Genomic DNA, 57,671 nt, shown 5'->3' on the forward strand with positions numbered 1-57,671 from the left:
TGATCCGGACCAACTCGTCGGCCGACTCCCGCTCCTCGACGACACCCACCAGCACCAGGTGATCGAGGCGTGGAACGACACCGCCCGACCGACGACCTGGCGCAGCATCCCCGACCGCTTCGCCGAGCAGGTGGCCGCCGCGCCGGAAACCACCGCCGTCCGGTACGGCGCCGAGTCGCTCAGCTACGCCGAACTTGGCGCCGCCAGCAACCGGCTCGCCCGCCGGCTGCTCGGGTACGGCGTCGGACCCGAGTCGGTCGTCGCCGTCGCCCTGCCCCGCTCCCTCGACCAGGTGGTGGCGGCCTGGGCGGTCATCGCCACCGGCGCCACCTACCTACCGGTCGACGTCGACCTGCCGGCGGCCCGGGTACGTCACCTGCTGGCCGCCGGGCAGCCGACGGTGACCGTCAGCACCGAACGGTTCGCCGCCGAGCACCAGCTCGCCGACCGGCCGGTGCTGACGGTGGACGCCGAGGCCGACCGCGAGCTGACCGCCGGGCAGTCGCCCGCGCCGCTCACCGACGCCGAACGCGGCACCGCACCCCGCCCCGAGCACGGGCTGTACCTGCTCTTCACCTCCGGCTCGACCGGCGAACCGAAGCCCGTACTCGTGCCGGCGGTCACCATCACCAACCTGATCGACTGGCAGCGGGACCTGATCCGCCCGGAGGTCGGCGCGGTCACCGCAGCCTTCGCGCCGATCGGCTTCGACGTGTCGGTGCAGGAGATGCACGCGGCACTGCTGTCCGGGCAGACCCTGGCGATCTGCCCGGAGCCGGACCGGCGCGACCCGGAGCGGCTGGTGAGCTGGCTGGCCGAGGCCGAGGTCGCGCACTGGTACGCGCCCAACCTGGTGATCGAGGCGGTCGCCGAGGCCGCGGTGACGGCCGGGGTACGGCTGCCCGCGTTGCGGCACATCGTGCAGGCCGGCGAGGCGCTGCGGCCCACCGCCGCCGTCCGGGACTTCGTCGCGGCGGTACCCGGCCGACGGCTGCACAACCAGTACGGTCCGACCGAGTCCCATGTGATCACCGGTACCGTGCTGCCCGCCGATCCGCAGGACTGGGCCGGTACCCCAGACATCGGCACCCCGGTCGCCAACATGCGGGTCTACGTGTTGGACCCGGCGCTGCGCCCGGTGCCGCCGGGCGTGGTCGGTGAGCTGTACCTCGCCGGCAGCGGGCTCGCCCGGGGCTACGCCGGCCGGCCGGGTGCCACCGCCGACCGCTTCGTGGCCTGCCCGTTCGGCACCGGCGACCGGATGTACCGCACCGGTGACCTGGGAAGCTGGCAGCCCGACGGCACCCTGGCGTACGCCGGGCGGGCCGACAGCCAGGTCAAGATCCGTGGGTACCGGGTGGAGCCGGGCGAGGTCGAGGCGGTGCTCGCCGCCCACGACGAGATCGCCCAGGCGGCCGTGGTCGCCGAACGGACCCCGGCCGGCGCCACCCGGCTCGTCGGATACGTGGTACCCGCGCACGGCCGCACCGTCGACCCGGCGGCGCTGACCCGACAACTCGCCACCCGGCTGCCCGACTACCTGGTGCCGGCCGCCCTCGTCCCGCTGCCCGCGCTGCCGCTGACCCGCAACGGCAAGCTGGACCGCCGGGCGCTGCCGGCGGTCGAGCCGCAGCCGTCCCGGGCCCCGCGCGACGCCCGGGACGAGGCACTCTGCGCGCTCGCCGCCGAGGTGCTCGGCGTCGAACGGGTCGGCATCGACGACGATCTGTTCGAGCTGGGCGCCAACTCGCTGACCGTCAGCCGGTTGGCCGGGCGGATCCGCAGCGCGCTGGAACTCGACGTGCAGCCCCGGCAGATCTTCGAGAAGCCGACCGTGGCCGGGCTCGCCGACAAGCTGGCCGACGCGGCGGCCCGGCAGTCCGCGCCGATGCCCCGCCCGCAGCGGATTCCGCTCTCCCTCGCCCAGCGTCGACTGTGGTTCCTCAACCGGCTGGAGGGCAGCAGCGCCACCTACAACATCCCGAGCGCGCTGCGCCTGACCGGCCGGCTCGACCAGACTGCCCTGTGGCAGGCGCTGGCCGACGTCGTACGCCGGCACGAGGCGCTGCGCACCGTCTTCGCCGAGGACGCCGACGGGCCGTACCAGACGGTTCGGGACGAGCTGCCGATGGCCGGCGAGGCGGTGGTGGTGACCGAGGCGGAGTTGCTGCCCCGGCTGACCGAGGCGGCCCGGTACCGGTTCGACCTGGCCGTCGAGCCGGCGCTCCGGGTCACCCTCTTCGAGGTGTCCCCGACCGAGCACGCCCTGCTGCTGGTCGCACACCACATCGTCACCGACGGCTGGTCGATGGAGGTGATCTCGCGGGACCTGGCCGAGGCGTACCAGGCCCGCCGGGGTGGCCAGGCACCCGACTGGCCCGATCTGCCGGTGCAGTACGTCGACCACGCGCTGGCCCAGGAGCAGCGGCTCGGCTCGACCGACGATCCCGACTCCACCCTGAGCCGCCAGCTCGACTACTGGACCGAGACCCTGGCCGGGCTGCCCGAGGAACTCGACCTGCCCACCGACCGGCCGCGCCCGGCCCGGGCGTCGTACCGGGGCGACCGGATCGGTTTCGAGGTCCCCGCCCCGCTGCACGCCGCGATGACCAAGCTGGCCCGGATCCACTCCGTCAGCGTCTTCATGGTGATGCAGGCGGCGCTGGCCACCCTGCTCAGCCGGCTGACCGGCGGCACCGACATCCCGATCGGCACCCCGGTCGCCGGCCGCGCCGACGAGGCGACCGAACGTCTGGTCGGACTCTTCATCAACACCCTCGTGCTGCGTACCGACACCGGGCGGGATCCGTCCTTCGCCGAACTGCTCGGCCGGGTCCGCCGGACCAACCTCGGGGCGTACGGGCACCAGGACGTCCCGTTCGAGCGGGTGGTGGAGGCGGTCAACCCGGTCCGGTCGCTGGCCCGGCACCCGCTGTTCCAGGTGCTGCTGGCCGCCTCCGCCGGCAGCTCCGGCGCGCCGCGCCCCGAACTCGACGGGCTGACCGTCAGCCCGTACCTGCTCGGCACCGGCACCTCCCGGTTCGACCTGTACTTCTCCATGGTGGAGCGGCGCGACCAGCACGGTGAGCCGACCGGCATCCGGGGCGGTCTGGAGTTCAGCACCGACCTGTTCGACAGGGCCACCGCCGAGTCGATGGTGGCCCGGCTCGTGCACGTCCTCGGCGCCGTCGTCGCCGAGCCGGACCGTCCGATCCGCGACGTCGACCTGCTCGTCGGCGACGAACGCGAACTGCTGCTGCACGCCTGGAACGACACCACCGTCCCGGTGCCGGCCGGTCCGCTCACCCGGATGATCGAGGAGAGCGCCGGGCGGCGGCCGGATGCGGTGGCCGTCCGGTACGCCGACCGCGACCTGACGTACCGCGAACTCGACGCCGACGCCAACCGGCTGGCCCGACACCTGCTCCGGCACGGCGCCGGCCCCGGCGAGCTGGTCGCGGTCGCGCTGCCCCGCTCCGAGCGGCTCGTCGTCGCCCTGCTGGCGGTACTCAAGACCGGCGCCGGTTACCTGCCGGTCGACCTGGACTATCCCGCCGAGCGGGTCGGCTACATGCTCGACGACGCCCGGCCGGCGATCCTGCTCGGCACCCCCGAACTGCCCGCCGACTGGGACACGGTCGGCGGCCGGCGGATCCTGCTCGGCGACCCGGCCACCGAGGCCGACCTGGCGGCGCTGCCCGGCGACCCGCTGCCGGACAGCGGCGAGTTCTCGCCCGACCAGCCCGGCTACGTCATCTACACCTCCGGCTCCACCGGCCGGCCCAAGGGCGTCGTGGTGACCCGGGGCGGCCTGGTGAACTTCCTGCACTCGATGACCTCGACGGTGCCGCTGACCGGGGACGAGCGGCTGCTCGCGGTCACCACGGTCGGCTTCGACATCGCCGGCCTGGAACTGTTCGGGCCGCTGCTGACCGGCGGCACCGTGGTACTCGCCGACCGCGACCTGGTCCGCGACCCGGACGCGCTGGGCGCGGCACTGGTACGCGAGCGGATCACCGTCATGCAGGCGACGCCGAGCCTCTGGCGTGCCGTGTCGGAGTCGACTGTCGACCACGACCTCGGCAGGGTACGGGTGCTGATCGGTGGCGAGGCGCTCCCCGCCGACCTGGCCCGGACGCTGCGTCGGCGTACCCGATCGGTGCTGAACCTCTACGGTCCGACCGAGACCACCGTCTGGTCCACCGGAGCCGAGGTGACCGACGATCCGGGCCCGGCCTCGGTGATCGGCCGGCCGATCGCCAACACCGCCGTCTACGTGCTGGACCGCGCGCTGCGGCCGGTGCCGCCGCTGGTGGCCGGCGAACTCTACATCGCCGGGGACGGCCTCGCGCTCGGCTACCTGCACCGGGCCGGCCTCTCCGCCGAGCGGTTCGTCGCCGCGCCGTTCGGCCCGCCCGGCGCCCGGATGTACCGCACCGGTGACCGGGCCCGGTGGACCCGGGACGGCCGGCTGGAGTTCCTGGGCCGGGTCGACCACCAGGTCAAGCTGCGTGGCTTCCGGATCGAACTCGGCGAGGTGGAGTCCGCGCTGACCGCCTGCCCCGGGGTGGCCCGGGCCACCGTGCTGGTCCGGGAGGACCGGCCCGGCGACCGCCGGCTGGTCGGCTACCTGGTACCGGTCGACGGGTCGGCGCCGGACCCGGCCGAACTGCGCGTCGCGCTCGGCCGCACCCTGCCGGACTACATGGTCCCGTCGGCGTTCGTCGTCCTCGACGCGCTGCCGCTGACCCCGAACGGCAAGCTGGACCGGGCCGCGCTGCCGGCCCCGGCCCAGGACCCGGCCGGGGTGGGCCGGCCGCCGAGGGACGCCCAGGAGGAGATCCTCGCGACGATCTTCGCCGAGGTGCTGAACCTGCCCGCGATCGGCGTCGACGACAACTTCTTCGACCGGGGTGGCCACTCGCTGCTGGTCACCCGGCTCGCCGGCCGGATCCGGGCGACCCTGGACGTCGAGGTGAGCATCCGGGACCTCTTCGAGGCGCCCACCGTCGCCGGGGTACGCCGGCTGCTCGACGCCGCCGCCCCGGCCCGGCCCGGCATCACCGCCGGGGACCGGCCGGAGCGGGTACCGCTGTCCTTCGCCCAGCAGCGGCTCTGGTTCCTGAACAGGTTCGAGGGGCCGAGCGCGACCTACAACATGCCGCTGTCGCTGCGGCTGACCGGCCCGCTCGACGTGGCCGCGATGCGGGCGGCCCTGGCCGACGTGGTCGCTCGGCACGAGTCGCTGCGTACCCTGTTCACCGAGCACGACGACGGGCCCTACCAGCAGATCCTGGACGCCGACACGGCCCGCCCCGAACTGGAGCTGGTGCACAGCACCGCCGGGACGGTCGACGACGACCTGGCCCGGGCCGCCCGGCACACCTTCGACCTGGCCGCCGAGCTGCCGGTGCGGGCCTGGCTGTTCCGGGTGACCGAGCAGAGCCACGCCCTGCTGGTCCTGGTGCACCACATCGCCGGCGACGGCTGGTCGATCCCGGTGCTGGCCCGGGACTTCGCCACCGCGTATCGGGCCCGGGTGGCCGGCACCGCACCGGACTGGCCCGCCCTGCCGGTGCAGTACGCCGACTACACCGTCTGGCAGCAGCGGCTCTTCGGCACCGAGGACGATCCCGGGTCGCTGATCGGCCGCCAGCTCGACTACTGGGCGGAGCGGCTGCGCGGGCTGCCGACCGAGATCGAGCTGCCGACCGACCGGCCCCGTCCGGCGGTCGCCTCCGAACGCGGCGACCGGGCCGAGTTCGCGCTTCCGGCCGAGCTGCACGAGCGGCTGTCGGCGTACTGCCGGGACCGGGGCGCCACGCCGTTCATGGTGTTGCAGGCGGCCTGGGCGGCGGTCTTCTCCCGGCTCGGCGCCGGCACCGACGTGGCGATCGGTACCCCGGTCGCCGGCCGGGTGGACCGGGACCTGGAGCAGTTGATCGGCTTCTTCGTCAACACCCTCGTGCTGCGCACCGACCTCTCCGGCAACCCGAGCTTCGACACGCTGGTCGAACGGGTCCGGGAGACCGCGCTCGGCGCGTACGCCCATCAGGACGTGCCGTTCGAGCGGCTGGTCGAGCGGCTGAACCCGGAACGGTCCAGTGCCCGGCATCCGCTCTGCCAGGTGGTGCTGGTGGTGAACAGTGCCGACCCGGAGCGGGCGGTGGCCAGCCTGCCGGGGCTGGCGGTGTCGCCGAACCGGGTCGACACCGGTACCGCCCGGTTCGACCTGCGGATCTCGCTGGACGAGCACCGGACCTCCGACGGCGGGCCGGCCGGACTGCGTGGCGTCATCGCGTTCCGGACCGACCTCTACGACCACGCCACGGTCGCGGCGATGGCGGACCGGTTCGTCCGGCTGCTCGACGCGGCGCTGGCCGTACCGGCCCGGCCGGTCCGGGAGCTGCCGCTGCTCGGGGACGCGGAACGGAACCTGGTGCTGCGGGACTGGCAGGGCGAGATCCGCCCCGCCCCGGAGGTCTTCTTCCTGGACCTGTTCGCCGACCGGGTACGGGCGGTGCCGGACGCGCCGGCCGTACAGCACGGTGCCGACGTCCTCTCGTACGCCGAGTTGGACGCCCGGTCGGCCCGGCTGGCCCGGACACTGCGGGCGTACGGCGTCGGGCCGGAGGCGCTGGTCGCGGTGGTGCTGCCCCGGTCGGTGGACGCGGTGGTGGCGCTGCTGGCGGTGCTGAGGGCCGGCGGCGCGTACGTGCCGGTCGACCCCACCCAGCCCCGGGACCGGCTCGCCTTCATGGTCGCCGACGCCGCCCCGACGGCAGTGCTGACCTCCGCCGACTGCGCCGAACTGCTGCCCGAGCTGACGGTGCCGGTGATCGAGGTCGGGTCGACGGAGTCCCCGCTCGACGGGCCGGAGCAGGACGGGCCGGAGCAGGACGGATCGGCCCGGCCCGTCCGGCTCCACCCGGACAACCCGGCGTACGTCATCTACACGTCGGGTTCCACCGGCCGCCCGAAGGGCGTGACGATCACCCACCGTACCCTCGGCGGTTACGTCGCCCGGTCGGCCCGGGTCTACGGGCCGGCCGCCGCGCAGGTGGCCTGGCTGCACACCCCGATCTCCTTCGACATGACGGTGACCTCGCTCTACACCGCGCTCGCCTGCGGCGGTCGGGTCGTGCTCGGCGAGCTGAACGAACTGGCCGAGTCCGGCGCACCCCGCCCGGCGCTGCTGAAGGTGACCCCGTCGCACCTGGAACTGCTGGACGGCCTGCCGGCCGAGGCGTCCCCGTCCGGGATGCTGGTGCTCGGCGGCGAACTGCTCACCGGCGCCGCGCTGGGCCGGTGGCGGGACCGGAACCCGGGCGCCACCGTCTTCGCCGCCTACGGGCAGACCGAGACCACCGTCAACTGCGCGGAACTGCGCCTGCCGCCCGGGGCGCCGACCCCGGCCGGCGCGGTGCCGGCCGGCCGCCCGTTCGAGAACACCCGGGTCTACGTCCTCGACGCGGCGCTGCGTCCGGTGCCGCCGGGCGTCACCGGCGAGCTGTACGTGGCCGGCGCCGGCATGGCCCGGGGGTACTGGAACAGGTTCGGCCTGACCGCCGAACGGTTCGTCGCCGACCCGTTCGCCGCCGACGGGTCCCGGATGTACCGCTCCGGCGACCTGGGGCGGTGGACCGCCGACGGCGAGTTGCAGATCGCCGGCCGGACCGACGACCAGGTCAAGGTGCGGGGCTTCCGGATCGAGCTGGGCGAGATCGAGAACGTCGTCGCCGCGCACCCGGCCGTGGCCCGCTGCGCCGTGGTGGTCCGCGAGGACCAGCCCGGTGATCGGCGACTGGTCGGTTACGTGGTGCCGGCCGGTACGGTCGGCGAGCCGGACCTGCGCGACCACGCCGCCCGTGCGCTGCCCGACTACATGGTGCCGGCCGCCTTCGTGCTCCTCGACGAGCTGCCGCTGACGGTCAACGGCAAGCTCGACCGGCGTGCCCTGCCGGCACCCGACTACGGCGCCGCCGCCGGTGGACGCGAGCCGCGTACCCCGCGCGAGGAGATCCTCTGCGGTCTGTTCGCCGAGGTGCTGGGCGTGGACCGGGTCGGCATCGACGGCGACTTCTTCGCCCTCGGCGGTCACTCGCTGCTGGCGACCCGGCTGGCCAGCCGGATCCGCAACACCTTCGACGTCGAGATGTCGGTGCGGCAGGTCTTCGAGACGCCGACGGTGGCGACCCTCGGTGCGGCGCTGGACGGCGCCGGCCGGCCGGTGCAGGGGGTCCAGCCGGTCCGGCCGAGGCCCGCCCGCGTCCCGCTCTCCTACGCGCAGCGCCGGCTCTGGTTCATGTACCGGCTGGAGGGCCCGAGCAGCACCTACAACATCACGATGGCGATGCAGCTCACCGGCCGGCTGGACGTGTCGGCGCTGCGGGCCGCGCTGGCCGACGTGGTGACCCGGCACGAGTCGCTGCGCACCGTGTACGCGGAGGACGAGGCGGGTCCGCACCAGGTGGTGGTGGCCGCCGAGGTGGCCCGGCCGGAACTGGTACCGGTGCCGTCGTCGGCGTCGACGGTGGACGCCGACGTGGCGGGTGCGGCGCGGTACGCCTTCGACCTGTCCGTGGAGCTGCCGGTGCGGGCCTGGCTGTTCGAGGTGGCGCCGGACGAGCACGTGCTGCTGCTCGTCCTGCACCACATCGCCGGGGACGGCTGGTCGAACCCGATCCTCGCCCAGGACCTGAGCCAGGCGTACGCGGCCCGGTCCCGAGGGGAAACACCCCGGCTGGCGCCGCTGCCGGTGCAGTACCCCGACTTCGCGCTCTGGCAGCCGGAGTGGCTCGGTGCCGAGGACGACCCGAGCAGCCTGCTCGGCAGGCAGCTCGCGTTCTGGAAGCAGACCCTGGCCGGCCTGCCGGAGGAACTGGTGCTGCCGACCGACCGGCCCCGCCCGCCGGTGCCGTCGCACGAGGGCGGCCGGGTGCCGGTGGAGATCCCGGAGGAGCTGTACCGGGAGCTGCTGGCCCTGGCCCGCTCGTCCGGCGCGACGCTGTTCATGGTGTTGCAGTCGGCGCTGGCGGTGCTGCTGTCCCGGCTCGGCGCGGGTACCGACATCCCGATCGGCACCTCGATCGCGGGTCGTACCGACGACGCGTTGTCGGGGCTGGTCGGGTTCTTCGTGAACACGTTGGTGTTGCGCACGGACGTGTCGGGGCGGCCGTCGTTCGTGGAGCTGCTGCGGCGGGTGCGGGAGGCGGACCTGGCCGCGTACGCGCACCAGGACGTGCCGTTCGAGCGGTTGGTGGAGGTGTTGAACCCGGAGCGGTCGCTGGCCCGGCATCCGCTGTTCCAGACGATGCTGTCGCTGGACAACACCGACCTGTCCAGCACCGTCGACGTGGTACGCCTGCCCGAACTCGAGGTCCGTGGCCGGCCGGTACGCCGGACCGTGGCCCGTGGCGACCTCGGTTTCACCCTGCGGGAATGGCACGACGCCGACGGTGTCGCCTCGCTGCGCGGCATCCTGGAGTTCAACGCCGACCTGTTCGACCAGGAGTCGGCCGAGCTGTTGGCCACCCGGTTCGTCCGGTTGCTGGCGGCGGTGGTCGCCGAGCCGGCAACAGGAATCGACCGGCTCCCGGTGCTGTCCGGCGCCGAGCGGACCTCGCTGGTGGCGGGCCTGAACCAGACGACTCGCACCGTTCCGGCCCTGACCCTCGGGGAGTTGTTCGAGGCGCAGGCGACGCGGTCCCCGGACGCGCCGGCCGTGGAGTGTGCCGGTGAGGTGGTGTCGTTCGCCGAGCTGGACGCCCGGGCGAACCGGCTGGCCCGGTACCTGCTGGCCTCCGGGGTGCGGCCGGGTGACGTGGTCGGGATGATGCTGCCGCGTTCCGTGTCGTGGGTGGTCGCGATGCTGGCGGTGGCGAAGACGGGTGCGGCGTACTGCCCGATCGACGCCGGCCTGCCGGCCCACCGGCTCGGTTTCGTGCTGGCCGACGCGGCACCGTCGGCGGTACTCGCGGTGTCGGCGTCGGCGTCGGTGGTGTCCGGGCTGGCGGACGGCCCGGTGCTGCTGCTGGACGACCCGGCCGTGCTGGCGGCGGTGGAGTCGCTGCCGGACGGCGACCTGTCGGTGCCGGAGCGCGGCGGTCGGCCGTCGCTGGACGGACTGGCGTACGTGATCTACACGTCGGGCTCGACCGGCCAGCCGAAGGGCGTCGCCGTCACCCATCGTGGCATCGCGTCGTTCGCCGCCCACCTGATCGAGATGCTCGACGTCACCCCGGACGACCGGGTGTTGCAGAACGTCTCGCTGAACTTCGACTCCTCCCTCTCCGACCTGCTCACGGCGTTCTGCTCCGGAGCCCGCCTGGTGCTCAACCCGGCGGACCAGGCGGTCACCGACGCGGACCTCACCGCGCTGGTCAACCGGCACGGCATCACCCAGCTCACCGCCAGCCCGACCATGCTGCGGACGCTGGCCAGCGCCGAGGTGCCGACGCTGCGCGGTGTCCACCTCGGCGGCGAGCCGCTCTCCGCCGAACTCGCCGACCTCTGGGCCCGCGCCGGGGTCCGGGTGGTGCAGGGGTACGGGCCGACGGAGTCGACGGTGGCGGTGACGACGTCCGCGCCGTTGGCGGTCGGCGAGCCGCCGCACATCGGCGGTCCGGTGGCCAACTCGCAGGTCTACGTACTCGACGGCGGCCTGTCCCCGGTGCCGGTCGGCGCGGTCGGCGAGCTGTACGTGGCCGGCGCCGGGCTGGCCCGGGGTTACGTGGGTCGACCGGGCCTGACGGCGGAACGCTTCGTGGCCTGCCCGTTCGGTGCGGCCGGTTCGCGGATGTACCGCACCGGCGACCGGGTGCGGTGGACCCGGCGCGGCGGGCTGGAGTTCGTGGGTCGGCTGGACGACCAGGTGAAGATCCGCGGGTTCCGGGTCGAACTCGGCGAGGTCGAGGCGACGGTGGCGGCGCACCCCTCGGTCGACGGGGCGGTGGTGATCGTCCGAGAGGACCAGCCGGGTGACCGGCGCCTGGTGGCGTACGTGGTGGGGCTGCCGGACGTGGTGGTGGACCCGGCCGAGGTGCGGACGTTCGTCTCCGGGGTGCTGCCGGGGTACATGGTGCCGTCGGCGGTGGTGGTGCTGGACGCGTTCCCGAGGTCGGCGAGTACGAAGGTGGACCGCCGGGCCCTGCCGGCACCGGACTACGGCGCCGCCGCCGGGGGCCGGGAGGCGCGTACCCCGCGCGAGGAGATCCTCTGCGGCCTGTTCGCCGAGGTGCTGGGCGTGGACCGGGTCGGCATCGACGACAACTTCTTCAACCTCGGTGGCCACTCGCTGCTGGCGACCCGGCTGGCCAGCCGGATCCGTACCGTGCTGAGCCAGGACATGCCGGTCCGGCAGCTCTTCGAGCACCCGACCGTGGCCGAACTCGCCCCGGCGCTCGACGGCGCACCGACCCGGCGTGCCCTGGCCCCGGTCCGCCCCCGGCCGGCCCGCGTCCCGCTCTCCTTCGGACAGCGCCGGCTCTGGTTCCTCAACCGGTTCGAGGGGGCCACTGCCACCTACAACATGCCGCTGGCGCTGCGGCTCTCCGGCCGGCTCGACACGGCGGCGCTGACCGCGGCGCTGGCCGACCTGGTGACCCGGCACGAGTCGCTGCGGACGGTGTTCGCCGAGGACGAGCAGGGCGTACACCAGGTGGTGGTGGCCGCCGAGGTGGCCCGACCGGAGCTGGTGCGGGTGCGGTCGACCCCGTCCGGTGTGGCGGCCGAGGTGGCCGAGGCGGCCCGGTACGCCTTCGACCTGTCGGTCGAGCTGCCGATGCGGGCCTGGCTGTTCGAGGTGGCCGAGGACGACCACGTCCTGCTGCTGGTGGTGCACCACGTCGCCGCCGACGGCTGGTCCGCGCCCCGGCTGATGGCCGATCTCGGCACCGCCTACCGGGAGCGCCGGGACGGCACGGCGCCGGTCTGGCCGCCGCATCCGGTGAGCTACCTCGACTACAGCCTGTGGCAGCACGAGCTGCTCGGCTCCGAGGACGACCCGGACAGCGGCATCAGCCGACAACTGGCGTACTGGACCGAGACCCTGGCCGGGCTGCCGGACGAGTTGCTGCTGCCGACCGACCGGCCGCGCCCGGTGGCGCCGTCGTACGCGGGCGGCCGGGTGCCGGTGGAGATCCCGGACGAGCTGTACCAGGGCCTGCTGGAGCTGGCCCGGTCGTCGGGCGCGACGGTGTTCATGGTGTTGCAGTCGGCGCTGGCGGTGCTGCTGTCCCGGTTGGGTGCCGGTGCCGACGTGCCGATCGGCACACCGATCGCGGGTCGTACCGACGACGCGTTGTCGGGGCTGGTCGGGTTCTTCGTGAACACGTTGGTGTTGCGCACGGACGTGTCGGGTCGGCCGTCGTTCGTGGAGTTGCTGCGGCGGGTGCGGGAGGCGGACCTGGCCGCGTACGCGCACCAGGACGTGCCGTTCGAGCGGCTGGTGGAGGTGCTGAACCCGGAGCGGTCGCTGGCCCGGCACCCGCTGTTCCAGGTGCTGCTCTCGCTCAACAACAACGACCAGGCGCCGGCCGGGAGCGCCATCGCGCTGCCGGAACTCTCCGTCTCGACCCAGCCGCTCGGTGGTGGCGTCAGCAAGTTCGACCTGCTGTTCGGCTTCAGCGAGTTGCAGCGCTCCGGTGCGACGGCGACCGCCCTGCACGGGGTGCTGGACTACAGCGCCGACCTGTTCGACGAGGAGTCGGCGGAGCTGTTGGCCGCCCGGTTCGTACGGTTGCTGACGGCGCTGGTGGCCGACCCGGAGTCCCGGGTGGACCAGGTGGAGGTGCTGGAGCCGGCCGAGCGCGAGTCGCTGGTGGTCGGCCTGAACCAGACGACCCGGACCGTTCCGGCCCTGACGTTGGGGGAGCTGTTCGAGGCGCAGGTACTGCGGTCGCCGGAGGCGCCGGCACTGGAGTACGTCGGAGAACAACTCTCGTTCGCGGAGCTGAACGCGCGGGCGAACCGGCTGGCGCGCTATCTGCTGCGGAACGGCGTGCGGCCGGGTGACGTCGTCGGGGTGGTGTTGCCGCGCTCGGCGTCCTGGGTGGTGGCGATGCTGGCGGTGGTCAAGGCCGGTGCGACGTACTGCCCGATCGACGCCAACCTGCCGGCGCACCGGCTGGACTTCCTGCTCTCCGACGCGGCACCGTCGCTGCTGCTGACGGTGGCGTCGACGGCCCCGGTGCTGGCCGGTACGGCGGCCGACCGCCTGCTGGTGCTGGACGATCCGGCGGTGGCGGTGGCGGTGTCGTCGTCCCCGGCGGACGATCTGACGACCGAGGAGCGGGGTCGCCGGCTGCTGCTGGACGACGTCGCCTACGTCATCTACACCTCGGGTTCGACCGGCCAGCCGAAGGGCGTCGCCGTCACCCACCGGGGTCTGGCCAGCATGATCCTCGAACACGTCGAGCGGATGCAGATCGGCCCCGGCGACCGGCTGCTCCAGATCGTCTCGCCGAGCTTCGACGTCAGCATGGCCGAGATCGGCCACACGCTGTGCGGCGGAGCCACCCTGGTGATCGCGCCGGCCGGCCACGAGACCGGCGGCGACGAACTCGCCGGAGTGCTTGCCGCGCACGCCATCACGCACACCATCCTGCCGGCCGCGCTGCTGGCGACGGTGCCGGACGGCGTCGCCACCACGCTGCGGACGATCTGCACCGGCGGCGAGGCGCTGTCGGTGGACCTCGCCTCCCGCTGGGCCGCCTCCGGGGTACGGCTGGTCAACGCGTACGGGCCGACGGAGTCGACGGTGGCGGTGACCATGTCGGCGCCGCTGGCCGAGGGCGAGGTGCCGCACATCGGTGTGCCGGTCGCCAACTCCCGGGTCTTCGTGCTGGACGGCTCGCTGCGTCCGGTGCCCGTCGGCGCGGTGGGCGAGCTGTACGTGACGGGTCCGGGCCTGGCCCGTGGCTACGTCCGCCGGGCCGGGTTGACGGCGGAACGCTTCGTGGCCTGCCCGTTCGGCCCGGACGGAGCCCGGATGTACCGCACCGGCGACCGGGTGCGGTGGTCCCGGCGCGGGGTGCTGGAGTTCGTCGGCCGCGCCGACGACCAGGTGAAGATCCGCGGCTTCCGGGTCGAACTGGGCGAGGTCGAGGCGGCGGTACGGTCGTACGCCTCGGTGGACCAGGCGGTGGTGATGGTCCGGGAGGACCGGCCGGGCGACCGGCGCCTGGTGGCGTACGTGGTGCCGGTGGCCGGCCAGGACGGCGACCCGGCAGGTGTACGTACCCACGTCGCGGGACTGCTGCCGGCTTACATGGTGCCGTCGGCGGTGGTGGTGCTGGACGCGTTCCCGAGGTCGGGGACCACAAAGGTGGACCGGCGGGCGTTGCCGGCGCCGGACTACTCGGCGGAGTCCCAGGGCCGGGAGCCGCGCAACCCGCGCGAGAAGGTCCTGTGCGACCTCTTCGCCGAGGTGCTCGGCCTCGACCAGGTGGGCATCGACGACAACTTCTTCACCCTCGGCGGCGACAGCATCATCTCGATCCAGTTGGCCAGCCGGTCCCGGCGGGCCGGGCTGGCGGTCTCCGCCCGACACGTCTTCGAGCACCAGACGGTCGCCGAACTCGCCGAGGTCGTCCAGGCAGTGGTGGACGAGCGCACCGAGGAGGCCGGGGCCGGCGTCGGCGAGGTGGCCGTCACCCCGATCGTCGGTTGGCTGGCCGAACTCGGCGGGCCGGTCGCCGGGTTCCACCAGTCCCGCTTCCTGCGGGTACCGGCCGGCGCGACCTACCAGCAGCTCACCGACGTACTCCAGGCGTTGCTGGACCACCACGACGCGCTGCGGCTGCGCGCCGACGGCGCCCCGGACGGCGGATGGAGCCTCACCGCCGCACCGCCCGGCGCGGTCCGGGCCGGCGACTGCCTGCGGCACGTCGACCTGAGCGGCGCGGACGAGGCCGGTTACGTCGACCGGGTCCGGGCCGAGGCGACCGCCGCCCGGGACCGGCTGCGCGTCGACGGCGCTCTGGTGCAGGCGGTGTGGTTCGACCGGGGCGTCGGGCGCTCCGGTCGACTCCTGCTCCTCGTGCACCACCTCGCGGTGGACGCCGTCTCCTGGCGGATCCTGCTGCCCGACCTGGTCGAGGCGTGGGACGCGGTGGCGGCCGGGCAGCCGGTCCGGCTGGCTCCGGTCGGCACCTCGCTGCGGACCTGGGCGCGTCGGCTCACCGAGTGGGGCCGGCAACCGCAGCGCCAGGCCGAGCTGGCGCACTGGACCGGGGAACTGGGCGAACCGGAGGCACCGCTGGGCGCCCGGCCGCTCGATCCGGCCGCCGACGTGGTGGCCTCGGCCACCGGCGTCACCATGCGGCTGCCCGCCGACGTCACCGAGGCGGTACTGACCGAGGTGCCGGCCACCTACCACGCCGACGTGACCGAGGTGCTGCTGGCGGGTCTGGCCGTCGCGTTCCGTACCGCCGGGCTGGCCGGCTCGCGGGGCGTCCTGGTCGACCTGGAGAGTCACGGCCGCGCCGAGGACGTGATCGACGGCGTGGACCTGTCCCGCACCGTCGGCTGGTTCACCGCCTCGTACCCGGTCCGGCTCGACCCGGGTCCGGCGGACCTCTCCGAGTTGCGTGCCGGCGGGCCGGCCGTCGGCGACGCCCTCAAGCGGGTCAAGGAGCACGTGCGTGCCGCGTCCGGCCGTGGTCTCGGGTACGGGGCGCTCCGGCACCTCGACCGGCGCAGCGCGGCCGTCCTCGCCCGGCTGGCCCGGCCGCAGGTGGGCCTCAACTACCTGGGCCGGGCGCCGGCCGCGCCGACCGGCCCGGGCGCCGACTGGTCGGTCGCCACGGACGTGCCGGGCGTGGTCGGCCAGGACCCGGCGATGCGGCTGCCGCACGCCCTGGAGATCGTCGCGATCGTCCGGGACGCCGGCTCCGGGCCGTGTCTCGAAACCACCTGGGTGTGGCCCGCCGAGCTGTTCACCGAAGACCGGGTCCGGGAGACCGTCCAGGCCTGGTTCGACGCGCTCACCGCGCTGGTCTGGCAGAGCCGCTCGGCGGGCGGCGGGCTGACCCCGTCGGACGTGTCGCTGGCCGGCCTGGACCAAGCCGAGATCGACCTTCTCGAAGCCGAATGGGAGACAGACGAATGACCCTTCTTCAACCCGGACAGCGCGGTGCGGACACCCCGACCTCTCCCTCCGGCCGGCACGGGTCGCGGGGGAGGGTGGAGAACGGTGCCACGGGCCGGGCCAAACTCGACGACATCCTGCCGCTCACCCCGTTGCAGGAGGGCATGCTCTTCCACAACCAGTTCGACGAGTCCACCCTCGACGTGTACGCGGCCCAGCTCGTCGTCGACCTGGCCGGTCCGCTCGACGAGGCGGCGCTGCGCGCGGCCGGGGAGGCGTTGCTGGCCCGGCACCCCAGCCTGCGCGCCGGTTTCCGGCACAAGGGACTCAGCAAGCCGGTGCAGGTCATCCCGCAGTCGGTCCGGCTCCCGTTCACCGTGCACGACCTGACCGGCACCCCCGGGCCGGAGCAGGACGAGGCCGTCCGACGGATCGCGGCGACCGACCGGACCACCCGGTTCCAGCTCGGCCGGCCGCCGCTGCTGCGGTTCGCCCTCGTCCGGCTGGCCCCGGAGGCGCACCGGCTGGTGCTGACCATGCACCACATCCTCGCCGACGGCTGGTCCACCGCCGTGGTCTGGCGTGACCTGCTCGCCCTCTACCACGGTCGGGGGCACGCGCCCGAGCTGCCGCCGGTGCCGCCGTACCGCCGCTATCTGGCCTGGCTCGCCGAGCAGGACTCGGAGGCGGCCCGGGGCGCCTGGCGGGAGTACCTCGCCGAACTCGACGGTGCCACCCTCGTCGCGCCCCGGGCCGGCGACGAGGCGGAGCTGCCGCAACAGCAGCGGCGTACCCTGTCGCCGTCGGTCACCGAGGCGCTGACCGGGTGGTGCCGGGCCCGGGGAGTGACGCTGAGCACGGCGGTACAGGCCGCCTGGGTGCTCGTCCTCGGCCATCTCACCGGCCGCACCGACGTGGTCACCGGGATCACGGTCTCCGGCCGTCCGCCGGAGCTGCCGGGCGTGGAGACGATGGTCGGCCTGTTCATCAACACCGTGCCGCTGCGGGTACGCCTGCGACACGGCGAGACCCTCGGCGGCCTGGTCGAGCGGATGCAGGCGGAGGGCCTGCGGATGCTGCCGTACCAGCACCTCGGGCTGGCGGAGATCCAGGGCGTGACCGGCCTGCCCAAGCTCTTCGACGCGCCGACCGTCTTCGAGAACTACCCGACCACCGGTCGGGCGGGCGGCAGCGACGGACCATCCACTTCGGACGAGCTTCGGGTCACCCGGGTGCACGGTCAGGACGGCACCCACTACCCGCTCACCCTGGCCGCCGCACCCGGCTCCGAACTGGTGCTGCGGGTCGACCACCGGCCCTCGGTGTTCGGTCCCGAGTTCGGCCGTCGGGTGCTGGACCGGGTCGCCCTGGTACTCGAACGGCTCGCGTCCGCGCCGGACAGCGTGCTGGACCGGCTCGACCTGCTATTGCCCGGCGAGCGCGAAGACCTGCTCACCTGGTCGACCGGCGCCGAACCGCCGGCCCCGGCCACCCTGCCGGCGCTGTTCGAGCAGCGGGTGCGGACGACCCCGGACGCCGTGGCGGTGGTCGACGACGACGAGTCGGTGACCTTCGCCGAGCTGAACCGGCGGGCCAACCGGTGGGCGCACCGGCTGCTCGCCCAGGGGATCGGCCCGGAGCAGGTGGTCGCCGTCGCGGCGCGACGCGGCGTGCACCTGCCGACCGCTCTGCTGGCGGTCGCCAAGGCCGGCGCCGCCTATCTGCCGCTGGACCCGGCCTATCCGGCCGACCGGCTCGCCGCGCTGCTGGCCGACGCCGCGCCGGCCTGCCTGCTCAGCACCACGGCGGTGGCCGCGGAGCTGGCCGTGCCCGCCGGGCTGCCGGTGCTGGCCATGGACGCCGTCGACGTCGAGCCGGCGCCGGAGCACGACCCGACCGACGCCGACCGGTCCGCGCCGCTGACCACGGCGCAGGCGGCCTACCGGATCTACACGTCCGGCTCGACCGGCCGCCCGAAGGGCGTCGTGGTCAGCCACCACGGACTGGCCGCGCTCGTCGCCGGCCAGGCCCGGGTCTTCCGGGTACGTCCCGGCGACCGGGTACTCCAGTTCGCCGCCCTCGGCTTCGACGCCACCGTCTCCGAGTTCTGGGTGACCCTGGTCTCCGGCGCCACCCTGGTGCTCACCGCGACCGACCGGATGCTGCCCGGACAGCCGCTCGCGGAGCTGATCGCCGACCGTGGGGTCACCTCCGTCACCCTGCCGCCGACCGCGCTCGCCGCGATGCCCCCGGACGCCCTGCCGCCCGGTGGCACGCTGGTGGTCGCCGGTGAGGCGTGCCCGCCCGCACTGGTCAGCCGGTGGGCCCCGGACCGGCGCATGATCAACGCCTATGGGCCGACCGAGAACACCGTCTGCGCCACGATGAGCGACCCGCTGCCCGACGGCGAGCTGCCACCCATCGGGCGGCCGATCGACGGTACCCGGGTCTACCTGCTCGACCAGCGGCTCGCGTTGACGCCGCTGGAGGGTATCGGCGAGCTGTACCTGGCGGGTGACGGGCTGGCTCGGGGCTACGCCGGCCGGCCGGGGCTGACCGCCGAGCGGTTCGTCGCCGACCCGTACGGGCCGCCCGGGGCGCGGATGTACCGCACCGGTGACCGGGCGCGTCGGCGGTCCGACGGCAACCTGGAGTACCTCGGCCGCACCGACACCCAGGTCAAGATCCGTGGCTTCCGGATCGAGCCGGGCGAGATCGAGGCGGCCCTCGGCGAACATCCGGCGGTGGCCCAGGCGATCGTGGTGGCCGGCGCCGACCACGAGGGCCAGCCGCGCCTGGTCGGGTACGTGGTGCTGCGGTCCGGCGGCGACGCGCCCGACCTGCGGGCGTACCTGGCCGACCGGCTGCCCGACCACATGGTGCCGGCGGCGGTGGTGGTGCTGCCGGCGATGCCGATCACGCCGAACGGCAAGGTCGACACCCGGGCCCTGCCCGACCCGGAACTCGACGGTGCGGCCGGCGGCCGGCCACCGCGCAACCCCCGCGAGGAGATCCTCTGCGAGATCTTCGCCGAGCTGCTCGGGGTGGCCCGGGTCGGCATCGACGACAACTTCTTCGACCTGGGCGGGCACTCGCTGCTCGCCACCAAGCTGATCGGCCGGATCCGGGCCATCCTCGACGCCGAGGTGCCGGTGAAGCGGCTGTTCGACGCGCCGACCGTCGCCGGGCTGGCCGAGGTGCTGGACGAGAGGGAGGGGCGACGGCCACCGGTCGAACCCGTGCTGCCCCGGCCCGACCGGGTACCGCTGTCGGCCGCGCAACGCCGGCTCTGGTTCCTCAACCGGGTGGAGGGGCCGAGCCCCACCTACAACATCCCGATGCCGATGCGGCTCCGTGGCGACCTGGACGTGGACGCGCTGCGGGCGGCGCTCGGCGACGTGGTGCAGCGGCACGAGGTGCTGCGAACCGTCTTCGGCGAGGACGAGACCGGCCCGTACCAGAGCGTCCGGGAAGGTGGCGAACCCGACTTCGCCGTCCTGCCGGTGACCCCTGACGAGGTACCGGCGCAGATCGCCGCCGTGGCCGGCCACCGGTTCGACCTCGCGGCCGGCGAGCCACCGTTGCGGGTACGGCTGCTCGCCGTGGCCGAGCAGGAGTACGTGCTGGTCGTGGTGGTACACCACGTGGCCGGGGACGGCTGGTCGATGCCGCTGCTCGCCGCCGACCTGACCCGGGCGTACGCGGCCCGTTCCGTCGGGACGACCCCGGACCTGCCCCCGCTGCCGGTGTCGTACGCCGACTACGCCCTCTGGCAGCAGCGGGTGCTCGGGGACGAGGAGAACCCGGGTTCGCTGCTCAGCCGGCAGTTGGCGTTCTGGCGGGAGCGGTTGGCGGACCTGCCGCAGGAGCTGGCGCTGCCCGCCGACCGCCCGCGCCCGGTGGTGGGTACGCAGCGCGGCGCCGAGGTGGGCTTCGACGTGCCGGCGGAGCTGCACGACGGCCTGGTGCGGCTGGCCCGGGGCGGCCGGGCGACGCTGTTCATGGTGCTGCACAGCGCGGTGGTGGGTCTGCTGTCCCGGCTGGGCGCCGGCACCGACATCCCGGTCGGTACCCCGGTCGCGGGGCGGTCCGACGCCGGGCTGGAGGGGCTGGTCGGGTTCTTCGTCAACTCGCTGGTGCTGCGGGCCGACGCCGGTGACGACCCGTCGTTCCGTGAACTGCTCCGCCGGGTACGCGAGGCGGACCTGGCGGCGTTCGCGCACCAGGACGTGCCGTTCGAGCGACTGGTCGAGGTGTTGAACCCGGAGCGGTCGCTGGCCCGGCACCCGCTGTTCCAGGTGATGCTCTCGCTGAACAACACCGAACCGGCCCCGGGGGAGGGCGCGTCCACCGGACTGCGCGTCGAACGGGAACGGGTCGAGGTGCGGACCGCAAAGTTCGACCTGCTGTTCTCCTTCGCCGAACGGCAGGAGGCGGACGGCCGGCCGGGCGGCATCCAGGGCTCGGTGCAGTACAGCACCGACCTGTTCGACCCGCAGACCGCGCAGGAGTTCGCCGACCGGCTGGTACGGCTGCTCACCGCCGCCGTGGCGGATCCGACCGTGCGGCTCAGCCGGCTGGAGATCCTCGACCGCGTCGAGCGCACGTCGGTGGTCAAGACCTGGAACGCCACGGACCGGCCCGCGCCGGACCGGCTCCTGGCGGACCGGCTCGCCGACCAGGCGCGGGCCACCCCGGACGGCTGTGCGGTCCGGTACGGCAGCACGTCGTTGACCTACCGCGAACTGGACGAGGCGGCGAACCGGCTGGCCCGGCTGCTGCTGGCCCGGGGCGCCGGGCCGGAACGGGTGGTCGGATTCGCCCTGCACCGGTCGGTGGAGCAGGTGGTGGCACTCGTCGCGGCGGTCAGGATCGGTGCGACCTGCCTGCCGCTGGACGTCGGCCTGCCGGACGAGCGGGTGGCGGCGGTGCTCCGGGACGCCGATCCGGTAGTGCTGCTGACCGCCGGTGAGGTCGCCGACCGGAGCTGGGCCCGGCAGCCGTACGCGGTCCGCCTGGACTCCGACGACGTCCGTACCGACCTCGCCGGTCGGGCGGCGACGGCGGTGACCGACGCGGAACGCGGCCGGCCGCTGCGCCGGGACCAGGGCCTCTACCTGCTCTACACCTCGGGCTCGACCGGCACGCCGAAGGGTGTGCTGATGCCGGTCCGGTCGATCGAGAACCTGATCGAGTGGCAGCGGGACAGCCTCCCCGGCGGTCCCGGCACCGTGACCGCACAGTTCGCGCCGATCGGCTTCGACGTCGCGATCCAGGAGGTGTGCTTCGCCCTGACCACCGGCCGGACCCTGGCGATCTGCCCGGAGGACGTCCGTCGGGACGGCCGGCGGCTGGTGCACTGGCTGGCGGAGCAGCAGGTGGCCGAGCTGTTCGCACCCACGCTGGTGGTCGAGGCGGTCGCCGAGTCGGCCGCCGAGCAGGGGGTACGGCTGCCCGCGCTCACCGACGTGGTCCAGGCCGGCGAGGCGCTGCGGCTGACCGCCGCCACCCGGGACTTCTTCGCCGCCGAGCCGGGCCGCCGGCTGCACAACCAGTACGGGCCGACGGAGTCGCACGTGGTCACCGGCACCGTGCTGCCGACGGACCCCGAGCGGTGGCCGGTGCTGCCGGACATCGGCGGCCCGGTCGACAACGCCCGGGTGTACGTGCTGGACGCCACCCTGCGTCCGGTGGCGCCCGGCGTCGTCGGCGAGCTGTACCTGGCCGGTGAGTGCCTGGCGCGCGGTTACAGCGGGCGGCCGGACCTGACCGCCGAACGCTTCGTCGCCTGCCCGGTCGGTGCGTCGGGGCGGCGCATGTACCGCACCGGTGACCTCGTCCGCTGGACCCGGGACGGCCGGATCGCCTTCGTCGGCCGGGTGGACACCCAGGTGAAGATCCGTGGGTTCCGGGTGGAACCGGGGGAGGTCGAGACCGTCCTCGCCGGGCACCCCGGAGTCGGCCAGGCCGCCGTGGTGGCGCAGTCCGGCACCACCGGAGGCAAGCTGCTGGCCGCGTACGTGGTGCCGGCGCCGGACGCCGCCGTCGAGCCGGAGGACCTCGCCGAGTACCTGCGCCGCCGGCTGCCGGACTACATGGTCCCGTCGGCGTTCGTGGTACTCGCCGAGCTGCCGCGCAACCGCAACGGCAAGCTGGACCGGGCCGCCCTGCCGGCGGTGGACGCCGGTGACCGGGCGGGCAGCACGCCGAGGACCCCCGAGGAGAAGGTGCTCAGCGAGGTCTTCGGCGAGCTGCTCAACCGGGCTCCGGTCGGCATCGACGAGGACTTCTTCGCCCTCGGCGGTCACTCGTTCCTGGCCACCAAGCTGGTGCAGCAGATCCGTTCGCGGTTCGGTGTCGAGTTGTCGGTGCGCAGCGTCTTCGAGGCGCCGACCGTCGCCGGCCTGGCCCGCGAGCTGGGGTCGAACCCGGAGCGCGACCCGTTCGCGGTGATCCTGCCGCTGCGCCGGCACGGCGACCGTACGCCGCTGTTCTGCCTGCACCCGGCCTCCGGCACGAGCTGGAGCTACGCCGGTCTGCTGGCACACCTGCCGGCCGAGTACCCGATCTACGGGGTGCAGGCCCGGGGGCTGGGTGAGCCGGCGGCGCTGCCCGGCTCGATCGAGGAGATGGCCGAGGACTACGCCGAGCAGATCCGGGCCACGTACCCGTCCGGGCCGTACCGGCTGCTCGGCTGGTCGTTCGGCGGGCTGCTGGCGCACGCCGTGGCGACCCGGTTGCAGCAGTCCGGCGCCGAGGTGGCGGACCTGTTCATCGTGGACGCGTACCCGAACCCGGAGGTCAGTGTGCCGGACCGGGCGGACCACGAGATCATCGCCTCGCTGCTGGCCCGTGACTTCGCCGTCGACCAGGCGGAACTGGCCACCGACCTCGACGGGGTGCTGAGCCGGTACGCCGAGTACCTGCGGGAGACCGACCACCGGCTCGCCGCCCTCGGCGAGCAGGGCCTGAAGGACAGCATGCGGGTGTACGTCAACTGCGCGCGGATCATGACCGAATACCAGCCGCAGGTGTTCGACGGCGACCTGACGTTTTTCACCGCCACGTTGAAGTCCGAGGGCATCGCCAGTTCTCCGGAATTGCGTGACCATTTCACCGCCGAAGCGTGGTCCCCGCTCATTAAGGGCGGAATTAATAACCATGATATCGAAGACATCCACGGTATGCTGTTCAGCAATCCTTCTTCCGTGGCGGCGATCGGGCGTGCGGTGGCCTCGACGTTCGCGCAGGCGGAAAAGGCATCCAGGTGAGGGAGATGAGCGCGTGAGCACCAATCCTTTCGAGGACCCGGACGGCAAATACCTGGTCCTGGTCAACGACGAGGGCCAGCACTCGCTGTGGCCGTCGTTCGTCGAGACACCGGCCGGCTGGAAGGTGGCGCTGCCCGAGACGGACCGGCAGTCGGCGCTGGACTACGTGAACGAGAACTGGACCGACATGCGGCCGAAGAGCCTGGTCGCAGCGATGGACGCGGACGTCGCGGCGTCCTGAGCCCGCGCGGGGCACGAGATCCGACAGGTCGACCGGCGCCGGTTGTCGCACCCCGACAGCCCGGCCGCCGGTCGACCCGGGCGCCGAGCACGCCTCGATCCGACACATTCCCAAGGCCCGGCGACGTTCCGGAGGTTCTCCCGTGGCGCGGTATCTGTTCGTTCCGTACCCGATGCATGGGCACGTCAATCCGATGGTTCCGGTCGCCGCCGAGCTGGTCGCCCGTGGGGAGACGGTGAACGTCGCAGTGGCGGCGCCGTTCGCCGACGTGTTCCGGGAGGTCGGCTGCGACGTCACGGAAATCGTCACCACGGTGGTGACGGACTGGCCGGAGAATCCGACGAAGGAACAGCGCCGACGCAACCGACAGGCGGCGTTGCGGATGTTCCGCGAGCGGCGTGGCGTGGTGCGTCGGCTGCGGGCGGGCTGGCCACAGTGGCGGCCGGACGTGGTGGTGTCGGACCTGGCCGCGCGGTGGGGCCAACTCGCCGCGCTGCGCGAGCGCACCCCGCTCGCGTCGTTCAGCGTGACCTACACGGTGAGCGAGGAGATGGTCGTCGGCAACCTCCGCCGGCAGCGGGGCGACCGTTACGTGCGGACGATCCGCCGGCTCGGGCTGCTGCACCAGTTCCACCCCGCGCTGCGGGACCGGGCCGAGTTGGCGCTGGTCAACGCCACCCCGCACCTGCAACCGCGCTGGGAGACGTTCGGCGACCGGTACCACTTCGTCGGGCCGTTGCTGCGGGACACCAGCGGGTACGGCGACACCGACCTGCCGTGGGAGCGGATCGAGCGGGGGCCGACGCTGTTCTTCTCGCCCGGCACCGTCTTCGGCTGCGGGCCGCAGTTCTTCCGGGCGCTGGCGGACGCCTTCGCCGACACGGAGTGGACGGTGGTGATGGCGACGGCCGCGACCGACCCGGCCGAACTCGGCGACCTGCCGCCGAACGTGATCGCCCGGCGGTACGTACCGCAGTCCGCGGTGCTGTCCCGGTCCTCGGTCTTCCTGACCCGGGCGAGCATGAACTCCGTGCTGGAGGCGGTCCGGCACGAGGTGCCGATGATCGCGGTGCCGCGCGCGTACGACCAGCGCGGGGTGGCCGCCCGGCTCCAGGAGCTGGGTGTCGCCGTGGTACTCGACCAGAAGGCGCCCGGTGCCACGTTCGTGGAGACGGCTGACCGACTGCGCTCCGATCCGGACGTGGCGTCGGCGTTGGAGCGGATGGCCGAACCGATGCGCGAGGCCGCCCCGGTGGCCGCGGCGGCGGACGCGTTGCAGAAGTTCACCCAGAATCGTTGAGCGTGGTCCGCTGCGCCACGGCTAAGGAGTTTCCCCATGGATCTCGGTGATCCCGGCCTCTACCTCGACATCGACCGGTACGCGTTCTGGGACGAGCAGATCGCCGACGGCCGGGTGGTGTGGAGCGACCCCGGAAGCTCACCCAACGGCTTCTGGTCGGTCTTCTCCTACGACGCCGTACGCCAGGTCCTCGCTCCGAACGGGCCGTTCAGCTCCGAGTACGGCATGATGATCGGCTTCGACACGACCCGGCCGGACCGGTCCGGCGGCCAGATGCTGGTGGTGACCGACGGAACGCACCACGAGCGGCTGCGCAAGCTCGCCGGCACCCTGCTGTCCCGCCGGACGGCGACCGCGCTCACCGACTTCGTCGAACAGGAGGTCAGGGACCTCCTGGTGAAGTCCCGGGAGACCGCCGAGACCGACGTCACCGTCGACCTCGGGCCGCACATCCCGGCCTCCGTGGTCTGCGAGATCATGGGCGTGCCGCCCGCCGACCGGGACCACCTGCTCACCCTGACGAACCACGCGTTCGGCGGCTCGGACGACAGTTTCTCGAAGATGACGCCCGCCGAGGCACACACCGAGATCCTGCTGTACTTCGACAGCCTGATCGAGACCCGGAAACGCCGTCCCGGCGACGACCTGGTGAGCGTCTTCCTCGCCGACCCCGAGCTGTCCGACACCGACGTGCTGATGAACTGCGACAACGTCCTGATCGGCGGGAACGAGACGACCCGGCACGCGGTGACCGCCACCTTCAACGCGCTGAGCAGCACACCGGGCGCGCTGGACGCGCTGCGCGCCGATCCCGCCCTCAACCCGCTGATGGTCGAGGAGATCATCCGGTGGTCCTCGCCGGCCATGCACGTACTGCGGGTCGCCACCGACGACGTGGTCATCAACGACCAGCCGATCCGGCGTAACGAGCCGGTCGTCGCCTGGCTGCCGGCCGCCAACCGGGACTACCGCGAGTTCGCCGACCCGCACGTCTTCCGCCCCGACCGCCGGCCCAACAAGCACCTGGCGCTCGGCCACGGCCCGCACCACTGCCTGGGCGCCGCGCTGGCCCGGATGGAACTCTCCGCGCTGCTCCGGGTCCTCGCCGACGAGGTCCGGTCGGTCGAGGTCACCGACGGGCCGATCTGGCAACGGAGCGTCCTGGTGCAGGGCTACCGCCGGCTGGCGGTCGGCTTCGAATGGCAGGACGGCTGACGGCCCGGACGCCGGCAGGACCCCGACGCGCAGACCCGGCAGGAGCCGGACGCCCGGCACATGGCAGTGCCCGTGACCTCCGCCCAGACGAGACAGACCGAGTGAAGGAGGCCGGCGATCCCGGCCGGCACCGCACCGATCACGCCCGTGACCCCCGCCCAGACCGAACAGACCGAGTGAAGGAGATGACCGCGGTGAGCACCAATCCGTTCGAGGACCCCGAGGGCAGATACCTGGTCCTGGTCAACGACGAGGGCCAGCACTCGCTGTGGCCGTCGTTCGTCGAGACACCGGCCGGCTGGAAGGTGGCGCTGCCCGAGACCGACCGGCAGTCGGCGTTGGACCACGTGAACGAGAACTGGACCGACATGCGGCCGAAGAGCCTGGTCGCCGCGATGGCGACGGACGCCACCGCGTCCTGACCACCCGACCGTCCGTACCCCGCCGGTGCGGGGCACTGTTGCCCCGACCGTCCAGCCCGACAAGGAAGGCAGGCTCCGTTGACCCGCCCAGTCCGTTCCCGCAACCGCCGCCTGGTCGCCGCCGCGACCGTGGCGCTACTGGCCGCCGCGACAGCGGCGGCGCCGTACGCCCCGGCCGGTGCCGCGGCCGGAGGAAGCGGGTTCCGCTCGGTGATCCGGTACACCGAGTACGGCATCCCGCACATCGTCGCCGCCGACTTCCGAGGCCTGGGGTACGGCTACGGTTACGCCGTCGCCAAGGACAACATCTGTGCGCTGGCCGACGGGTACCTGACCGTCGACGGGCAGCGTTCGCGGTTCCACGACAGCCGGCAGCCGATCGACTCCGGCTTCGGCCGGGCGTCGGCCACGGTCAACAGCGACCTGTACTTCCAGGACATCAAGGACCGGCAGGTGGTGGAGCGACTGGTCCGACAGCCGGCGCCGCTCGGCCCGACCCGCGAGGTCGCCGAGATGGTCCGGGGCTACGCGGCCGGCTACAACCGCTACCTGCGGGACACCGGGGTCGCCAACATCGCCGACCCGGCCTGCCGGGGCGCCGGCTGGGTACGCCCGATCACCGAGCTGGACGTCTACCGGTACGTCTACGGCTTCACCGTCAGCGCCGGCAGCGGCAGCGTGATCGACGGCCTGGTCAGCGCCCAGCCCCCGGCACCGGGCGGAACGGCCACCCCGGCCTCCGCCCCGGCGGCGGCCGGCCCGGGCAGCATCTGGGCCGGGCAGGCCCGCAACGACCTCGGCAGCAACGGCATCGCGATCGGCTCGGCCGGCACCGCCGGTGCGGCCCGCAGCGTACTGCTCGGCAACCCGCACTATCCGTGGCAGGGCATCCGCCGGTTCTGGCAGAGCCAGCTCACCATCCCGGGCCGGTTCGACGTCTCCGGCGCCGGCCTGCTCGGCTTTCCGGCCGTGATGATCGGGCACAACCGCGACGTCGCCTGGACGCACACCGTCGCCGTGCCCGCCACGTTCGGTCTCTTCGAACTTCCGGTCGACCCGACCGACCCCACCCGCTACCTGGTGGACGGCGTGGCCGAGCCGATGACCTCGCGACAGGTGACCGTGCAGGTACGGCAGGCCGACGGCAGCCTCGCTCCGGTGACCCGGACCCTCTGGTCCACCCGGCTCGGGCCGGTGCTCAGCGGCGTACCCGGCCGGCCGTTGCCGTGGGGCGCCACCGTGCACACCTTCCGGGACGCCAACGCCGGCAACCTGCGGGCGCTGAACACCTGGTTCGGCCTCGGTACGGCGCGCAGCACCGGGGACGTGGACCGGACGCTGTCCCGCACCCAGGGCATCCCGTGGCTCAACACGCTGGCCACCGACCGGGGTGGACGGGCCTACTTCGGAGACATCCAGGTGGTGCCGCACGTCACCGACGAGCACTTCGCCGCCTGCGCCACCGCGCTCGGCCGGCAGATCTTCCCGGTGAACGGCATCCCGATCCTCGACGGCGGTCGGTCGGCCTGTGCCTGGGGCACCGACGCCGACGCGGTGCAGGAAGGGCTGTTCGGCCCGGCCCGGCTGCCCCGGCTGACCCGGTCCGACTACGTCACGAACGCCAACGACAGCGCCTGGCTGACCCACCCCGACGCCCCGTTGACCGGCTTCCCGGCCGTACTCGGGCCGGCCGGCACGGCCCGCTCGGCGCGTACCCAGCAGAGCATCGTCGCGGTGCAGCGGCGGCTCGACGGCACCGACGGGCTGCCGGGCCGGGGCTTCACCGCCGACACCCTGCGCCAGGTGCTCTTCGCCGACCAGAGCCGGGTGGCCGAGTTGACCGTCGACGACGCCGTGGCGATGTGTACGTCCTTCCCGGACGGTGCCGCCGCCGGTACCGCCGGACCGGTGGACGTCTCAGCCGCCTGCCCGGTGCTGGCCGGCTGGGACCGCAGTTACTCGCTGGACAGCCGGGGTTCGCTGCTGTTCGCCCGCTTCGTGCAGCGGCTCGGCGCCACCGCGGTGCCCGGCGGCCCGTGGGCGGTACCCTTCGACGCCGCCGACCCGGTGAACACGCCGCGCGGCCTGGCCACCGGCAAGGCCGAGGTGCGGCGGGTCTTCGCCGACGCCGTCGCGGAACTCGTGGCCGCCGGCATCCCGGTCGACGCCCCGCTCGCCGACCACCAGTCGGTCACCCGTAACGGCGACCGCCTGCCGGTGCACGGTGCGCCGCACGCGCTCGGTGTGCTCAACGTGATCACCCCGACCTGGCAGGCCGGCGCCGGCAACGTCGAGGTGGTGCACGGGTCGAGCTTCGTCCAGGTCGTGGAGTTCCCGGCGGCCGGCGGCCCCCGGGCGGCGACCCTGCTGACCTACGCGCAGTCCAGCGATCCCACGTCCGCGCACTTCGCCGACCAGACGGCGCTGTTCTCGGCCGGGCGTTGGGTGCCGGCCCGGTTCTCCGAGCGGGAGATCGCGGCGTCACCCGTGCTGCGCCTGAAGACCCTGTCCGAGTGAGAGCCGGGCGAACCGCCACGGTGAGGAGAGAACGATGTCGGTAATGACCTTCGGTGACGTCCGGGTCTCGTACGAGCTGCGGGGCGCCGGTGATCCGATAATCATGATCATGGGCTCGGCAGCGGGTGGCCAGGCGTGGCACATGCACCAGGTGCCGGCCCTCGTCGACGCCGGATACCAGGTGGTGACCTTCGACAACCGGGGGATCGGCGCCAACGCCACGGCCGAGCCGTTCACCATCGACGACCTGGTCGCGGACACCGCCGGCCTGATCGAACACCTCGACCTCGGCCCGTGCCGGGTGGTCGGCACCTCGATGGGTGGCTACGTGGCGCAGGAACTCGCCCTCGCCCGGCCCGAGCTGGTGCGCCAGGCGGTGTTCATGGCCAGCCGGGCCCGCAAGGACGCGATCCGCAACGCCCTGTCCCGGGCCGAGGCGGAACTCTACGACTCCGGCATCGAGCTGCCGGTGAGCTACCGGGCGGCGGTACGGGCGATGCAGACGCTCAGCCCGCGTACCCTCGACGACGACCGGGCCGTCCGCGACTGGCTCGACCTGTTCGAGCTGTCGTCGGCGCCGGGGCCCGGCATCCGGCACCAGATGGCCCTGGAGGCGATGCCGGACCGGCGGCCCGCGTACGCGAAGATCAGCGTGCCCTGCCACGTGGTCTCGTTCGCCGACGACCTGATCACCCCGCCGACCCAGGGCCGCGACCTGGCCGACGCCATTCCCGGGGCGACCTACGAGGTGATCGCCGACGCCGGCCACTACGGCTACCTGGAGCGGCCCGAGGCGGTCAACAGCAGCCTGCTCACCTTCTTCGGCACCGCCGGCGGCTGACCAGGGCCCGTTCCCCGCACCACCCACGACGTCGACCGCGGTCGGTCGCCGGAACACCGGCGAGCCGACCGCGGTCTTCGTGGTGTCCCACCGACCGCCTCGACCGCGCCGGCAAGGGCAGCTCGATCACCACGTCGGACCGGAGCAGCGCCAGCCGGACCGCCACGGAGCTGGAGTCGGTGGCCCCGCCGTACCGCCACTACCGGTTGGACCGCGACGCGACCGGCCGGCACGACGACAAACGCCGCCCGGCCCGGGGAAAACCCCGGAGCGGGCGGCGTCGGCGGTTCTGCTCAGGTCTGCGGGGACTGGAACGCCGGCCCCAGCACCGTGGACGCGCCGTCGGCGGACGGGATGTCGAAGAGACGCTTGGCCTGGATCTGGAGCTGGCCCATCAACGCCACCGCGTTGTCCATCTCCTCCGGGTGGCCGTTGAAGACCCGGTGCAGGCTGGTCAGCATGTTCGTGTACGACTCGTCGCAGCGCAGCGACTCGCGCCGCCCGACCGAGCCGTCCGCCAGCCGGTACGAGTCGGCGTCGTCGACCACCGGGTACACGCCCTCGGGGTCGAACGGGATCTCCGGACCCTCGTACGCCCACTTGCCCCGGGAGTTCCGGATGAGCTGCCGGCCGTGCACGATCTCGGCGAACCGGTAGTAGTGGCCGAGCTCCTCGGGGTCGCCGAGGTTGTCCCCGTCGACGTCGTGCGGGCTGCCCTCGCCCTGCTCGATGATCTGGAGGATGCCGAGCAGCGCGGAGCGGCGGTCGGTGACCTGGAAGAGCGTGCCCGGGGCGTCCGGCCAGCCGACCTGCTTGGCCGGGTCACCGGTGAACAGCTTGCCGTCGTCGAACCGGATGATCGCCCTGGCGATCTGGTTGTAGTACCAGCCGATCGTCATCGGCTTGTACTCCGCCTTCGTGAAGAACTCCTCCATCTGCCGCATCGCGGTCGCGTCGGCCTGCTGCACCCGGCCGGCCTTGTCGGTCTGCACGCTGTCCTTGCCGATCACCGCGCCGTGGAACGCCTTGCCGTCCACCGTCGGGTGCTCGGGCTGCTCGATCGCCATGAACACGTCCTTGACGTGCTGGATGGAGAGCCGCCGGAGCCGCACGTTCACGTCGGGCATCACCGGGCCGGGCAGCCGGCCGGGGTACGTCGGCACCAGGCCGGGCCGGCCGATCTGCGGGGTACCGCCGATCGCGTTGAGGATGTTGCAGACCTGCGCCATGTGCTGCATCTCCTCCAGCAGCACGCCCCGGATCAGTTCACGGATGGCGTTGTTGAACCCGGGCTTGATGGAGAAGAGCGCCGCACTGTACGGCGGGATCGTCGCCTGCTCGATCAGCAGCGCCTGTTGCAGCACCGCCTTCAGCTCTTCCCGGGAGGTGATCTCCATGACGGGCGGGACCGGCTTGGTGTCCAACCATTTCACGATCATGTCTCGCTTTCCAGGTGAGAGGTCCCGAGTGACGGGCATGTGGGTCGGTGAGTCCACCGGGGCCAGCAGGGTGCGCTTGACGTACGTCTTCTGCTCCACCACATGCCGGTAGTTGCCGAGGTCGAACAGGTCCCGCATCACCGGGTAGAGGTTGGCGTACTGCTGGAAGATCGGCCAGACGTCCCGGTTCCAGGTGGGGCGTTCCGGCGCCTCGTGCTTGTTGAAGACGAGTACGGCGACCCGGGCGTCCGGCTGGTTGGGCCGCTCCGGAGTGTTCAGCAGCACCGCGCTGGTGACACCGTCGATGAAGGTCTCGGTCGGCGGCTCCTTGGCGGTCAGCTTCAGGTCGACCCGACCCCGGGCGTCGGTGGTGAGGGTGCTCGGGAACTCGATGGTGCTCGTCGGGCTAACCGGGTTCACCTTCACCTCGACCCCGGCCGCCGGCCGGCCGAACCTGGTCACGTGCACGGTGGTGGTCGCGACGTCGTACGGCCTCGCCGGATAGAGCCGGTGCACGATCTCGTCGGGGTGCAGCCAGATCCCGTCCGGGCTCTCGGCGAGCAGCACCTGCGGCGGTTCGGCCGCGTTGACCAGCGCGAGTTGCCGGTCGGCGATGCCGGCGAACTGTTCGGCGGTGAGCTGGACGGCGGTGATCCCGCCCCGGCCCTCCAGGAACGTCGAGTCGATGCCGGGCAGCGGGGCGAGCCGTCGGGGAGTGCCGTCGGGGTCGAGCACCGCCAGGCTGACCACGCCGAGGTCGGTCAGCGGGCCGCCCTTGCTGCTGGTCGGCCAACTGTTCGACAGGTCCAGGTAGACCCGCCGGGTCTGCTCCTCGGTGCGTACCGGGGCGTCCCACATCGACGTGCCGGCGACCCGGCGCAGCCGTCGGCCGGCGACGAACCGGCGCGGCTCCCCGGACCGGTACGGGCCGATGCTGCCGACCAGCCGGCCGTAGGTGTGCGACCCGCCGTTCTCGATCAGTTCGACGCTGTAGCCGTCCAGCACGAACCGGATCGACAGCATCTCCTCCTCAGCGGCGTCGCGCAGGTCGCGCAGCAGCGCGGAGGTGACGTTGTCGGCCCACTGGAGGTTCTTCAGCACTGAGGTGAACCCGGCGGCGGCGTTGGTGCCGGCAGGCTGCGGCAGTCCCGGCCCGCGTCGCCACAGGTCCTCGATCCAGGACGGCTCCAGGTCGGCCCGGAACTGCTCGGCTCCGGTGGTGTCGACGATCCGCATCCGCATGCCGTAGATGCCGGGTACGGTCTGGTCGCGCTGGTCGATGTCGACCATCTTGGCGTTGACCCGCAGGTTGTCGTCCCGGATCTGGCCGCCGACCACCGGATCGTCGCCGGGGTTCAGCAGGGTGCCGTCCGGGCGCAGCCCGCTGCGTACGGTCAGCCCGGAGAGCCGGAACGTGCCGGTGCCCTTGGGGTTGAACAGGCCGTTCTCGTCGATGACGCCTTTGTCCGTGAAGTAGGCGAGGCGCTGGAAGCGCGGCTCGAAGGCGTTGTTGTTGTAGTAGCGAAGGGCATTGTTGATGGTTGATATGTCCGCCTGGAACTGTCCGGCGAAGTTCAGGCGTGGGTACCCCAGATAGCTCACGGTACCTCCTTAATGTCGGACTCGGATGTCGGCTCGGCAGGGGTGTGCCGTCACGGCGTGCGCGCCGGGGTGCGGTCGGCGAAGTACGAGATGTCCCGGATGACCGCGGTGATCTCCCCGGGCCCCGGTCGCGGTGCCGGCGCCGATCCGGCCAGCAGCGCGGCGTGCCGCCGCCGGGTGGCGCCGGAGAACGGCAGCGCGCTGTGGTCGGCGTACCGGATCGCGCCGCCCGGGTCCCGGCGCGGGATGACCTGGTTCCGGGCGTGCACGCTGGCGCTGAACGGCACGTCGAGGCGGCCGGTGCGGAACGCGGCGCCGATGGCGGCCAGCAGGTCCTCCTCGGCCAGCACCGGTTCGACGAGTTCGGCGACCTCCTCCTCGATCCAGTGCAGTTCCTCGGCGACCCGGTCGGCGTCCAGCTCGACGAAGTCGAACATGCTGGACGCGCCGACCGCGGTGAGCCGGATCCCCTTGCCGTTGGCGTCGGCGTCGGGCAGCCCGCGCGCCTCCTGCTCGGTCTTGTTGACCACCTTGCTGGCGCCGCCCAGCCGGGCGGTCAGCGCGCCGTGCAGGATCAGCCCGGAGGCCCAGGCCGGGTCGGCCGGAAAGGCGCCCATGAACTGGTGCAGCACCGGGAACACCTCGACCCGGGGATCGAGGTAGCGGGCGGCGAGCGTCCGGACGGCCCGCAGCGCGGCGACGTCCTGGTGGATCTCCCCGCCCTGCGGGTAGGAGATCGAGATGCAGCGGACGCCCTCCCGGGCGGCGGCGACCGCCTCCAGCAGGGTGACCGCGAGACTGATCGACGGCGGTACCAGCACGGCGGTCAGGGTGCCGAACAGCTCCCGGTCCACCAGCACGCCCGCGTCGGCCAGCGCACCGCAGGCGGCGTCGACCTGCTGCCAGCTCCGCAGCGACACGTCCAGCGGCACGTCCTTGCAGTACGGCAGGTTGTAGCCGATGCCGCCGCCCTCGAACGAGGTGATCCCGGCGGCCAGCGCGGTGGCGAACAGGTCCCGGCCGTCCGGCGAGCCGTGCCGGACCTCCAGCGGCACCGGGACCGCGTCCGCCAGCTCCCGGCCGCGCTGCCAGCCGTGCGCGACCAGCGGGTACCCGTTCAGCCGGGCCGGCTCCTCGGCGAGTACCCGGGCGGCGACGTCGAACTGCCGCAGCCGGGTGTACGAGTCGATGGTGACCGACAGCACCGAGGGCGCGGAGAGGGCCAGTTCCCGCAGCAGGGCCAGCATCTCGGCGTGCCCGCCCACCCCGCAGCGCGGCTGGATCGCGGGCACGCCGGAGCGGTCGGCGGCGCGGAGCACGTCGGGCACCGTGTCGCCGGGCCGGTTCCGCAGGTACGCCACGATGTCGTCCCAGTCCGGCAGCCGGGCGGCGACCGCCGCACTGACCTCCAGCCCGGGGAACTCAGCCATGTTGCGGTGCCGGTTGGCGGGCCGCGTGCAGGGTGTCCAGCAGCGGCAGCAGCTCGGACAGCCCGGTCACGATGTGGTCGACGCCGAGCGCGGTGAGCCGGTCGAGGTCGGCCGACCGCTTGTGCGCGCCGACCGACAGGTTGCCGCCGAGCACCACCGGCCGGTCGAGCCGGCCCTGGCGGCGCAGCTCCGGCAGGTCCCGCAGGTCCGCGTACGCGTGGCCGTTGACGCTGCCGATCAGGATCGCCTCGGCGGCCGGCTCGGCGTCGAGCGCGTCCGCGAACTCGTGCAGCGGGGTGCAGACCCCGAGGTTGACGACGTGGAAGCCGTGTGCCCGCAACAGCCGGCAGATGAGCTGGTTGGCGACCGCGTGGGCGTCGCTGGCCGCCACGCCGAGGATGACGGTACGCGGCTGGTCGGTCGGGAGAGGGGTCACGGTGCTACCTCCGGGTCTCGTGGGTCGAAGTGGAGGGGGAGTCCGCGGAGGAAGCGGAAGTTGATGCTGTCCAGCCAGCCGAGTTCGCCGTCGACCCGCCAGTTGGTGGTCCGCTGCACCAGCCGGCGCATGGCGATCTCGATCTCCGTCTGGGCGAGTACCGCACCGAGGCAGTAGTGGATGCCGTGGCCGAAGGAGAGGTGGTCGGACGCCTTGCGGGTCAGGTCCAGCCGGTCCGGGTCGGGATAGCGCAGCGGGTCACGGTTGCCGGCGCCGAGCACCAGGGCCACGGACTCGCCGGCCCGGATCACCTTGCCGGCCACCTCCACGTCGGACAGGGCGATCCGGGTGGTGAACTGCACCGAACTGTCGTACCGGAGGAACTCGTGCGCGGCGTTCGCCGCGAGATCCGGCTGCCGGCGCAGCAGCTCCGCCTGGTCGGGATGCTCCAGCAGGGCGAGGGCGGCGTTGCCGATCAGGTTCGTGGTGGTTGCCTGCCCGGCGTCGATGAGCAGCAGGAAGTTCGCGAAGACCTCGTCGTCGGTGTAGTCGCCTTGGCGCAACTGCCCGGCGACCATCTGGGTGAACAGGTCGTCGCCGATCCCGGCCCGGCGCTCCTCGGCGTTCTCGTCGAAGACCTCGCGCAGCTTCGTCAGCCGGGGCATCTCGGCGTCGGACTGGGAGAAGAACTCCGGCAGCAGCCCGCGCCACTGTTCCAGCAGGTGCTCGGCGTGCGGCGGGACGCCGGCCAGCATCGCGATGACGCCCCGGGTCAGCGGCTCGGAGAAGTCGTGGATCACGTCCAGCCGGCCGGTCGGCACCACCCGGTCCAGCAGGTCGTCGGTGAGCTGCTCGATCGTCGACCGGATGTTCCGGATGAACCGCGTCGACAGGTTCGCCCGGATCAGTTTGCGCAGCCGGGTGTGCTCCGGCGGCTCGGTGAACAGCATCATCTTCTTGAGAATCGCGGCGAGTGGCGCCATCGCCCGCTGCGACTCCGCCGGGAGCTGGGCGTGGAATTCGTCGATGCGGGCGCCGGACAGCCGGTTGTCCTTCGACAACTCGGCCACCTCGGCGTGGGTCAGCACGACCCAGGTCCGCATCAGGTCGTCCCAATAAACCGGGTGTTGCTCCCGTAGCCGGGAATACAATTCGTAGGGACGCGCGATCCATTCGGACTCGAACAGGTCGAGCAGACTGTTGGCTCTCGTCACCGTCACCGCACGATCCTTCCCCCGTTGTGCCCGCAGCGGAGCGACAGCGCATGTATACCGCCCGGCCGGGGTGCTGTCTACTGTGGGTGGGCAGTTAGTATGGCATTCTCCGGACCCCGGCCCTCCTCATTCACGTACCGCTTAAGGAGGGTGACGTGGTAGATCGTCGGTGCTAGCGTGGCCGTGCCGTACCGGTGATGTGCGCCGTGGGAAATCAATTCTGCCGTCGTCTTGCCGGATGATTGCTGCGCTTGGTGGCGGACGGTCCGGGAGCTGTAATGACGCGCTATCTTTTCGTTCCCTTTCCGATGCACGGGCACGTGAATCCGATGATTCCGGTCGTCGCGGAACTCCTGGCCCGGGAATCGGTTGTCGACGTGGCGGTGGACCCGGAGTTCGCCTCCGCGTTCGCCGCCGAGGGTGCCCGGGTGCACGAGATCGAGACCCCGATTCTCGGGTCGGTGCCGGCGAGCCTCGGCCGGCGCGACCGCGCGGCGCGGCGTCGGGTCAACGCGGGCATCCGGAAACGGCGGGCCCGGCTCGTCGACGAATTCGTCGGGCGCTGGCCGGACTGGCGACCCGACGTGGTGGTGACCGACCTCTACGCGGAGTGGGGCGGTGCCGCAGCCCGGCGTACCCGGACTCCGTTGGCCTCCTTCACCGGCACGTTCGCGATGAACCGGCGGATGGGGATCGACGGCATCCGCCGGTCCGCCGGCCCGCTCGTCGCGGCGTTGCTGATCGGTACCGGGCTGATCCGGATCGTCCATCCGGCGATGCGGGACCGCGCCGCGCTCGCCCTGGTGAACACGACCGACGAGTTGCAGCCGGACCGGGCCAGCTTCGACGACGACCGGTACCGTTTCGTCGGGCCGCTGCTGCGGGCCGACGAGGCGCATCCCGACGTCGACCTGCCCTGGGACCGGCTCGCCGCCGGCCCGGTCATCTACGTCTCCTCCGGCACCGTCTACCAGCGCGGCACCGACTTCTACCGGCAGGTCGCCGAGGCGTTCCGGGACACCGAGTGGACGGTGGTGATGGCCACCGCCCGCACCGATCCCGCCGAACTCGGCGACCTGCCGCCCAACGTGCACGCCCGGCAGTACGTGCCGCAGCACGCCGTGCTGCGGCACAGCGACGTCTTCCTGACCCATGCCGGGATGAACTCGGTGCTCGACGCGGTGCGGTGCGGCGTGCCGATGCTGACCGCGCCCTTCTCGCTGGACCAGAAGGGCACCGCCGCGCACCTGGAGGAACTCGGCGTCGGCTTCGTGCTCGGCCGGACGGTACCGCTCGACGGGATCCTCGACGCCGCCCGCCGGCTCGCCGGAGACGACGAGATCAAGGCGAAGCTGGCCCGGCTGGCCGCGCCGATGGCCACCGCCGACCCGCCCGGTGCCCGGGCCGCGGACGCCCTGGCGGAGTTCGCCGCTGCCCGACGGCCGCACGCCGCAGCCCGCACCTGAACCGCGACGCCGTACGCCGGCTGCGGCGGCACTGGCCGTGGTCGCGGACGCCCTGCAGAAGTTCCATCAGAATCGCTGACCGGGGACGGCCGGCGGGGCCGTGAGGAGACTATTTGATGTCAGGTATTGAGAGACGCCAGTTCCTTCGTGGGCTGGCCGTCGCCGGGTTCGCCGCCGCCGGTGGCGCCCGGCTCTTCGACAGTGGCCCGGCGTGGGCGTCCAGCGGCGCGGCGGCGGATCCGCACGAGACCGTGGTGCGGGACGCCACGATGCTCTGGACCCGCCCGCCGACCGGTTGGTGGAACGCGCCGTTCCTCGGCGACGGATCACTGACCGCCCAGGTGTACGCCGCCGCGCGGGGCACCGGGTTGACCTTCGCGATCGGCGCGGCGGGAACGGCCTGGCACACGCCGACGGCCCGGTTCACCCTGCCGCTGGCCGGTACCCTCACCGGGGCGCGCTGGCAACTCGACCCGTGGAACGCGGAACTGACCGGCACGGTCAGCACCACCCGAGGCAGCCTGAAGTTCACCGTCGCGGTGCCGCGCGGCAGCGGTGTGCTGCTGGCCGGGTTCACTCCCGGCGGCGGTGAGCGGGCGGCCGGCCGGCTGACCGGCGCCACGGACGAGCTGGGCTGGCGCGACCGGTGGACCGGCAGCCGTCGCTGGGTGGCGATCGGCGATCCCGCGACCGGGGTCCGCGAGTTGCTGGCCAAGGATCCGGAGCAGGTGCTCGCCGCCCACCGCCGGTGGTGGCACGACCACTACTCGGGCAGCTTCGTCTCGGTACCCGACAAGACGTTGCAGCGGTTCCACTGGTTGCAGGTCTACGCGGCGGCCAGTACCGCGCGCAGCGACCCGGCCGGTGGCCTGGACACCCCGAGCACGCTCGCCTCGACCAACCACCTCGAACTGCACCCGGCGGCTGCCGCGGCGGCCGGCGGCGACTGGCCGCAGAGCTTCGACCACCTGGTGTTCGCCACGCCGGGGGCGGGGCTGAAGTCCGGGGACGCGGAGAACCCGGTGCTCGCCTGGAACCTTCCGGAGGTCTGGGACAGCTACCGGTACGGCGGCGACGCGCGGATCCTGAGCGGGGTGCTCCAGCCGATGCTGCGCAGCGCCGTCGGCTACTACGCCAACTTCCTGCTGGAGGGTGCGGACGGTCGGCTGCACCTGCCGTCCACCTACTCGCCCGGTTACGGGGACGTCGAGGACAGCACCCACGACCTCTCGCTGCTGCGCTGGGCCGCCGGCCGGCTGGTGGAGTCGGCCCGGCCCGGCGATCCGGCGTACGCCGAACTCGACCGGTGGCGCGGGCTGCTCGACCGGCTGGTGCCGTACCACACCGACGAGACCGGTGTGCTGCTCGGCGCGGGTGTCCGGCTGACGATCTCGCAGGCCCAGCCCGCACACCTGCTCTGGATGCATCCGCTGGGGGAGAAGGCGTGGCGGCGCGACGGTGACCGGGACCTGATGCGGCGCAGTCTGGACCACTGGTCCGGGATGCCGGAGGCGTGGACCGGCCGGTCGTACCTCTCGGCCGCGACGATGGCGGTCGGGGTGCGGGCGCCGGAGCTGGCGCTGCGGCACCTCGGACAGGTCGTTGCGGGCGGCGAGCACGCCGGTTCGCGGCTGGGCTCCAGCACGCTCTACCGGGACGGCCGGGTGCCGCAGCCGGGTGCGTCGTTCGAGGCGGCCCAGGTGATGATGCGGATGCTGGTCTCCGGCGACGACGACAACGTGGTCGAGGTCTTCCCGGGCCTGCCGGGCGCCTGGCGGGACGCCTCGATCGGCGGGCTGCGTGCGCCGGGCGCGTTCGTGCTGGACGCGTCGCGCAGCGACGGCCGCACCGACTGGATCCGGGTACGCAGCGAGGCCGGCCGCCCGCTGCTGTTGCAGCACGGGATCGCCGGTGCGGTCGAGGTGCGGGACGAGTCGGGTCGGCTGCTTCCGGCCGAGCAGGCCGGGCCGGGAGTGCTCCGGCTCCAGCCGGCGGCGGGCGCGACGGTCGAGGTACGCGCCAGCGGCCCGGTTCGGCAGTCGGGCCTGCGGGACGTGCCGGCGCTGGGTACCGGCCGGCAGTGGGGGTACACCGGGGCCGCCCAGGACGAGCTGCCCGCCGTGCGCTGACCGTCGACGGTTGCCCGACGGCGCCGGCCCCGCAGGGGGCCGGCGCCGTCGTCGTTCCGGCCCGGTGTTCGTCGGGCGCGTGGTCGGCCCGGTGCCAGGTTGGCTGGCACCGGGCCGGAGGCGCGGGTCGGGTCCGCCGGGGCTGACCGGGACCGGGAGGGCGGGTCAGCGACGTCCGGCTGGGTGGCTCAGGAGGCTTTCACCAGGTCGTTCTGCGGCTGCGTGGTGGGCGTGGTGGCCGGTCCCGCATTGGTGGCACCCGGTCGACCGGCCGTCTCCAGACGGTTGACGAGGGCGACGCCCAGTGGGGTGAGGCTGTGCCGGACGGTGTTCTGTCGCCGGTGGGTGGTGATCAGGCCGGCCTCGCGGAGTACTCCGGTGTGCTGGCTGACCGACGCGGCGGAGACGCCGAGCCGGCGCCCCAGCTCGGTCGTGGTGGAGCTGCCGGACAGCGCGCCCAGGAGCTTGCTGCGGGTACGGCCGACGAGCGCCGCCAGCGCCCGCTCCTTGTGCTCGTCGCGGTTCCAGAGGCGGTTCGCCGCCTCGACGGTGATCGGTGGGGTGTAGACCAGCACCGGCGGGCTGGCCTCGTCGTTGTGGGGTGCGAAGACGTCCGGACGGTCGAAGTAGAACAGCGACGGCGAGAAGAGGAGTCCCCGGTCGTCGATGAGTACGGTCCGGTCCGACCCGTTGCTGACCTCCAGGACCGGCGGCTCCCACGAGATCAGCGGATGCAGGCTGCGCAGGAAGCCGTCGACGCCGTGGCCGAGCATGATGTTGCCCCGGGACGCCCGGTCGGCTTCCAGGAAGTTGGAGACCGCCTGCCGGTACGGCGCGACCCCGCTGTCGTGGAACCGGCGCAGGATGGCGCTGACGCTCGCCGCCGGTTTGCCCGGCAGGTAGCTGGCCGCCATCTCCGGGTCGAACGCGGAGACGGGCGTGCGGAACATCTCGGCCGACGGTTGCAGAGCGTGTGCGACCGACTCGATCGCCGGTGCCCGGTGCCCGACCTGCATCCGTACGCCACGACGCCATCCGTCGAACAGGGCGGCGCCGGCGCTCCGACTGAAAAGACGTGCCGCGAATAGTGTTTCGGAGATTGGACAATAGCTTGATAGTAAGCGAACGCGCGCAAGCCCTTCAGTTGAGAAAACAACCCTCATGACATCCCCCGAGTTCGATATGCTCTCTGGCAGGCACCATACCCACCGAACCTTTCGTTGGCTAGCCTGCTCGGGAGGGTGGCACGCGCCGGTCGCTGCCGGGAAGCACCCGCTCCGGCGACCATTCTGAACTCAGGCTGCGACTTTAAATTATCGTGAAAGTCGTCAAATTCAGCCCCTGGCTCAAGTCGATGCTCCGCGCGCCAGCAGGGACCGTCGACCGTCGACCGCGCGGCGTTCTGCCCGCTTTGATCCCGGAAACAACTAGATCTGCTTGGCGGATGGCGCGGCTCCGCCACCTGACCCGACCGTCGGCAACGCGCGCCGGCCCACCTGCCGCCGAAGCCCGGCTGACCCCTCGTCCGGCGGGACCGCCCCGTTTCCGGTGGCCGACCAAGCCATTTCGAACTCTTGATGAATGGGTGCCGGACGATATTCGGAAAATATTCCAATAATATTGGCGGAGCGTGTTCGGGCGACCTGGAGGAGGTGGCCGGGGGCCGTCGGAGGCAACGTTTGCTGTCGGTGCCGGAAGCCTTGCTCCGGGTGATCCCGCTGCGGAGTCGGCGGCTGCGAGAATTCGCGGCGACGGCCGGTTGTCCGCGCGTGGCGGAGGGTGGGCGCCAACGGTGACCGACCGAGCGTCGGTAATCGCCCCGCGTCAATGTGGCCGGCGATGCTGGGTGGAACGCACCATGGATGCGCTCCCACGGAGGGTGACATCGGGCCGGACGGTGGTGCTCGGGGCGGCCGTTTAGCCCGGCCGCCCCGACGGGTCACCTACCCAGGGTCTGGTACCGCGCCTCCGCCGCCTTCTTGGCCGCGTCCCACCACCACTCGTTCGACCGGTACCAGGCGATGGTCGCGGCCAGTCCGGCCCGGAGGTCGTCGTACCGTGGCCGCCAACCCAGCTCCGACCGGATCTTGGTGGTGTCGTTCGCGTACCGCAGGTCGTGGCCGGGCCGGTCGGGGACCCGGTCGTACGCGTCGGCGGGCTGCTCCAGCAACGACAGGATCATCGCCAGCAGCTCGGCGTTGCTACGCTCGTCGCCCGAGCCGATCAGGTACGTCTCGCCGAGGCGTCCCCGATCGAGGATCGCGTGCACCGCGGCATTGTGGTCGTCCACATGGGTCCACTCCCGCACGTTCGTCCCCGAGCCGTACAGCTTGGGCCGCTCGCCCCGGAGGATGTTCGTGATTTGTCGCGGGATGAACTTCTCGACGTGTTGGTAGGGCCCGTAGTTGTTGGCGCAGTTCGACAGCGTGGCGGCCACGCCGTACGAACGCACCCAGGCGCGGACCAGCATGTCGGAGCCGGCCTTGGTCGCCGAGTACGGGCTCGACGGGTCGTACGGCGCGGTCTCGGTGAACCGGTCCGGGCCGTCGAGCGGCAGGTGCCCGTAGACCTCGTCGGTGGAGATGTGGTGCAGCCGGCAGCCGTGCCGGCGTACCGCCTCCAGCAGGGTGAACGTGCCGATGAGGTTGCTCCGGACGAACGGTTCCGGATCGTCCAGCGAGTTGTCCACGTGCGACTCGGCGGCGAAGTGCACCACCACGTCGGCCCGGCTGACCAGTCGGTCGACCAGTTCCCTGTCGCAGACGTCGCCGTGGTGGAAGGGTACGACCTCCACCACCGGGGCCAGGTTGGCCCGGTTGCCGGCATAGGTCAGCGCGTCGAGCACCTCGACGTCGTACTGCGGATGATTTCGGACGGTGTATTCGACAAAATTGGCCCCGATGAATCCGGCGCCACCGGTGACGAGCATCCTGGGCATGGACGGCATCATACGGACGGCCGAGCGGCAACCGCGACCACGGCGCGCGTAACCGCACTAAAATCACCTGTTCAAGGCTCCAATGAAAGAGCTCTCAGCATTGTCTTTAATGCACTCCGGAATGACATGGCAGTACTCTGTACCGGCTGGTTAGGCTCGCCGGCATGACCGATCTCGGCCGCTTCGCGTCGCCGCATCCCGCCCCGACCGGCGCCGGGTGCTGACCCGGCTGCTGCGGCGGTCGCTGCGGCCGTACCGCAAACTGCTCGGTCTTGTCATCCTGCTCCAGGTCGCCGCGACCACGGCGGCGCTCAACCTGCCGCGCTTCAACGCGGAGATGATCGACCAGGGCATCGCCCGGGGCGACACCGGCACGATCATCCGCTCCGGGTCGCTGATGCTGGTGGTGACCCTGGCGCAGATCCTCTGCTCCAGCGCGGCCGTCCGGTTCAGCGCCGACGCGGCGATGAGCATGGGCCGGGACCTGCGGGCCGAGGTCTTCCGCCGGGTCGGCTCGTTCACCGGCACCGAGATGCGCAGGTTCGGCGTGCCGAGCCTGGTCAACCGGACCGTCGGCGACGTCTACCAGGTGCAGTTCCTCGTCGTGATCGGCTGCACGGTGCTGGTCGCGGCGCCGATCATGTGCGTCGGCGGCGTCCTGATGGCATACCGGGAGGACCCGGGACTGAGCTGGCTGCTGCTGGTCGCCGTACCGGTGATCGCCCTGGCGGTCGGGCTGGTCATCCGGCTGATGGTGCCGCACTTCCGGCTGATGAGGCTCCGGGTCGACGCGCTCGCCTCGGTGCTGCGCGACCAGTTGGGCGGCGTCCGGGTGGTCCGGGCGTTCGCCCAGGAGCCCCGGGAACGGGAACGCTTCGGCCGGGTGAACGCGGACCTGACCGCCACCACCCTGCGGGCGGCGAAGCTCCAGATCATGCTGCTGCCCGTCGTCGTGCTGGCCTTCAACGTTTCCAGCATCGCCGTGCTGTGGTTCGGCGCCGCCCAGGTGGAGTCCGGCGCCCTCCAGGTCGGCGCGCTGATCGCGTTCCTCCAGTACCTGGTGCAGATCCTGATGTCGGTGATGATGGCCACCTTCATGGTCATCTCGGTGCCCGGCGCCGCCGTCTCCGCCGAACGGATCACGGAGGTGCTGGACACCCGACCGTCGATGACGACGGACCCGGCCGCCGGCACGACGGCACCCGGGGCAGCGGTGGCCGACGGTACGCCCGCGTCGAACGGCGCGGCGCCACACGGCTCGGCGAGGCCGGCGGCACCGAGGTCGGCTACCGGGGCGGCGGGTCCGAACTCCGCCGGTGGCAGCGGTGTCGAGCTGCGCGGCGTCTCCTTCCAGTACCCCGGCGCAGAGGCCCCAGCGCTGCGGGACGTCACGTTCCGGGCCGAGCCAGGGCAGGTCACCGCCGTGGTGGGCAGTACCGGGGCCGGCAAGTCGACCCTGCTGGCACTGATCCTCCGACTGCTCGACGCGAGCGACGGCGCGGTACTGGTGGACGGCGTCGACGTCCGGCGCTGGAACCCCGACGAGCTGCGCGACCGGATCGGCGTCGTACCGCAACGGCCGTACCTCTTCGCCGGCACCGTCGCCAGCAACCTCCGGTTCGGCAACCCGGACGCCTCCGACGAGGAGCTGTGGCACTGCCTGGAGGTCGCGCAGGCCCGCGAGTTCGTGGCGGCGATGCCGGGCGGGCTGGACGCCACCATCCGGCCCGGTGGGACGAACGTCTCCGGTGGGCAGCGGCAGCGGTTGACCATCGCCCGCGCCCTGGTGCGCCGCCCTGCGGTGTACCTCTTCGACGACTCCTTCTCCGCGCTGGACCTGCCGACCGACGCGCGACTGCGGGACGCGCTCCGGCCGTTCACCTCGGGCGCGGCGGTCATCGTCGTCGCCCAGCGGATCACGACCATCGCGGACGCGGACCGGATCGTCGTACTCGACGACGGTGCGGTGGCCGACGTCGGCCGACACGAGGAGTTGCTCGGACGATGCCCGACCTACGGCGAGATCATGGCGTCCCAACAGGCGGAGGTTCCCGCGGCGTGAACGGCGGTGCCGGGCGTACGCCGGGCAACCGCAACGGCCGCCGGAGCGTCGCCACCCCCGTCGAACGCTCGATCAGCTTCGGACCCACGGCGCGGCGGCTGCTCCGTGGGCTGCGCCCGTACCGGCTGCGACTGCTGGTCGTACTCGGCTTCGGCGTGGCCGGCGTGGTCTGCGCCGTCGTCCTGCCGACCCTGCTGGGCCGGGCCACCGACGTCGTCTTCTCGGGCGCGGTCGGCGCGAGTCTTCCCGCCGGCCAGACCGAGGCGGAGGCGGTGGCGGCGCTGCGGGCGTCGGGTGCGGAGAACCGGGCCGCCATGCTCGAACGGATGGACGTGCTGCCGGGCGCGGGCATCGACTTCGCCGAGCTGGGCCGGGTACTCGCGCTGGCGGTCGTCGTCGCCCTGCTGGCCGGCCTCTTCCAGTGGGGGCAGGTCCGGGTGCTGACCGGGGTGGTCAACCGGCACGTCCGGCTGCTGCGTTCCGAGGTGGCGGAGAAGCTGCACCGGATACCGCTGGGCTACCTCGACCAGCATCGCCGGGGCGACCTGCTGAGTCGGGCCACCAACGACGTGGAGAACGTCGCGCAGACGCTGCAACAGGCGCTCGGCCAACTGCTCACCGCAGTCCTCACCCTGGTCGGCGTGGTCGCCGCGATGCTGCTGCTCTCGCCGCTGCTGGCGGTCGTCGCGCTGCTCGCGGTGCCGCTGTCGCTGCTGGTCACCCGTCAGATCGCCAAGCGGTCGCAACGGCAGTTCGCCGCACAGTGGGCGGTGACCGGGAGCCTGAACGCGCACGTCGAGGAGGCGTACACCGGGCACGAGCTGGTGACCGCGTTCGGGCGGCGGCACGAGATGGCCGAGACCTTCGCCACCCACAACGACGGCCTGTACCGGGCCTCGTTCCGGGCCCAGTTCATGTCCAGCATGATCGTGCCGGCCACGATGTTCATCGGGAACCTCGGCTACGTGGCGGTCGCGGTCGTCGGCGGGTTCCGGATCCTCTCCGGCGCGATGACCCTCGGCGACGTGCAGGCGTTCGTCCACTACTGCCGGCAGTTCACCCAGCCGCTGAGCCAGGTGGCGTCGATCGCCAACCTGGTGCAGTCCGGAGTGGCGTCCGCGGAGCGGGTCTTCGCGCTGCTGGACGCACCGGAGCAGGAGCCCGAGCCGGACGCCCCGCCGCCCGCCCCGTTCCGGGGCCGGGTGACCTTCGAACAGGTGTCGTTCCGGTACCAGCCGGACGAGCCGTTGATCGAGGACCTCTCCCTGGACGTCGCGCCGGGCTCGACCGTCGCCGTGGTGGGTCACAGCGGCGCCGGCAAGACCACCCTGGTCAACCTGCTGATGCGGTTCTACGAGGTGGACTCCGGACGGATCCGGCTGGACGGCGTCGACCTGACGACGATGCGCCGGGCCGACCTGCGCAGCCGGATCGGCATGGTGCTCCAGGACGCCTGGCTGTTCGACGGGACGATCCGGGACAACATCCGGTACGCCCGCCCGCACGCGACCGACCAGGAGGTCCGGGCGGCGGCCCGGGCGGCCCGGGTCGACCGGTTCGTGCACTCGCTACCGGCCGGCTACGACACCGTGATCGACGTCGACAACGGTACGGTCAGCGCCGGGCAACGGCAGCTCATAACGATCGCCCGGGCCTTTCTCGCCGATCCGCAACTGCTGATTCTCGACGAGGCGACCAGTTCGGTGGACTCCCGGACCGAAATGCTGGTGCAGGAGGCGATGGCCGAGCTGCGGGCCGGTCGGACCAGCTTCGTCATCGCACACCGCCTCTCCACCATCCGCGACGCCGACCTCATCGTGGTGATAGCGCACGGGCGGATCGTGGAGCAGGGCGACCACGCCACTCTGCTGGCGGCCGGCGGCCCGTACCGGGAGCTCTACGACGCCCAGTTCGCCCGGCCCGTCGTCGACCTCGGCGACGTACCGGCTGACGGGCCGGCACGTATGACCCAGGTATGACATGGAATTCTGACCATGGCCAGACGCGCGGGACACCCCACTCCTGAAACCATTTACCTATGATCGTGGTGAAGGAGTTGACCAAGCGGTACGGCTCGACGCTGGCACTCGACAATCTGTCGTTCGAAGTCCGCCCGGGTGTGGTGACCGGCTTTCTCGGCCCGAACGGGGCGGGTAAGTCCACCACCCTCCGAATCATTCTCGGTTTGCACGAGGCGACCTCCGGCGAGGCGCTGATCGGCAACCGCCGGTACGACCGGATCCGCCGCCCGCTGCACGAGGTGGGCGCCGTGCTCGACGCCGATGCCGCGCACCCCGGCCGTACCGCCTTCCAGCACCTCGCCTGCCTGGCCCGGAGCAACGGCATCGGCAAGTCCCGGGTGACCGCGGTGCTCGAACAGGTCGGCCTGGCGAGCGTGGTGCACAAGCGGGTCGGCGGGTTCTCCCTCGGCATGCGGCAGCGCCTCGGCATCGCCGGCGCGCTGCTCGGCGACCCGGCCGTGATCCTGCTCGACGAGCCGGTCAACGGGCTGGACGCGGTCGGCATCCGGTGGATCCGGGGCACCCTCCGGGCCCTGGCCGCGGAGGGCCGTACGGTGCTGCTCTCCAGCCACCTGATGAGCGAGATGGCGCTCACCGTCGACCACGTGCTGATCGTCGGGCGGGGCCGGCTGCTGGAGGAGACCTCCATGACGGCGATGCGCGACCGGTTCGAACGTGACGTGCTGGTGCGCTCGCCCCGGGCCGACGAACTCGCCCCCATCCTGACCGGCCTCGGCGCCACCGTCACCCGTACCGAGGACGACGGGCTCGTGGCGGTCGGGGTGGACGCCCCCACCATCGGCGACGCCGCCGCTGCGGCGTCGATCCCCATCCACGGACTGACGCCGCGCAGCGCCTCGCTCGAGGACGTCTACCTGGAGATGACCAGCGACGCGGTCGAGTACCGGGCCGCCACGGAGAGGACGGCATGACCATGACCACCCTGCAGACCCGTCCGGACACGACGGAGACCGCCGCTGCCGCGGTCCCGAGTGTGTCGGCTGGACAGGTGTTCCGGGACGCGGTGGCGTCCGAGTGGATGAAGGTCCGGACGCTCCGGTCGACGTACGCGTTCTTCATCGCCGGAGTGGGCGCGTTCCTGCTCGGGATGTTCATCCTGTTCATGCTGATCCAGTCCTTCGACGCGGCCCCGCCGGAGAACCAGTCGAACTACGAGACCGCCGACCCGACCGTGGTGGTCATGCCGTTCGTGATGTTCTTCATCGGCGCGATCGGCGGCATGCTGATCACGAGCGAGTTCACCACCCGCTCGATCGGCCCGGGCCTGCTGGCCGTGCCGCAGCGCCGGACCCTGCTGGCGGCCAAGGCGACGGTGGTCGGTGCGATCGGTCTCTTCGGCGGGCTGCTCTTCGCGCTGCTGTCCTTCAGCGGCGCGACCCTGCTGCTGGGCGACCGCCCCGCACCGCTCAACCCCTGGCCCAACCCGACGGACGCCCTGCCGACGGTGTTCTGCGCGGCGGCGCTCGTGATGATCACCTGCATCGTGACGCTGGGCCTGGGCACCGTGCTCCGCTCGACGGCGTCGACGCTGACCACCCTGGGCGGCCTCGTCCTGGTGGCGCCGGTCTTCGCGCACTTCCTGCCGACGACGTGGCAGCTCCGGTTCGGCTCGATCCTGCTGCCGAACCTGACGCCGCAGATCGTGGGCGCCAACCACCCGTGGATGCTCTCCCAGGCCGGCGCGGTCGCCGTGGCGATCGGGTACGCGGTCGTCGCACTCGGAGTCGCCGCGTTCGCCTTCAAGCGCCGCGACGCGTCCTGACCCGATCCCATCCTCGAACACCCTGACCAGCCTCGTAGCGAAGGAGACGGTGAAATGTCGTACGTCGACAGCAACAGCCTCGTGATCGCCGCCGCGGACACCGGGACGACGATCGCCGGGATCCTCTTCTGGGTCGTCCTGGTGGCCGCCTACACCGCCCTGATCCTCTTCACCCTGTGGAAGGTCATCCACTCGGGGTTGGAAGACCGCGCCCGTACCCTCTGGGTCTGGCTGGTCGTCCTCGCCCCACTGGTCGGCATCATCGCCTGGTTCACGGTCGGCCGGCCGTCGCCCCAGGCACACCCGAACACCGACCACACGTAGGCCCCCCGGCCGACGTGTCAGGTCTCGCCTTCCCGACCCCGAGCCCCCGTAGGAGGTCGGGAAGCCGCGGGGGCCCGCCGAAAGGCGCGGCCCCCGTCGGCATGTCCGGGGTACGGCGCCCACTAACGGACGGGTGTACCCCGCCGTGGTACGCCCGGCCACGGTGCGAACCCCGGTCGCAGCGGCGACGGCGAGCCCGGTCGCGGCACTCCGTCGTGTATGCGTCGCTGCTACGGTGCCGCAACGGATCGGCCGACTGCCGAGGAGGAACTTCAATGGTGATCCAGTACTGGCACCTGGTGGTGATCGTCACCCTCGTCGCCCTGGCCGGGTGGGGTCTCCGGGTGGCACGGCAGCGGACGCTGCTCGGCCTGGCCGCCACTCTGCTGCTCGTCAGCGGCTTCCTGCTCTACACGTTGGTCATCGAGGAGTCGGCTGTCGAGAACGGCGTGGACGACCTGGCCCTGATCGGGATTCCCGCCGTCCTCGGGGTCGGCCTCGGCCTGCTCGCGGTCAAGCACGCCAAAGCCCGACGAGCCTGACCGATACGAACGGTGCGGTCCGGGAAGCCGACCCCCGGAGACAGACGACAGCGAGACCCTGACGAAGCGGGCCTTGGACGCGCATCGAGCCTCGTACTCCCGCCGCCAGCAGCGGCCGACGTACTGAGGCTAGGCGCGTAGGTCGGTGGTCGTCATGCGCTCGACCGCGAGCTGCGTACCGTCACGGCGGACGACGGCGGCGACGGATCGGGCCCGCTCGGCGACGTCCGGCTGGAGGGCGCACTTGAGCGCGCTCGTCAGCGAGTCGGCGGTCGGTACGCCGGGCGCGTGCGCGACCCCGATGCCGAGCTGTTCGACCCGTCCCGCCCAGTAGTGCTGGTCGTAGATCTGTGGGACGACGACGTGCGGCGCACCGGCCAGCGCGGTGGAGGTGGTGGTACCCGAGCCGCCGTGGTGGACGACCGCGGCGACCCGCCGGAACAGCGCCTGCTCGTTGACCTCGCCGACGGCGATGCAGTCGGATCCGTCGTCCGGCAGGGTCAGCTCGGCCCAGCCCCGGGCGACGACGGCACGGCGGCCGAGCGCACGAGCCGTCTCCACCATCACCTGTCCGAGGTCGTGCTGCACCCGGATGCTGCCGAAGCCGAAGTAGACCGGCGGTTCGCCGCTGTCGAGGAACGCCTCCAGTTCGGGCGAGAGTGGCCGCTCGTCGGGCAGGATCCAGGCGCCGGACTGGAAGACGTGCCGGTGGAAGACCTGCTGGTCGGCGGGCTCGGGCCAGGGGCCCAACGTCGGGTCGGCGTGCAGCCACGGCCGGTCGGTGAAGACGTGGCCGCGTACGTCGTCGAGCGCGGCCAGGCCGACGGAGGCCCGCTGGGCGTTGAGCGCGGCCCGGAACATGGTGTTCGTCTTCTCCGCGTCCCGGGCCCACAGCTCGCGGTGGTCGGCCCCGGGCGGCGCCGGGAGCTGGCCCGGCAGCGGCATCGGCGGCGGTGCGTGGTGCGGCGACGGCAGCATGTTGGGGCTGTACACGGCGAAGACGTAGCCGATTCCACGCATCTGCGCCACCGAACGGGCGGTCAGCAGCAGCGGGCTCGCCGCGACGATGACGTCGCAGCCGTCGGCCGCCGCCGCGATCTTGTCGAACTGGGCGGCGACCTGCGCCTCGGCCATTCCGCGTAACTGTTCCGGGGTGTAGGAGGTCCGTGGGCTGCTGCCGAGGACCTTCCGCATCGCGGCGCCGATCGGCGTGACCTCGATGCCGAGCCCGCCGATCCAGTCCTGGAAGTCGGGGGGTACGCACATTCGGGGCTGGTGGCCGGCGGCCTTCAACCGCACCGCCAGCGCCAGCAGCGGCTGGACGTCGCCTCGCGACCCGACTGTCGTCAGCAACACGCGCACGCGGAACTCCCCGTTGGTAGCGGCCGTGGTCATCGGTAGGTTGGCCGGCCGAGACGATGAACCGGCATGCGCTCGTCGTCGACCGCATGCCGGTTCGCTTGCACGACGAGGTTTCCGACGGGCAGAGGACTCGCCGCAGGTCCCCGCCCGGAGGTGTGTCGGCGCCGAACTCAGTCGGCCGGCAGGTGCGCGACCACGATGATCATTCCCTGCACCTGCTCCTTGGTCAGCAGGCGTCGCCATCCCTGCACGAGCTGCTCGTCGGTGAGACCCGGCGCGCCCTCCGTACCGTTGAGCAGCGGTCCGAAGACACCGAGGATCTTGTCCACCTCGGGCGGCACCGGGTTCTCCCGCGCGTACCGCCGCAGTTCGAGGTACGTCCACATGCCGGTGTACTTCACGTTGTCGGTGATGTCGGTGATCTCGTCGAGCACCAGTCCGGCCTGTGGCACGAACGCCTCGTACTCCTCGGCCTTGACCGGCGCGGCGCTGTGCCAGGAGTCGTACACGTTGACCACGGTCTGGTCGGCGCCGCCCTCCGGGCCCTCCCGGACCGTGAAGTCGGTCAGCGCGATCCGTCCACCGGGGCGGACCACCCGGGCGATCTCCCGCAGCGCCGCCACCCGGTCCTGCACGTGGACGATCGACTCGAAGGCCATCGCGTGGTCGAACGAGTTGTCGGGGAACGGCAGCGCGAGCATGTTGGCCTGCTCGAAGCGCACCCGGTCCGACACCCCCTCGGCGCGGGCCCGCTCGTTGGCCAGGCGCACGTCCTGCTCGCTGACCGAGATGCCGACGAGTTCGGCACCGCTGGACTTGGCCAGCCGTACGCCCGGTCGGCCGGGACCGCAGCCCACGTCGAGTACCCGCTGGCCCGGTCGCGCGTCGATCCGCTCGATCATCATGTCGGTGAACCGGTCGCTGGCCGTCTCGAAGTCGCTGTCGTCGTCGGGGCCGGTCCAGTAGCCGTAGTGCATGGCCCCGCCCTGGACCTTGGCGACGATCGCGTTCACCTGGTCGTAGAACGCCCCGACCGCCTCGGGCGTCGGAACCTTGTAGTCAACACTCATCGCTGTTCCCGGCTCTCTGCTCGTCGAGGATTCACGGTGTTCCGCCGGATGGCCGACGGAGCTGGTCGAAAACGGCCGCGCGCCGGCCCCGGCGACCGGCGCTGTTCCCGCCGGAAGTTCCAGGACGACGCGCACGTGTGTCATCGCCTGCGGAACCGGGCAGGCTTGTCGTCACCACGGGCGACGGAGGTCCGCCTCTTTCCAACCCGACTGTCGTCCGCCTCTCATGTTCGCTCACTTTCGTCGCGCTGCTCCGTCGTTTTCCCGGGATTCCGTGCAACAGCCGGACTGCGACTGTTCGGGTAACCGTGACGATGCGGGGTGGATGCGTCGTCGGTCTAGTTCGAATGATGCGGTTCGGTGCCCGGGTGACGATGTCCATAACATTCACGGCGAGCAAAGTCGCTCGCCAGCTCCAGGACCGTAACACCAGCCCAGGGCGGTCGGCATCCCTTTTCAGTGCTGCCCAAAAGACAGAGAAGAATTCTCCGGCGCCGACCGGTCGACCAGCACGGATGCGGGGGTGTCCAATGCGGTTTCCGCTCGTCGCTTGACCCTGTGAATAGCTGTCGTTACGGTAGCGCTGCCGATCGTCGATGAATCGATTGCCGGACGCCGCGACGTCGGTTGGGTGCGGGCCGACCATGGCTGATGGATGGGGGATCTGCGCGTGCGTGTGTTGTTGACGACCGTCGGCTCGCGGGGCGACGTACAGCCGCTGCTGGCGCTGGCGATGCGGTTGCGGGCCACCGGTCACGAGGTCCGGATGTGCGTGCCGCCCGACTTCCAGGACTGGATCGGCGGGCTCGGCATTCCGGTCACGCCGATCGGTCCCGTGATGCGCCAGGCCCTGGCCAGCAGCCCGCCGGCCTCGCTTCCGGCCGAGCAGCTCCGGCTGATGGCCGAGGCGCAGGTGGCTGCCCAGTTCGACCGGATTCCGCCGGTCGCCGACGGCTGCGACGTCGTCGTCTCGACCACTCCCGGGCTGACCGCGGTGCACTCGGTGGCGGAGATGCTGGGCATCGGCTACGTCTTCGCCGTGTACAGCCCGAACCAACTGCCGTCGCCGCACCACGCGCCGCCGCCGGTGCCGCTGCTGGGCCGGGAACTGGCGCCGGCCGGGGCCGACCACCGGGAGTTGTGGGCGCGGGACGCGGAGAACGTCAACGAGAGGTTCGGTCCGCCGCTGAACCGGCACCGGGCGGCGGTGGGGCTGCCCGCACTCGACGACGTACGCGGGCACGTCTTCACCGACCGGCCGTGGCTGGCCGCCGATCCGACGCTCGGACCCTGGCCCGAGCCCGCCGACCAGCAGGTCTTCCAGCCCGGCGCCTGGATCCTGCCCGACGAGCGGCCACTCTCGCCGGAGCTGGAGGCGTTCCTCGACGACGGCGAGCCGCCGATCTACTTCGGCTTCAGCAGTATGGTCCGGATGCAGGACGACCTCGGCCCGGTGCTGGTCGAGACGGCTCGGGCGCTCGGTCGCCGCGCCGTCATCTCGCGGGGCTGGGCCGACGTGGCGCTGCCGGACGACGGGTCCGACTGCATCGCCGTCGGCGAGGTCAACCTACAGGCGCTGTTCCGACGGGTCGCGGCGGTCGTCCATCCCAGTAGCGCGGGTACCACCGCACTGGTCGCGATGGCCGGCGCGCCGCACGTCGTCGTCCCGCAGATGTACGACCAGCACTACTGGGCGGAACGCGTCGAACAGCTCGGCATCGGAACGCCGCACCTGTCCGACACGGTGACCGCCGAATCGCTGACGAGCGCGCTCGACCTCGCCCTGAGACCGGAGGTGGTCGCCCGGGCCCGGTCCGTCGCCACCGCCGTCCGGCGCGACGGTGTCCAGCTCAGCGCCGAGCGCCTGACCAGCGACGTCCGCACGTTGACCGCATCGGGCCCGGTCGCCTCGCCGGCCGGCAGCCCGGGCCGGAGCTGACGGTCGGCCCGATCGGCGGCGCCGACGGATAGCCGACCACCCGTCGACTGCCCCGCGCACCCGTCGTCGGTGGCCGCCGTCCAGGCCGTCCGCTACCCGCCGGTGCGGGCATCGTCGTACCCTGCCCGGCGGTGCGGTACCCGGTTCCGGGCACGCACCGCCGGGTCACCGGCTCAGCCGGAGAGGGTGAACGGGATGGTGACGGTCGACTGCGGGCTCTGGGCGGCGGTCGCGTCGACCCGCAGCGTGGTCGGCGCCGAGCCGATCGCGTTCCAGACCTCCAGGCGTACGCAGCCGCCGGTCATCGCGGCGAAGCTGCCGGACGTGCTGCGTACTCCGGCGGCCTGGGTGTAGGACTCGGTGCCGGGTACCGGGTCGGTGGCGAAGTAGGCGTACGTCTCCACCCGTCCGTAGCTGCCGGAGCCGGTGAAGTCGTACGAGATCCGTGCCTGGACCCCGGCCCCGACGGCGGTTCCCGCGTCGACGTGCAGGGCGAACGTCGTCGCCCCGCCGCCCTGGTAGGACCCGGTCAGCCCGCAGACCCGGTGCGTGACCGGGTTGTTCGGGGTGCCGTCGTGGTTGCCGTTCGCCGCCGGCAGGGTGACGGTGCCCGCCCCGCCGCCCGGCGTGCCGGACAGCGCCCCGCCGGAGCGGACGTAGAGCCGGTTGCTGGTGGTCGGCGGGCCGGTCGGGGTCGGCGTCGGACTCGCCGTCGGCGTCGGACCAGCCGTGGGAGTCGGTGACGGCGTCGGGTTCGACGTCCCGCCCCCGGCGTTCCCGCCGCTCCAGGTGTACGCCCCGGTGGTGGCGGTACGCCCGGCCGGCACGGTCAGGGTCCGGCCGTCGGAGAAGGTCACCGTGACCGGGCTGCCGGTGATGTTCGACGCCACGTAGGTGCGGGCCCCGCCCCGGGTGAAGACGGCGTAGAGCGGGGTGTTGGCGGTGACCGTGGTGTCGACCTGGCCGAGTGCGGCGAGGTTGCGCAGCCAGTGGAAGGTGTGCGCCCGGCTCTCGCCCTCCTCCGGCGGATAGTTGGGATTGGCCCGGAAGCTGGCCAGCGCGGCGTCCGGGCTGGCCAACGCCTGGAACGACCAGAGGACGTCCTGCCAGACCGTCGGTGGCCCGCCGTTGTTGGTGACCAGTTCGTTCCAGTTCGCCGTGACGTAGGCCGGGCGGTAGCCGAGGTAGAGCGAGCCGCCGGTGATCGGCAGCATGTTGATGCCCTGGATCATCTCCGGTTCGCCGCTGAACCAGGTGGCGTACGCCCCACCGTCGCCCCAGACCATCCCGACCGTGCGGTGCCCGAACGCGGCCGGGAAGTTCTGGTCGGCGGAGTCGAACCAGTACTCCTGGATCGCCTGCGCCTGGGTGGTGTAGATGAACAGCCCGGCGTCGCGTACGGCGGTGTTGCCGGTGGCGAGTCCCCACTGGATCAGCGCGCTGGCGAAGTTCATCCCCTCCGAGGAGGACTCCTGGTTGTTGCCGGCGCCGAACGAGCCGTGCCCGGAGGCCCAGTCGTGCCCGGCGAAGATGTCGAAGTCCCGCAGGAACGGGAACATCGAATCGGCCCGGTCGACGCCGTTGGCGTCCCGGATCAGCAGGTTGACCATTCCGCCGTACCGGTCGGCGCGGGCCCAGGTCGGGTCGAACTTGGCCAGCGTGGCGGCGGCGGCGATGTAGTAGCCGTAGTGGAAGTGGTGGTCGTTGAGTTCCTGGTCGGACCCGTAGGATGCCGGATAGCCGACCAGCGTTCCCCAGGCCCGGTCGTAGTGGAACACCCGCCCGGTCTCGCCCGGCGAGGCGGTGAACCAGTCGGTCAGCCGGGTGCGGATCGCGTTCAGCAGCAGGTCCCGCTGGGCGGTCCGGCCCAACTGGTCGGCGATCTCGGCGAGCCGGGCGGCCCGGCCGAGCGCCTTGCCGGTCCAGTAGGTGTCGTTGCCGAAGCCGGCCAGCGGGTCACCGGTGGCGACCTGGTCCAGGTAGCCGCCGAGGGTGGCCAGGTCCGCGCCGCTGGAGGTCGCCACGGCGGGCAACTCGGGCAGCACGCCGGAGTAGCGGATGGCGGTGCCGAACGACCCGACCCCGACCAGGGTACGCAGCGCGCCGCGCGGCGAGACGTACGTCTGGGAGATCGGGGTACCCGAGGAGAGGTTCTTCCACTGGTGCGGATAGAGCGAGACGACGGTGTTCCGCTCGGTGCCCTCCCGGGCGGTGGTGGCAAGCGCGTAGGTGGCGTGCACCGTGCTGGTCGCCTGGTCGAACCGCCAGTCGACCCGGGTGCCGGTGACGTGCGCGTGGGCGTACCGGCCGTAACTGTCGGCCAGCGCGGCCCGGTCGGCGGCCGGGGTGCCCGAGGTGGTGGGCAGCAGGGCGACGGAGAAGTAGCCCCGACCGGCCAGCGTGGAGCTGACGGTGTTGCCGGCGACGGTCCAGGTCGCCCCGGTCGGCGCGTACGCGACGTAGTCGTGGCCGCGTACGGTGAAGCCGATCCGGGCGCCGCTGTTGCTCCACACCGTCGGCGTCGCCCCGAAGGCGAGCTGGGCGTTGCCGCCGGTGACCTGGGCGTAGACGAACGGCAGTCCGTGCCCGACGGTGGCCCGCAGGGTCCGGGTGCCGTCCGACCAGTACGGCGTGACGGTCCAGTCGGTCCAGCCGTCCACCTTGACGTCCGGCGAGTTGAGCCCGGTCACCCCGAGGGTGAACTCGGTGCTGTACGGGTAGTGGTATTCGCCGACCGTGGTGGGGGTGCCGGAGACGGTGGGGGTGGTGGTGTAGCCGACGCCGAGCCCGCCGGCCGCCGGCTGGAAGGCGAGCGGGTGGGCGTGCAGCGGCACCGAGTAGGCGCATTCGGTGCGCTTGAACAGCAGTGACGACCACCAGTCGTTGGTCGGCACGGCCCCGGCCGGGGCGTTGGCGGTGACCCACCGCCGGGGGTTGGTGGCGATGTCGGCGCAGCCGGAGGGTCCGGCGGCGCCCGCCGGGCGGGTGGTGGTGTAGCTGCCGGCACCGATCGGATCGGCCCCGGCGCCGGTCGGCACGGCCAGGGCGACCGCGCCGATGGCGGCCAGCGCGGCGGCGAGGGCGAACAGGCGGCGGCCTGGTCGGGTGGAACGGTTCATGATGCCTCCGTGGTGGGGATGGCACGCCCGGGAGCAATTTCCCGGGTATTACTGACATGTTGCCGAAAGGTGATCAAATCCACGGACGGCTGTCAATATGCTCGGCCGATTTTCGGATTCGGACAATCTCCCTTCAGGGCCGTCGAGGCTCCCTTCAGGACGTCGCGGGCTCCCTCCGGGACGTGGCGGACCCGTTCGGCGCGGCGTGACGATGCGGGTGCCGGCCGTCGGATCGCCCTGGGTCCTCCTCTGTGGTGCCGGTCGCGGCAGAGCGCGCGGGCGGTCGTGGGGGATCGACCGTGCGCCGGCGTGAGCCGGGGACCGACCTGGGGACGCCACGGTACCCTGCCGCCGCCTCGCACCCCGAAATCATTAGTAAGGTTTCCAAACAGAACGTGTTACGGTCACTTCCGTCGATGCGCGCCAGCCATCGGCTTCGATGCATCCAGGAAGGAGTGACCATGTCGAGACTGCGCGCCCTGGTCGCGCTCACGGCGCTGGCTGTCGCCAGTGGACTCATGGTGATCATCCCGACGACCCCGGCATCGGCGGCGGCCTGCGCGGCGCCGTGGCAGGCCTCGGCGGTCTACTGGGGCGGCGACCAGGCGTCCCGCAACGGGCGCAACTACCAGGCGAAGTGGTGGACCCAGAACGAGGCCCCGCCGGGTACCACCGGCGTCTGGCAGGACCTCGGCGCCTGCGACGGCGGCGGCACCACGCCGCCGCCCAGCGGAAGCTGCAACCACCCGAACTGGGTCGCCGGCACCTGGTACCCCGCCGGCAGCATCGTGCGGTACAGCAACGGCCAGTACTACATCGCCGAGCACGACAATCCCGGCTACGACCCCATCGTCAGCACCTGGTACTGGGAGCCGTACACCTGCGGGAGCCAGCCGCC

27 protein-coding genes (1 of these 27 running past the window's edge) are annotated in these 57,671 nt (G+C 72.3%); 18 read left to right on the plus strand and 9 right to left on the minus strand.

The window, feature by feature from the left end:
• Positions 1-58 precede the first annotated feature (58 nt).
• The 8 genes from Pen02_RS26190 to Pen02_RS26225 all read left to right on the plus strand — a co-directional run bounded on the left by Pen02_RS26190 (position 59) and on the right by Pen02_RS26225 (position 29,897).
• Positions 59-16,111: a non-ribosomal peptide synthetase gene (locus tag Pen02_RS26190; protein WP_203868765.1), complete on the plus strand. Its 16,053-nt coding sequence runs from the start codon at positions 59-61 to the stop codon at positions 16,109-16,111.
• Positions 16,108-23,361: a non-ribosomal peptide synthetase gene (locus Pen02_RS26195; RefSeq protein WP_203868766.1), complete on the plus strand. Its 7,254-nt coding sequence runs from the start codon at positions 16,108-16,110 to the stop codon at positions 23,359-23,361. The genes Pen02_RS26190 and Pen02_RS26195 overlap by 4 nt, the downstream gene beginning before the upstream one ends.
• 13 nt (positions 23,362-23,374) lie before the next feature.
• Positions 23,375-23,602, plus strand: a complete 228-nt coding sequence (locus Pen02_RS26200) for an MbtH family protein (protein WP_203868767.1) — start codon at positions 23,375-23,377, stop codon at positions 23,600-23,602.
• Between the two features lie 142 nt (positions 23,603-23,744).
• Positions 23,745-24,902, plus strand: a complete 1,158-nt coding sequence (locus Pen02_RS26205; RefSeq protein WP_203868768.1) for a nucleotide disphospho-sugar-binding domain-containing protein — start codon at positions 23,745-23,747, stop codon at positions 24,900-24,902.
• Between the two features lie 36 nt (positions 24,903-24,938).
• Entirely contained in the window at positions 24,939-26,117 is a 1,179-nt protein-coding gene (locus Pen02_RS26210; protein ID WP_203868769.1) for a cytochrome P450, read from the plus strand.
• A gap of 194 nt (positions 26,118-26,311) precedes the next feature.
• Positions 26,312-26,539 carry an MbtH family protein gene (locus tag Pen02_RS26215; protein WP_203868770.1) on the plus strand — a complete coding sequence of 76 codons (228 nt, stop codon included), beginning with the start codon at positions 26,312-26,314 and terminating at the stop codon, positions 26,537-26,539.
• A 78-nt stretch (positions 26,540-26,617) separates the two neighbouring features.
• Complete coding sequence (locus Pen02_RS26220; RefSeq protein WP_203868771.1) at positions 26,618-29,056, plus strand: penicillin acylase family protein; 2,439 nt, start codon at positions 26,618-26,620, stop codon at positions 29,054-29,056.
• 34 nt (positions 29,057-29,090) lie between these two features.
• The gene (locus Pen02_RS26225) at positions 29,091-29,897 is read left to right on the plus strand and encodes an alpha/beta fold hydrolase (RefSeq protein ID WP_203868772.1); all 807 of its coding nucleotides are present in this window, start codon (positions 29,091-29,093) and stop codon (positions 29,895-29,897) included.
• Between the two features lie 293 nt (positions 29,898-30,190).
• Here Pen02_RS26225 and Pen02_RS26230 read toward each other — a convergent pair whose 3' ends face one another.
• From Pen02_RS26230 to Pen02_RS26245, 4 genes are read right to left on the minus strand one after another with little or no spacing between them, the layout of a single operon-like run.
• A complete protein-coding gene (locus Pen02_RS26230; RefSeq protein WP_203868773.1) occupies positions 30,191-32,938 on the minus strand; it encodes a ferritin-like domain-containing protein in 2,748 nt (915 codons plus the stop codon).
• Positions 32,939-32,988: 50 nt separating this feature from the next.
• Entirely contained in the window at positions 32,989-34,368 is a 1,380-nt protein-coding gene (locus tag Pen02_RS26235; RefSeq protein WP_203868774.1) for a methylaspartate mutase, read from the minus strand.
• Positions 34,361-34,804 (minus strand): cobalamin-dependent protein, encoded by a 444-nt coding sequence (locus Pen02_RS26240; protein WP_203868775.1) that lies wholly within the window; start codon positions 34,802-34,804, stop codon positions 34,361-34,363. Before Pen02_RS26240 ends, Pen02_RS26235 begins: the two co-directional genes overlap by 8 nt.
• A complete protein-coding gene (locus tag Pen02_RS26245; protein ID WP_203868776.1) occupies positions 34,801-36,024 on the minus strand; it encodes a cytochrome P450 in 1,224 nt (407 codons plus the stop codon). Before Pen02_RS26245 ends, Pen02_RS26240 begins: the two co-directional genes overlap by 4 nt.
• Positions 36,025-36,296: 272 nt before the next feature.
• On the opposite strand from Pen02_RS26245, the gene Pen02_RS26250 reads away from it, so the two are divergent.
• Positions 36,297-37,484, plus strand: a complete 1,188-nt coding sequence (locus tag Pen02_RS26250; protein WP_203868777.1) for a nucleotide disphospho-sugar-binding domain-containing protein — start codon at positions 36,297-36,299, stop codon at positions 37,482-37,484.
• 116 nt (positions 37,485-37,600) lie between these two features.
• Positions 37,601-39,613: a glycoside hydrolase family 95-like protein gene (locus Pen02_RS26255; RefSeq protein WP_203868778.1), complete on the plus strand. Its 2,013-nt coding sequence runs from the start codon at positions 37,601-37,603 to the stop codon at positions 39,611-39,613.
• Positions 39,614-39,801: 188 nt separating this feature from the next.
• Here the strand turns inward: Pen02_RS26255 and Pen02_RS26260 are convergent, their stop codons facing one another.
• Entirely contained in the window at positions 39,802-40,629 is an 828-nt protein-coding gene (locus tag Pen02_RS26260) for an ArsR/SmtB family transcription factor (RefSeq protein ID WP_203868779.1), read from the minus strand.
• 923 nt (positions 40,630-41,552) lie between these two features.
• Positions 41,553-42,542, minus strand: coding sequence for a dTDP-glucose 4,6-dehydratase (gene rfbB, locus Pen02_RS26265; RefSeq protein WP_203869118.1), 990 nt, complete (start codon positions 42,540-42,542; stop codon positions 41,553-41,555).
• A 226-nt stretch (positions 42,543-42,768) separates the two neighbouring features.
• Here rfbB and Pen02_RS26270 point away from each other — a divergent pair, with 226 nt between their 5' ends.
• The 6 genes from Pen02_RS26270 to Pen02_RS26295 all read left to right on the plus strand — a co-directional run bounded on the left by Pen02_RS26270 (position 42,769) and on the right by Pen02_RS26295 (position 49,283).
• Complete coding sequence (locus Pen02_RS26270; protein WP_203868780.1) at positions 42,769-44,613, plus strand: ABC transporter ATP-binding protein; 1,845 nt, start codon at positions 42,769-42,771, stop codon at positions 44,611-44,613.
• The gene (locus Pen02_RS26275) at positions 44,556-46,592 is read left to right on the plus strand and encodes an ABC transporter ATP-binding protein (protein WP_203868781.1); all 2,037 of its coding nucleotides are present in this window, start codon (positions 44,556-44,558) and stop codon (positions 46,590-46,592) included. Before Pen02_RS26270 ends, Pen02_RS26275 begins: the two co-directional genes overlap by 58 nt.
• Positions 46,593-46,651: 59 nt before the next feature.
• Positions 46,652-47,566, plus strand: coding sequence for an ABC transporter ATP-binding protein (locus Pen02_RS26280; RefSeq protein ID WP_203868782.1), 915 nt, complete (start codon positions 46,652-46,654; stop codon positions 47,564-47,566).
• Positions 47,563-48,417: an ABC transporter permease gene (locus Pen02_RS26285; RefSeq protein WP_239141321.1), complete on the plus strand. Its 855-nt coding sequence runs from the start codon at positions 47,563-47,565 to the stop codon at positions 48,415-48,417. Before Pen02_RS26280 ends, Pen02_RS26285 begins: the two co-directional genes overlap by 4 nt.
• Positions 48,418-48,471: 54 nt before the next feature.
• Entirely contained in the window at positions 48,472-48,741 is a 270-nt protein-coding gene (locus tag Pen02_RS26290; RefSeq protein WP_203868783.1) for a PLD nuclease N-terminal domain-containing protein, read from the plus strand.
• A 275-nt stretch (positions 48,742-49,016) separates the two neighbouring features.
• On the plus strand, positions 49,017-49,283 hold the full coding sequence (locus Pen02_RS26295) for a hypothetical protein (RefSeq protein WP_203868784.1): 267 nt from the start codon (positions 49,017-49,019) through the stop codon (positions 49,281-49,283).
• A 129-nt stretch (positions 49,284-49,412) separates the two neighbouring features.
• On the opposite strand, the gene Pen02_RS26300 is transcribed toward Pen02_RS26295, so the two are convergent.
• Positions 49,413-50,645, minus strand: a complete 1,233-nt coding sequence (locus tag Pen02_RS26300) for a glycosyltransferase (RefSeq protein ID WP_203868785.1) — start codon at positions 50,643-50,645, stop codon at positions 49,413-49,415.
• Positions 50,646-50,815: 170 nt separating this feature from the next.
• Positions 50,816-51,715, minus strand: a complete 900-nt coding sequence (locus Pen02_RS26305) for an SAM-dependent methyltransferase (RefSeq protein ID WP_203868786.1) — start codon at positions 51,713-51,715, stop codon at positions 50,816-50,818.
• A gap of 670 nt (positions 51,716-52,385) precedes the next feature.
• On the opposite strand from Pen02_RS26305, the gene Pen02_RS26310 reads away from it, so the two are divergent.
• Positions 52,386-53,654: a glycosyltransferase gene (locus Pen02_RS26310; RefSeq protein ID WP_203868787.1), complete on the plus strand. Its 1,269-nt coding sequence runs from the start codon at positions 52,386-52,388 to the stop codon at positions 53,652-53,654.
• A 173-nt stretch (positions 53,655-53,827) separates the two neighbouring features.
• Here the strand turns inward: Pen02_RS26310 and Pen02_RS26315 are convergent, their stop codons facing one another.
• Complete coding sequence (locus Pen02_RS26315; RefSeq protein ID WP_203868788.1) at positions 53,828-56,773, minus strand: glycosyl hydrolase; 2,946 nt, start codon at positions 56,771-56,773, stop codon at positions 53,828-53,830.
• A 461-nt stretch (positions 56,774-57,234) separates the two neighbouring features.
• On the opposite strand from Pen02_RS26315, the gene Pen02_RS26320 reads away from it, so the two are divergent.
• Positions 57,235-57,671 carry the beginning of a glycoside hydrolase family 19 protein gene (locus Pen02_RS26320; protein ID WP_203868789.1) on the plus strand. Its footprint extends 643 nt past the window's final position, so the window shows 437 of its 1,080 coding nt (coding positions 1-437); the start codon lies at positions 57,235-57,237; its stop codon lies beyond the right edge, outside the window.

Origin of the sequence: Plantactinospora endophytica, from assembly GCF_016862915.1 — a bacterium.
Lineage (GTDB): Bacteria > Actinomycetota > Actinomycetes > Mycobacteriales > Micromonosporaceae > Plantactinospora > Plantactinospora endophytica.

Coding starts and splice junctions, on each gene's coding strand:
- Pen02_RS26275 (WP_203868781.1), top strand. CDS start 44,556: ATGCCCGACCTACGGCGAGATCATGGCGTCCCAACAGGCGGAGGTTCC.
- Pen02_RS26250 (WP_203868777.1), top strand. CDS start 36,297: ATGACGCGCTATCTTTTCGTTCCCTTTCCGATGCACGGGCACGTGAAT.
- Pen02_RS26295 (WP_203868784.1), top strand. CDS start 49,017: ATGGTGATCCAGTACTGGCACCTGGTGGTGATCGTCACCCTCGTCGCC.
- Pen02_RS26260 (WP_203868779.1), bottom strand. CDS start 40,629: ATGCAGGTCGGGCACCGGGCACCGGCGATCGAGTCGGTCGCACACGCT.
- Pen02_RS26210 (WP_203868769.1), top strand. CDS start 24,939: ATGGATCTCGGTGATCCCGGCCTCTACCTCGACATCGACCGGTACGCG.
- rfbB (WP_203869118.1), bottom strand. CDS start 42,542: ATGCTCGTCACCGGTGGCGCCGGATTCATCGGGGCCAATTTTGTCGAA.
- Pen02_RS26285 (WP_239141321.1), top strand. CDS start 47,563: ATGACCATGACCACCCTGCAGACCCGTCCGGACACGACGGAGACCGCC.
- Pen02_RS26280 (WP_203868782.1), top strand. CDS start 46,652: ATGATCGTGGTGAAGGAGTTGACCAAGCGGTACGGCTCGACGCTGGCA.
- Pen02_RS26195 (WP_203868766.1), top strand. CDS start 16,108: ATGACCCTTCTTCAACCCGGACAGCGCGGTGCGGACACCCCGACCTCT.
- Pen02_RS26235 (WP_203868774.1), bottom strand. CDS start 34,368: ATGGCTGAGTTCCCCGGGCTGGAGGTCAGTGCGGCGGTCGCCGCCCGG.
- Pen02_RS26305 (WP_203868786.1), bottom strand. CDS start 51,715: ATGAGTGTTGACTACAAGGTTCCGACGCCCGAGGCGGTCGGGGCGTTC.
- Pen02_RS26225 (WP_203868772.1), top strand. CDS start 29,091: ATGTCGGTAATGACCTTCGGTGACGTCCGGGTCTCGTACGAGCTGCGG.
- Pen02_RS26290 (WP_203868783.1), top strand. CDS start 48,472: ATGTCGTACGTCGACAGCAACAGCCTCGTGATCGCCGCCGCGGACACC.
- Pen02_RS26315 (WP_203868788.1), bottom strand. CDS start 56,773: ATGAACCGTTCCACCCGACCAGGCCGCCGCCTGTTCGCCCTCGCCGCC.
- Pen02_RS26255 (WP_203868778.1), top strand. CDS start 37,601: ATGTCAGGTATTGAGAGACGCCAGTTCCTTCGTGGGCTGGCCGTCGCC.